Raw genomic sequence first — 57671 nt, forward strand, 5'->3', positions numbered from 1 at the left:
TCCGGTTCAATACCGAACTCATTTTACTCAAGCTGCCTAATGAAATAACCGTGTCTAACTTTTAGGGGTCACTTCAATAATTGTGGAAGGCATTAAAAAGAACTTTTAAATTTAAAATACTTGTTTTATAGCATTATTTAATTAATTTATAAGTTATTACTTAATACGGCACTCTCGATAAAAAGATTTAATAAGATAGCATTTCTTCAATATCTCTGATTAGAAAATTAATATCACTTTCGTAACTACTTAACTCCTTTAACATCATCTCAAATTCAGATTTAGCTTTCTCCTTTAACTCATTGACTTCTAACACGGTTGCTATTCTATTCGACAATTGTTTCACTAATGGATCCAAATCTTTTGAAGCATCGATTAGTGGAAGAATAAAGTTTGATTTCAACTTTATATCATCTTCACTTCATCTTTATATGCTGCGTTTATATTAGAACTTGTAACACCCAATAAAACAATGAAAAGAGGTTTTAAAATGTTAAATCCTAAGACAAAATTATTCACTGTACTTGGAATGTCAACAGCATTATTACTAGGAGCTGGCAGTGCCTATGCTACTCAAAAAAAAGAAATACATGAGTCGATAGAAACTGTAAATTCTATTAAAGCACCAATCCCTGAAGAAATTCAAACAATTAAAGAACCAACCCCTGAAGAAATCCAAAAAGTATTAGAAGGTAAACCTACACCTTCAAATATTAAAGTCGAAGGTTTATTTTCTTTAAACGGTAAACCTGATTATACTGCAGACTTTTATTTGAACGATGAAATTTTATTGTCTTTATTAAAAATAAACGCACAAGAATTAAAACAAGAATTGGCAACAGGAAAATCAGTAGTGGAGATTGCAGCTTCTAAAAACGTTACTAAACAACAAGTAATTAATGTCATTTCAAAAACACAGACTGATGTACAATTTCAGGGTGAAAATGTCGATAGTAAACAATATGAGCAAATGTTAAAAAATATTGAACCAAAAGTGATACATGTCATCGAGCATAAAACTGAAACTCCATGGTAAAAATAAATTAACTAATCAGTAATAAAACGACAAGATAAACATCGATATTAACATAATATCCCAATCTAGCGCGATTACTGAGCAAAAAGTAAAAGGGTGATACATATTATATTTGACTAATATGTATCACCCTTTATATATTATGACTTAATTCAAATCTATTTCCGTAGCTGAACCTGATTCTCCTCGTACACCCGCTATTCCCGCTCAACTTGCCTCTTCTTCTTCTTCTAAAGCTCCTACTAATTTAAGCCCATCCGAAATTCCGAAAGTATTGGTTAAACAGAGGATCCAATTGATAAAATTGATGTAAGTGTAACAGGTGGGGATTTAGGAAAAATGTTGGGGATTGGACTAACTATTGCTAAAATAATGTTATTTCCCGCCCAGTTTTTTCTTGCTGAATCAGCAGCTTTTTGTGATGCATTTTGGATAGCGCATCCTCCCAGCATAAATTTGTAAAACGCTTTTTTTCAATGATTTAAAGAAAATGTAATACCCATCTTTAATGGCACTTTTCAATTCGTGCCAGAAATGAGTTCATGTAACTTTATAAAAAGAACAGATTATACAAAGGGTTAACAAAACCATTTGTATAATCTGTATTCTTACTAATTCTATAATTAATGATATATCACCGGTTTGACATGTTTTTAAAGTGGTAAGAAAATTTATTACCGTTTATTTGTACTCAATTATTTGTTTCGATACATTTAGAATATTTTTCTTTCGTTTCTTTTGTTTCTCCTCCTTTAAACTGCACCTCTTTTTGTGCCTTAGCAATACCCTCAATCACTTCTTGTTTAGATCCATTCTCTAATGCATTCTTAAATAATCAGGACCTATTTTCTTTATTAAATATGAATACAACAGAATTAAAACAAGAATTGGTAACTGGTAAATCGGTTGTAGAAATTGCATCATCTAAAAAAAGTAATCAGGCTGATCATTCGTTGTAAACAAATCCTCATCAGTAAAACTAAATTGAGTTGGTAGCTCTTTACTTTCTTATTTTGTTGTATCATCCGTTTTTGTGTTGACTATTTGTACGGGTTTTACTGACTCTTCTTTCTGAATTTGTTTAGCGTAGGTATACCCACGGCGCCTACTAAAAATGCTGTTGATATACCAAGTGCAATGAATAAATTCTTTTTACTCATCTTAATCCCTCTTTTCATTTATTTGTACAACACAAATAATTATTGCAGAACAATGTACAGATAAAATCAAGATTAGGTGAATTCGGAATGAAATCTCCAACAGAATTTAAAAAGATGAATCCTGTACAATTTCGAATTCACCTAATCGCAACTTAGAATGCGAAGTCGCTTTTATGAATTATCATTAGGTGGTACAATGACACGCCATCATTCTCTAGAAAGTAGATTGACAATTGTACTCGAGTGAAAAAGTGAAACTACCGTTTGTTTAAATTCTTTATTATACTTTTTTGACACACTAGTTAGACACGTCACCTCGTATTCTCAATTTTATTGATTTATATAATACATCCACCTACATTTTTCACAATCGTTTATCGTTGTGGAAATTTAAAGGGAAATGAAGGAAGTCATTATAAACCCCAAACTTATACCCTCTTTCCTTATAAAAAGAAATAATGTTTGGAAGTACTTGAAGTGTTTGACTTACTTCGTGCATGAGTACAACTTCTATATCTCTCGAAGTTCCATTTTTAACGTTTTCTACAATTTGATATGGGTTATTTTTCAATTTCCAGTCTAAAGAATCAATTGTCCAATCCCATACTTTAATATTCGCTTCTACAATTTGATTGCGCAGTTGTTCATTATCTAAGCCTGGAACTGAACCATATGGAGCTCTAACTAATTTAGGGTTTTCACCTGTAAGATCATGAATTATAGCAATTGTTTCATTCATTTCTTGTACAAATTTACCGTCTGTGTACAAACGTTTACTATTATGTGTCATGCTATGTGCTCCTACATAATGCCCTTCAGACGTAGCTCGTCTTACATTGTCTTGTAAATTCGTATTCTGTAAATTAACCCCTTGCATAAAAAAAGTTGCTTTTACATCATGTTCTTTTAATACATCTAAAAATCGTCCCGTCAATTGACTAGGACCATCATCAAATGTTAGATATACAACTTTTCCTACGGGTTTAATCGATAGTTTATTCTCTATTTTAGGCTCCTCTTTTATGACTTCACTTTGTTCCTTTGGTGCTATTTGTTTACTTTGTTCCGTTGCAATTATTTTGACAGATGATGCTTCGGGCTTCTCTCTCATATAGAACATTAGAATAGTAGTTAAAACCATTCCTATTATTATCCAACTTTTCATGATAGTTTTTCGTGATGTTTTTGTTTTCAAATTGTTCAACCTCTCCTCTTCAAAAGTTAGTTTAATTGAACAATATAAAGATAAAATGCAGATTGTGTCGAGTTAAATTAAAGAAGATTACTGACTCTATTTAATTGAATGGTGTATGATAACTTTCCTTTCTCAACGGTTCATCGATTTATCTTTGAACCTAAAGCACAGTCAGGAATTAGTTTTACTTCATATTTATCCTTTCTTCATTTTATCTTTATCTAGGTATCTTACTATTGGTTCACGTTAAGCAGTTGAATTTAATAGTTGGAGTATGAAAAAAATGAAGAAAAATAGTTGGAAGTATCTTTTAGTATCTATTAGTTGTGCTAGTATTGTTTATCTAATGTATGTTACTCAAGGTAATCGTGCTGAGATAATTGAAATTGACAATACTATAGTAGAAAGTAGTACCATTGATTTATTAGAAGGAAAAAACATTGTGATTGATCCTGGCCATGGCGGCGTTGATATTGGCACAACTGGCTTAACCTATGGAACAAGAGAAAAAGAGGTGAATCTTACAGTAGCACTAAATATTAAGCAGGAGCTTGAAAAAAGAACAGCCGCAACAGTCATCCTAACACGTGATAAAGATATAGATTTAGGGCGTAATCAAATAGAAGCTTTACAAAAAAGAATTCAAATTGCCGATGATGCTTCAGCTGATTTGTATATTAGTATTCATCACGACGCTTTTACCGATCCTAGTGTTAACGGAATAACTGTTCATTACAGCTCACATCAAAATAAGGGTGAAAATTTAGCTAAAATCCTGCTAGCATCTATCTTTAGGCAAAATAATGATGCCAAAAATCGTGGTGTAAAAGACAGTGATTTTTATGTTTTAAAGAACAATTCTGCTCCTGCAGTATTACTAGAACTGGGCTTTACGTCAAATAAAGAAGATGAAATCCGAATGGTTTCTAAAGATTTTCAAAACAAAACTGCTATATCTATCGTAGATGGGATAATTGAATTCTTTACAAAATAAAAACAATATGAAATTATGTAGCTCCATAAAAAACAGCCCATACGAATGGTTTATAAAACCGTTTGTATGAGCTGTTTTTCACTCTTTAATTGGTAGATAAAAATAAAACTGTACGCCATTATTTGTATTGCAAACACCGTATTCTACCCCATGTAGCATTAATATATTTTTCGAAATTGCCAGTCCTAAGCCAGTACCACCGTCTGACCTTTTTCTAGAAGCATCAATCCGATAAAAGCGCTCCCAAATTTTCTCTAGATGTTCTTTTGCAATATGAGCACCTCTATTCTCCACACTTATTTTCACCAGTTCTCCTTTCACCTCCAACGCCAAAATTATTCTTTCTTGCGAAGGAGAATATCGGATAGCATTTGTCAAAAAATTCGTAAGAACCTGTTCGATATGGCGTTTGTTGGCTTCTACTTTGATCTGTGATACATGGGTTTCAACTTGCAATTGTTTTTGTTGTATTTCAGGCATTAATTTTTCGCAAATCTCTTCTAATAGTGAATGAATATAAAAAGAATCTATTTTCATTTTATATGTTCCCGATTCATACTTTGCTAATTCAAGCATATCGATAATCAATAAATCCATCTTATCAACTTCTTTTTCCAATGCATCGAAATAATACTCTTTCTTATGTTTTGCAACATTCCCTCTCAATATTGTTATACAGCTTTTCATAATACTTAAAGGTGTTTTTAATTCATGTGATACACCAGAAATAAACTCTTTACGCGTATTTTCTAGCTTTTTTTCCTTTTCAATGTCTTGCTGTAACTGTTCAATATACATACTTAACCCGTTCGAAAGTAAGTTGATATTCCTCGATAAATTTCCAATTTCATCATTTGAATGAACAGCAATTGTCTCAGAAAAATCTAAATTCGCTATTTTCTCCGTTGTATGAGTAATCCTTAATAATGGCTTTGCAATTTTTATTGAATAGTAATAAGATGCCAATAATATTAATAAAGAAACAAAAGCAACAATGTAAATATAATATTCTTCAATCATTTGCACAGCTTCATCAACTGGTTGTAGCGAAGTCATTGAAAATATATATGAATTCGTTTCATCTGATTTTGCAATTAAAATCTTATATTTAATATCATTTTGTTCATAATTAATTAGTTGTGTAGTGGAATTAGGAAAATCAAGTTTATCTAATAATAACTTATTTTGAAAATCTTTAATTTGCTCTAAAAATAATGTATTAGAATAAATGACGTTGGATAAATCATTACTTTCTGGAAGTTGAATATTAATAATTTCCCCTCCTAGATTAACCAAATCAGAATTTTCATTAGATATAAATACTTCTTTTAAATTTTCCCTAGTTCCTCCTATTTTTTCATAGAGCATATTATTTGTGAAAGTAAAAGATTTTGCCAATATATTTTGATTTCTACTATCCGCTTCATTATTAATATTTATTTCGGCTGGTTCAATCATTATTTCGATTGGAATTATTTGCGACTCTTTCAAGAATCCAATTATATATACTTGACTGTTCTTCAATAATGATTCCGACAACTGGACCGAATTATCCTCATCAATCATATATAAAGGAACTTTAGTTGTTTTCATACCAATTAGTTTTTGATAATACTCATTTAACTGTATTTCAATGTAGAAATCATCCTCATGCTTTAAAAGACCATACTGATCCAATATTGTAATCCAAGCATTATTTTTTTCAGCAAAATCTCTTTCAAGCTGCTGAATTTTTGCAATGTCATTACTATTTTTTCGATATTCTTTTTCAAATACAGTTAAATTGGATTCTAAATCTTCTACTTTTTTATTCATATAAAATTGTTTGAAGAATATTGTTTGTCCGACAAAAATGGTAGCCAATATAAGTATACAAAGCATTGTTGTTAATAAAAACAACTTAAATACAATTCCTCTTTTCATCGTATGTCCTCAAATTTATAACCTGTTCGAACAATCGTTTTTATACATGTGGAATGGTCGCCTAATTTGTTTCGCAAGTTTCGCATGTGACTATTAATCGTTCGGTCATCTCCAATATGTTCATAACCCCATACTTTTGTTATAAGCTGCTCTCTAGTTATAACTATCCCTTTATTTCCCATTAAATACAATAGCATTTCATATTCTGTATGCGTTAATGAAATCTCTTCATTATTTACTTGTACTGTCCTAGACGGAATATAAATTTTAATGCCGCCGCTTTCTAGATAATCACCTACTACACCATTTTTCTGTTCCCGTTGATGTAATAACCTTTTGGCACGTGCTAATAAAACTAGTGGATTGTAAGGTTTCGTTACATAATCATCGGCTCCTAATTCAAAACCTAATAATGTATCATCTTCATCTGTACGAGCAGTCAACATAATAATTGGGATATTTGAAGTTTTTCTAATTCGTCGGCAAATAGTCCATCCATCTAATTTAGGTAGCATAATATCTAATATAATTAAACTAAGCTCATTTTCTTGAAATACCTTTAGTGCCTCTTCACCATCTTTAGCTTCTAAAACCGAATAACCTGCATTTAGAAAATAATCTTTAAGAATTTCTCGTAAAATATCCTCATCTTCTATAATTAATATTGGATCAATCATTTTTATCCCCTGCTTAATTATTTAATATTCTAAGTTCATTCTAACCAAGATTAAATGTAAGTAACATTCAATCTATTTATATGAACTTTACATGTCCATATTAAGCGAGTAAGTAAGTTGAATCAACGTCATTGCCATATCTTTATTTAATCTTCATATCAGGTAAAATCTATGCAAATAATTCATTCTTTTCTGGATATCTAATAAAAAGCTGTTGAGAAATAAAATGCACCCTTTGTGAAGAACTTGTAAAATGAAGTTAGGCAACTTGTTGAGGCTCCTGCCTGTACTTTGCTGGCGGCAGCTTTTCCCCTACTGAACAGATGCCCAATTTATTGAAGTTCAGTTCCCTCTGATTCCCCAGTTGAATAAAAAAGGAGCCGTTTAGGCAGCTCAAAGATGTTCAACTAATACGAACATCCCCTTTAGCTGAATAAGAGAAATTTTAAAGTTTCATTTTTAATCCATCGTGCGGTGCTATAATACCTATTCGTTCAGAAACAAGTAAAGCATTGAACCAAGTGACAACCGCATTCTCTTGCACGATGTTGCCCATCGTTTAAGTTCAGTTCCTATCCCTTTCCCACGTCCAGAAGAGGATGTTTACATATGCTTAAAAGTCACCATATATCTTTAAAGTCGTCTTTGGAGTCACTATTCATGTAAAGCACTTTCTTTCTGTTTTCTTACTGTCCGTTCCAAGACAAATTTGTCCAAATTCGGAGTATACTTTCTATTGGTCCTCGTTTAAATTTCTTTAAATATACTATGCTGAAAATACATTGGAAACTGTATAGAACTATGCCGAATAGCATTCCGCTAAAAATGCCTAATTTTCCAGATAACCCTAAACCATATTCATATAATACAGCCGTACAAATAACGGTTTGCATTAGATAATTGGTTAATGATAGTTTACCCACACTCTCAAACACAGGTGCCAGCATTTGTATAGGGCGAGCTTTATTTAACAAAGCAGGTATGATTTTTCCACGCTTGATTCACGTCTCCAACTTTTAGATTCTCTTCTGCTCCTGGGCGACTGTACTCTTCTTCGATGAAACTCTTTATCACCTAGCCTTATATAAGATTCGTGTTACTCGGACTGGTGTTTTGCCTCCAGATTCCGCGTCGCCACGGACACCCTTGCTTTTGGCTAACCTCTACTTCTGTCTTCGTGGTTTGGGACTTGCACCCTATAGTTCATACGCATGCCGGGGCACATTAAAAACCAACCTTATTTATTCTCCCAGATTAAACGGAAAGGAGATCTTGCGGATAGCTTCAATTTTTTAATAAAAAAACAGAAAGTTCTGGCTTACTCCAGAAGCGTATAGGCATTCTTGTTGTACCAATACCTCGATTTACATACAACTGCAATGGTTTCGATTTCCCCTTTAATGAATACATGCCTTCTACATATTGTTTTGCTAATGAAGTAGTGATAATAGGGCCAATGAATGGAAGTTGTACTTGTCCTCCATGACTGTGACCAGATACTTGAAAATCAACTGAATACTTAAGGACTTCATCTACTGCATCGGGTTCATGCACTAACAATATGTTAAAGTCCTTCTCTTGTAAGTGTTGAAGGGTATGCTGCACTTTTGGCTTGCCAAGTAAAAAATCATCAAGACCAGAAATCGTAATATAGTCATCATTGCTTGCCTTAATTTTTATAGTTTCATTAACTAAAACTGTAAAATCCGCTTCCTCCATATACTGTTCGTACAAATACCCTCCGCCGCCTCCACGGTCATGATTACCGAACACTGCATATTTTCCAAGAGGTGCGTGAATTTGGGACAAAATAGTTTGTGAGTATTTTCTTTCGGAAGTATACTCATGAAACTTGTCAATTAAATCACCTGTAAAGACTACAATATCGGGGTTAATTTCATTTATTTGATCGATTAGCATTTTCTGCTGCTTATGAGAAAAATTCGGTCCAAAGTGTGTGTCAGAGAATTGCACAATCTTTACATTTTGAAAACTTTCAGGAATATTAGGATTTTTGATATCAGTCCATGTAATAGACAATGATTTTGTTTCAAAGTGGGACGCGTATAAATAAGTAGCGATTGGAAAAATGAAGATTATAAGGGAAATAACACATTTCCACTTAATTTTCTGTTGAAACATCCTTCTTATTAACGGCTTCAATGGAGTGATTAATTTCACCATTGATACCCTATTTTTTTGTGTGTTTTTCGTATTACCTTTCATATGTCACCTCTATATTTATCATAAAAAACTACAATTTATTTAATGTTGTAGCATCTTATTGTTACAGGAAGTTGTCATTTTGGAGATTTATATAAAAGAGATTCAAAGAATCAATCACGATTAGCAATTTAATAACAAACTAAAATTGCTATCTCTCCCCTATTGAATACCCCTCGTTAAACTCTGCTTATTTGTCACTTTCACGTAACATTGGTTCAGTAGTATATAAAACGAGGTGATAATATGAGAGAAATAAATCAAAGGAAATGGCTGAGAGGAAAATTCAAAATGATAGCCTCCCTTGGTTGTTTTTTAACAGTAGCACTTGCTGCTGGTTGTAGTTCCTTAGTGCAAGAAAAGAAACATGAAATACAGGAAGTAGAGGAAGTAAAGGAGGAAAAGAATGATTTTTGGACTGAACAACGAAAAGGTACAAACTTTATGAATTCTTCTTCTTTACCGAAAAATTATGAAGAAGCGAATGGATTCAATATTGAATTTATCCGTTTAGCACCTGATAAATGGTCAAAAGATAGAGGCTTCTTATTTAATGACGAACCTGACCCTAGTCCTAATAAGGATTTCTTAATCGGTAATGCAGATCAATATGAGGGAATTGTTGAAGAAGATTTTATAAAGTTAAAAGAGGATTTGGATGCAGCATATGCAAGAGGGTCAAAAGTTGTACTGACTGTTCTAAGTCTTCCAGGAAATCGTTGGAGGCAGTTTAATAACTATGAAAATGACGACCGAATTTGGCAAGACTTTAAATATCATGAGCAAATCCCGTTGATGCACGATGAACACGCACAAATGCTTTTTCAGTGTCTCTATCTAGAAGATCTAGTCCTCCTTTCACTAATGCATAATTTTCGACTAAATCATGACCCGAATGATTAAATACTAATTCTCCATTCTGCATAAAGGCTATATAATCTGCAATACGATCTAAATCGGTTGTAATATGTGTAGAGATAAAGATAGTACGACTACCATCAAGCATAAACTCTTGCAATAAATTTAAGAACTCTCGTCTAAAAATAGGGTCTAAACCTGCTGTCGGCTCATCCATAATAATCAGCTCTGCGTGGTGTGACAAGGCTATCGCTAAAGATACCTTCATTTGCATTCCTTTTGAGAAAGTTTTTATAGGTTTATTTAATGGTAAATCGAATTTTTTTACATATTGATAAAACAGTGCATCATCCCAGCTTCTATAGGCTGGACCAACAATTTTCCTTATATCCTTTAAGTTCAACCCTTCAAAAAATACATTTTCATCATATACAAACCCAATACGCTCTTTAATCTCTTTTTCATGTGTTTTGTAGTCCAATCCAAAAAGTTTAACCTCTCCAGTATCTGGCTTCAATAAATTCATTATCATTTTTATTGTTGTCGACTTTCCGGCACCATTTGCCCCGATAAACCCTGTTATGTACCCTTTCTTCACTTGCAAGTCAAGATTATCAATAGAAAAACCTTTGATTTTTTTGCTTACATTACTTATTTCAATGACATTTTCCATTGCTTCACTCCTCATTCAAAATACTCAATAGTTCTTGCAATTCATTAAGTGACATTCCTATTTCTCTGCTATTTTTTATGACTGCACTCAACTGCTCTTCAATGACTTTTAGTTTTTTCTCTTTGATTACCTCTAAATTTTGCTCCGCAATAAAAGAGCCTTTACCTACAATGGAATAAATAAAGCCTGCCTTCTCTAATTCTTCATAAGCACGCTTGGTTGTGATCACACTAATCTGTAGATCCTTTGCTAATTGACGCATAGAGGGTAATGCTGTCCCTTCCAAGAGGTCACCTGTTAAAATCATTGACTTAATTTGATTTGTAATTTGTTCATAGATCGGTTCCTTTGAACTATTTGAAATAATGATTTGCATGCTAATCCCTCTTCTTCATTTGTTGATTGAGAACATACTAGTAAAACACTCAATATAACACAATATATATACACTTTATACACATTTTACACATTGCAATATACATTGCAACTATTTTATTTAATGAGCGGGATTGAGCAACTATTTTTAAGATAATGGAGTAAAGTGGTAGTGTAATTTGTTAATTTTATCAATCGATCAACATGATTATTAAACATGTAAAATCAGCTTGTCGCTCGCTACGTTATATAATTAATACGCTTAATTAATTTGTCTGCACATGGCCTCTAAAATGTTGAATTACCGGATTTTCACGTAAAAAAATACAAGGCACCGAATTACAGAGCCTCGTATTTATAATCGTTTAAATTGGACCCATCACTACCCACTTCAAAAGTATTAATGTTCATCGTTTTGCGTAGCCTTGACTGACGTATCTTGAAACCAGAATTTATATTGATTTAAACCATATGTATAGAACCTAACATTGTATTAAGAGCTACTGCAGATCCAAGCCCAATATGGGTTATAGCATCTTTAGCTTAAGTTTATTTTTTTGAGTTTTTGAATGTAAAGTAGTATCTTGAGATAGTATAAACAATAACTATTTCAATTATTAACCACCACGGAAAACCAAACCCAGTATTTTGCGCATTGAAAACATCAAAAATTCCCCAAATTAATAAAGTTGCGAGTACTAAAGCTAGCGTACATCTTGAAGCTTCTAGAATATAATCATTATTCTCATCTCTTTTATTCATAACTAGCCCCATCGACCATAATTCAAAAATATTTCTATATACCTCGAAGACTTGGAACACTTTATTATTTAAATATTCAGTAAATCACACCCCCCTCTTCTAGTTCATTTGAATATGACCGCTCTATTCGTTATTTCCTAGTATAGATAATAACCAATTACGAAAAAAGCCCTTTTCGTAAAATAAAAATTTGCTATAAATTTTCCTATCAAACGTGTTTTTTGCTATAAAAGTGTGAATAACATGCAAATTTCCACTAAAAATGAACAGTATCTTATGAAAAAGTTAATATTTATGCCTAAAGGAACTGTATCTTTTTAAATAATACAATATAATAGAATTAACATGGTTTTTTTCTAACACTTGGTAAAAGAAATAACATTTAAAAATTACATAGAGGTGAAGTAAATGATCCATCCATTAAAAATTACTAGTACGTTAGCCGATGAAACTAGATACTCTATTTATGAGTATATCCTGCAAGAGAAGAAAACTGTAACGGTCCAAAACATCGCTGATAAATTCGGCATACATCCAAACGTTGCACGTTTACACTTAACAAAGCTATCAGAAATCAACATCATCACAGCGGATTTTGCTAAAACTGGGAAAGGTGGCAGACCTGGTCGTGTTTATAAGGCATCAGATAAAGGTGTATCACTAACGTTCCCAAGACGTGATGAGGAGCGACTATTAAAGTGGACAATCCAATTAATTGAAGAATTCGGACCACCTGCACTAGAAAGATGCCAAGATATAAGCTACCAAGACGGTTATCAGCAAATGAAGAATTATGTAAATGCTGAATTACAATTAAATAATAACCTTTCCTTCGAACAAAAGCTTCAGCTATTAACTGATAATGCAGCATTAATTGGCTATATTCCGCAAGTACAACAAACAGAAAACGGTAAAAAAGTGACGTTCTCCATTTTTAATTGTCCATTCCAAGGGCAACTTACTACTCATTCAGAACTTGTTTGTTCTTTGCATGAATCGTATTTAAAAGGACAGGTTGATGCACTATTTTCGAGCAATGATTTTATACAAATTGATAGCATGGTACATAATTGTGATTTATGTAAATATGAAATAAACGTGACAGAAATGGATAACTAACTTTTAAAATCCAATGGTTTGTCACAAAGAAGAAGAAGTTCCAGTTTACAGATACCTTTCATATCATTTATAATGAGTAAGAGATTATTGTGTCGTGGGCAAAAGGAGGGGAAATCTTCATGGATAATATGTATAAAGTTATGGCATTCTGGACAGGTATTTTTGCAGTCATGTTCTACCTTGGTGGTATGAACGAAGTATCGCTATTATTCGTAGGTAATACAGGTTTATTCTTATTATTAGGCTTCTTGAACCTTTCAGAACGTATGTACATGTACATTTTCGGAGCATATTTAACTGTATTCTTTGCTGGCTTCACGTACTATACAACATTCATTCACGTACCTGGTGGCGGTCATTAATACAAAGAAAAACGCGTGTCTCATCCAATATGAGACATGCTTTTTTTATGTAAATTTATTCATTAGATACAGAAAAAATTCAAAGCATAGTAAAATCCCCCTTTGCATTACGAAAATGCCAGGGGGATTTTTAAAGGATAAATTCTCCAAGTTCATCGCCAATAGTTTTGGGATGTCATTTATTAAAAACCATTCAAGAAAGGATTTGTCTCCATTTCTGCACCGACTGTTGTATAATTACCATGGCCAGGGTAGATAATAGTATCTTCAGGTAATGTCAACAGCTTATCATGAATGGATGCTAGTAATATTTTTGTTGATCCTCCTAGTAAGTCCGTACGACCGACCCCTTGTTCAAAGAGTGTATCTCCAACAATAGCGAAGCCATCATTTTCAAATATATATGAAATACTACCTGGTGAGTGCCCTGGCGTAAAAATAACTTTAAAACCAAAATCGCTTATTTCAAATAGTTGTTCTTTTTTAATTATATTTTCTTCAGCTGGAGCATCGACAATATAATCTGGTAATGCTGCGTATTTACTAGAGCCATTTTTTGTTGGATCTCCTAACCAACTTACTTCTTTTTCATGAATCCATAATGGCACATTAAAAACTTCGCGGACAGCGTTTACGGCACCGATATGATCAAAATGCGCATGTGTTAAAAAAATGGCTAATGGTTTTAGGCCGTTACTACGTATTGCCTTGATAATTCGATCCGCTTCTTCTCCTGGATCAAAAATTATGCATTCTTTATTTTTATTCGATACGATATAACAATTCGTTTGGACAGGTCCAAGTGAATAACTTCGTACGTTCATCATTACTATCACCTCAATATCAATTATACAGCCTTTACCACAATTTGACGATAAATGTTCATAGTTTAAGCTATTTTAGTTCTCGACAAAAACAAGTAGAACGTTTACAATTAAGGAGGAATATTGTTGACGACATTCATTTTCTGATGTCGAAAGGAGTGTCAATTTTTAATGAACTTATTAATGGTTATTTTTGGTCTAGTTTCAATTTTGGCTGTAGTTGGTACATTCCAAGCACTTAAAGAAAAGAACCTATTAAGCGTTGTTTTCAACTTATTAAGTGCAGTAGTATTCGGTTGGTTCGTAATTATGACTGTAATTCACAGCGGATACCCACCAACATTACACTAAAATTCAGACAAAGAAAGAGCGGTCTCCATAACGAGGCTGCTCTTTTTTCTATTTACTTCCTATTTGTGAGCTGCTCTTTTTGACCTTTCGAGCAGTGAGGATTAATTCTTCACCCATTCTAACACGATAATGCCCCCTTTCCTCTAAGCTGCTTACATGGCTTCCAGAACGATTTAAATTTTCAGTTGATAGGAATTACATAAAAACCCTTCCAAACACTCCCATTTAAGTGTTAAATGAAGTTTCCAGACTATATTCGTCACTTCTGTTGAAAACTCGCTAGTAGACACGCTTAAAATAAAACAAAAAAGAGATCTCACTAAACATGAGATCACTTTCTTTGTTTACTTAACTGCTCCTTGCTTCAAATTACCTGTCTTTTGGTCATAGAAGCGGAGTAAATCACCATTAATGATGGCATCAGAATTTTCTAGTTCTTTCGTAGCTCGTTCAGCGTATGGCTCACATGGCTCACCATCAATTTCTTCACCAGTTGCTTTGTCATAGCAAGCTTCACCAACGTATACATATTTATCTGTTACAAAACGACCGTCACGGAAAACAACGAAATCTTCATGCTCTGGTGAGAATAGGTCTGCACCAAGTTGCATATCTTTTGAAGTTTCAATGCCAAGAAGGTGTAAAATTGTTGGACGTAAATCCATTTGTCCTGCAATCTCTGTCATTTCTTTACCATCTCCTGAGTTAGGGATATGGATAAATAATGGTACTTCTTGTAGCATTGCATTATCAAATGATGTAATGCTTTCTTTTCCTAAATATTGAGCCATCGCTTTGTTATGGTTTTCTGAAATACCATAATGGTCACCATACATTACAATAATAGAGTTATCATATACACCTTGATCTTTTAAACTTTGGAAGAAGTCTTTAAGAGCTTCATCCATATAACGAACTGTTTGGAAATAACGATTTAATGTACCTGAGTTTGACGTATATTCAGGAATCATTACATCTTCAGGGTCCAATGTGAATGGATAATGGTTCGTTAAAGTAATTAGTCGCGAATAGAATGGCTGTTGCATATCTTTCATTAAGGCTGCAGATTGCTCTAGGAATGGAACGTCTTTCATACCCCAGTTAACTGCTTCCCCTTCGCCAATCTTATATGAATCTATATCATAGAATTTATTAATGTGTAATGATTGATACATCATGTCACGATTCCAGAATGATTTATTATTCGGGTGCATGACATTTGTAAAGTAGCCATTATCTCCAAGGCGCTCAGCCATTGAGTTATACGTATTTCCACCATGCGTGAAGAATACCGCACCTCGACCTAAGCCGAACAATGAGTTCTCTGTAATAAACTCTGAGTCAGAAGTTTTCCCTAATCCAGTTTGGTGATAGAAGTTACTGAAATAAAACGTATCTTTATCTTTTGTTAAAGAGTTTAAGAATGGTGTAATTTCATGACCATCCATTTGATTATTAATAACAAAGTTTTGTAAAGACTCCATCGAAACAAGGATCAAATTACGCCCCTTGTATTTACCAAACATTTCAGGGTTGATTGCTGCTTGATTAGAACGAATATAGTTGTTCACTTCTACTAATTCACTGCCATCCGCTAACGCACGTTGAGCAGAGGATTTTGATTGAATATAAATATCATACAAATGGTAGTTATACGTACCAATGTTTTTCACAAGTAATTCACGGTCAAAACTACGTGTTAACAATTGTGGACGCTCAGTTTCAGCTAATCCTAAGTTTAAGAATGTCATCGCAATCGCTAATACGAAGTACGCGCGACGGAATTCTACGTTGACTTTTACTGCTTCCTTCATCTTTGGCAAATATTTGTTCGCTAAAATTAAAATCAGCACGTCGATGAAATATAATAAGTCCCAAGGGCTGACAATCGCTGCTACTGAAGTTCCTAGATCGCCAAAGTTACTTGTCTGGAATAATACCGGTAGCGTAATAAAGTCGTTGTAGAAACGATAGAATGCCACATTTCCGTATAAGACAATCGATAAAATAACACTAATCGTAATTATATAGCGACTTTTAACTTTCGGTGATTTAAAGAATAACGAAATACCATAAGCAAATAGCACGAAGCTCAATGGATTAATAAGCAAAATAAATTGTTGCATTGCATTTTCAATTTTCATCTCAAAGCTTGTGTGATAAACAATGACCGTTTTTATCCAAGTTGCTACAATTGCTAGTATCATAAATGAATGTTTAGGCCACTTTATTGATTTCATTCCTAACATCCTCCTTACTTTCTTACAAAAAAATAATAATTTTTTACAATTTGTTACTGAAACAAAATATATCTTAATCCATTTTTTACAGATAATCAATAGATATATTTATGGAAAACTGTTCTCCTTGTTCGCTCTGGACAATAATATATACGTTTTTAATTGTAAAAAGTTTCACAAATCATAAAAACAGTGGAAAGCCACTGTTTTTATGAATATTACATACATGTTACATTATTTTTACAATACCCCAAATGATTTATTTTAAAAACTTACTGGCTATTTTCTTTCATACGAAGTTTTGTTGTTTCTTGTCGAATTAGTAACAATGCCATTTGGTAATCTTTAATATCTAGTACATTCGCTTTATACAACTCGCGAATTTCATCCTCCATTAACATCAAATCACCAATCGGATCACGTGTGTAAATATAAGTGCCATATGTTTTTAGTAATTCATAAATATCTAACATTTTGTCCATTTTAGTTCGCTCCTCGTTGTGTTACACAGTCAAGACGTTTTGTCGGTGTCACAATGATATCTACTGGGCAGTCGTGCGCTTCTCTTGGGAGATGTTCATATAGCTGCTCGTTAAATATGAGAGACATAAGCTTACCCTTTTTATAGTTTAATACATAGCGATCATAATAACCACCGCCGTAGCCTATTCGATAGCCGAACGGATCAAAAACAACTCCTGGAACAAGGATGACATCCATTTCATTTGCGTCAACAAACTCACACTTTTCTGGAATTGGCTCACGCAAATGCATATAAACAGTTTCAAGTTGGTCAAACGAATCAATGGCATAAAATGACATTTCTCTTGTCTTTGGATTACATTTAGGTACTGCCACTTTTTTACCAAGTTGCCACAGTTCTTTTATTAATTGAATTGTGTCGATTTCTGGCTTATTGGAAATGGTAATGCCGATTGTAGTTGCTTCTATTATATATGGTTCCTGTAACACTTTTTTTAATACAGCAAATGATTGATCGCGGTAAGCTACTTCACTCATTTCAGCAAGAGCTTCCTTTACCTCGTTCCGTAAAGTTGTTTTATCCATGTTAAGCTTATCCCCCTCTTAAAAATGTAGAAAGCCAAAACCACGAGTGGTTTTGGCTTAATGAGCGATTACTTAGTTTCACGGTGAAGAGTGTATTTCTTCTCGCGAGAGCAATATTTTTTAAGTTCAAGACGCTCTGGATTGTTACGCTTGTTCTTTTTAGAAATGTAGTTACGTTCGCCGCAATCTGTGCAAGCTAAAGTAATGTTTACGCGCATTATTAACCCTCCCACTCTATATCAAGAATTTAAATTTTGAGCATGATTTATACGACTAACCTATTATAACATAAACTAAAAAAAAATCTACCTTCATTTCATATTAAGTTTGCATATGGTAAAATACCTTATAATTACATACTTAATGAGGTGAAACTAGTGGATTTATCCATCATACTTATGATTGTGGGAATTCTCCTAATTATCGTGTCGTTCTTTTTCAAAAATAACTCAAAAAAAGTCGAACAAGATGTAGAGGAGCTATCCATCTCTATTTTTCAAGAAACAAATAATTTAAAACGTCGTCTGAAAATTGTTGAGGAGGAGCTGTTATTAGAGCCAGAGTTTCAGGTTAAATCATCATCTGCACAAAATAACACGATACCAAATCCGAACATCCAACAGGTCATGCAAACTGTTCAACAGGCTGCTCAGACATCAAAAACAGGTCAAGCTGCTTCAAAAACGAAACCTATCCATCAAATTATTATAAGTCAGGTACTTGAACTTAATAAGCAGGGTCTTTCTGTAGCAGATATAAGTATTCGTTCGAACTTAACTGAAGAGCAAGTCCGCCAAGTAATTGCAAACGGAGGTCGGTAATCTATGAATAATTCCGCTATCCGCGCATTTGGCATTGCACTTTTTCTTGTCGGAGCATTGCTAGCTTTAGCAGTTCGTTTTGATCTCAATATCGGTCTTCCGACGAAAGCTTCCAACAACACAGAAAATGTAGAGGAGCTGCAAAAAAAGCTCGATCAGGCAAATAAAGAAATTGCATTGTTAAAGGAACAAGGTAAACAAGCTCCAAAGGAAAACTCACAGAAAACAGATGCACCTAAAACATCGGCTAAAGATAAACATGAATCGACGTCTCAAGGAAACGTTACCACTATGACACTTCAAATTTATAGCGGTATGGAACCATATACCGTAGCGCAAAAGCTTGAAGATGGTGGCGTCATCGAAAATAGTGTTGAAATGGAACTTTTACTTGCTAATCCTAAATACGCTCGAAGCTTACAAATTGGTGCCTACGATGTCAATTCTTCAATGTCATTAGAGGAAATTGCGAAACTGATTACAGGGAAAAAGCAATAATATTACCATCCTATTTGCAAAAATGGCTGTCACCAAAAATCACAATTACTGATTTTTGATGGCAGCCTATTTTATTTCGTTTATGAAATTTGTTCTAAGAAGGTTTGCATCATTATGCTCCCCTCTTGTGTTCCAATGGATTCTGGATGAAATTGTAGCCCATAAAGTGGGTACTCCTTATGTTGAATCGCCATTATTTCACCATCACCACTGGACTTTGCTAAAATATTAAAATCGTCATGTAACGTACTTGGCTCAATGACGAGTGAATGATAGCGCATTACTTCTATTTTACCGTCTAACTGAGCAAATAAGCCTGTTTTTTCATATTGAATCGTCGATAATTTTCCATGCATTATATGTTTAGCTTGAACGATGCTACTCCCAAAAGCTTGACCTATCGATTGGTGTCCAAGGCAAATGCCTAAAATCGGAAATTTCGTATAAAGCTTTTTGACAACATCTACTGTTATTCCAGCATCTATTGGCGCACCTGGTCCAGGCGATAAAATAATAGCTTCTGGTTGCATTTTCTTAATTTCTTCAATTGTCACTTCATCATTACGTACTACTTTAACATCTTTCCCAAGCATACTTATTTGCTGAAATAAATTATATGTGAATGAATCATAATTATCGATTAGTAAAATCATTGTTTTACCTCCAATAATGCGCGAGCTTTATTTAGTGTTTCCTCGTATTCTGACAAAGGCACTGAATCATACACAATACCGGCCCCTGCCTGAACATGCGCACGATAATCCTTGATGATCATTGTCCGAATAGCTAGAGCTAAATCCATATCACCTGTAGTGGAAATATAACCTACTGCGCCAGCGTAGACACCACGCTTCACAGGCTCTAGCTCATTGATTAGCTGCATAGCGCGAATTTTCGGCGCACCTGATACTGTACCAGCAGGAAGGCAAGTTCTAAGAACATCCAAAACATGTACATCCTCACGTAATTCACCGATAACCTCCGATACAATATGCATTACATGTTTATAACGCTCAATATTCATATATTTTATAAGCTTCACTGAACCGACTTTAGCAATACGCCCAAGATCATTGCGCCCTAAATCTACGAGCATACGATGTTCAGCAATTTCTTTTTCATCATTTAATAACACTTCCGCAATCGCGTTATCCTGCTCCACAGTTTTACCTCTAGGCTTCGTTCCTGCTATTGGATTTGTCGTGACCTTTCGATCCTTCACCTTAACGAGACTTTCAGGAGATGTTCCTAAAATCGTATACGTACCAAAATCCATATAGAACATATATGGTGACGGGTTAGAAGTACGTAACTGACGATATAAAGCAAAAGGATTCCCTTTATATGGTGAAATGAAGCGTTGTGATAAGACTATTTGAAAAATGTCACCCTTACGAATATGCTGCTTAGCGCGATCAACCATTGCAACAAAATTTTCTTTGGCAATCATCGGTCTGAAATTTAGCTCTCCAAACGTCATGGCGTCAAAAGTTGTTCCAGCATGAAGCTGCTTCTGCATTGTAGAAATAGCCAATTCCATCGATTCAAGAGAACGCCCTTCATTAAATAAATCGATTGCTGCTAATGTAACCTCTTGCTTTAAATGATCAAAAACAATAAATGTATCATAGAAAAAGACATGAACATCGGGCATTTCTAGATCATCCTGCAAGTATTCACCTATTTGTTCTGTATAAAATGCTGTTTCGTAACCAAAGAACCCAATAGCTCCTCCAAAAAAGGCGAAAGGGTACTTTGTCTTATGATATGGCATAACTTGCTGTAATTTTAGCAATACATTGTCATTCGATTTTTCTGTTTCTCCTTCTTTTGTATAAGAATAACCATCCCTATCTCCAATTAGTTCTGCAATTGGGTTGACGGCGATAAACGAGTAACGCCCGCTTTCTTCATGCTTGGCAGACGATTCGAAAAGCATTTTATGCTTCCCTTCAAGTGATTGATAAACGGAAATTGGCGTCATCATATCACCCTGTAATGCCTTCATGGCAAACTTTCTAAGCTCAACTGTCATCCTCTTTCTCTCCTTCTCTATGCTCTGCTCTTCTACACCAAAATCTATCAATTATGCACTGGCGTTTTGACACTGGCGTTTCGTTACCATTTCACTTTCTTTTAACTAAACATTGTGTCAGGAACTTGAACTGTATAACACTGTTCAGTTCCACCAAAACATATAAAAAGGCCTTTCCATCACAAAAGGACGGAAAAGCCGTGGTGCCACCTTCATTGGTCTTCATCAATTATGCCCCGGCATAATTACATTCAGCTGATGCTTAGGTAGCCACTGAAAGATTTAAAGACCATCTCTATACCCTATAACGTAGGCAGACGCTAATCCATACTTTATTCAGGATTAGAGCTCCGAAGTCCATTCGCCAAGTTTTTGTACTAGTTCCCACCGACCACTAGCTCTCTAAAACAAAAAATAATGGCTACTACTCTTCATCAAAGCTGATTGCATGTATTCATTGTAAAACAAGAAAACAAACAATTCAAATTATTTTTTAGTACTAATCCATTCATCTTCAGCCGGATTTGCTACTATAATATTTTGTTCTTGAAAGATTTGACGAATAGCAAACAAAATATCCTGTCGCACATTCAGCATTACTGCCGTATCGTTTGTTGCCACAAAGAAACGTACAAGGACTCGATAGGAAGTTGGATAAAACTCATCTATACATACATGAATCATATCTTTTTCTGTTTGAGCATGCAAATAAATTTCCTTTTGAATGGCACTTAAAGCACTGCGTAATGTTTCTTCTTCATTTTCAGCAGCAACAAATAAAAAATGCTCACATTTTCGTTTTTCCCTTTTGGATAAATTATAGATTGGTCGATTTACCAAATAAGAGTTAGGTACATAAACAAGCCCTTTATCACCCGTTTGAATTAATGTACTTCGAAGATTAATATCCTCAATTGTTCCTTCAATTTTTTGGTCCTCTGTTGCTACCCAATCACCAATTTGAAACGGGTTATCTAATGCGACTGACATCCCACCAAAAACATGTGCTAGTGTATCTCGAATACCAAAGGCAATCGCCACACCCGTTAAACCAATCCCCGTTAAAAAACCATTCAAATTAAAATCCCAAAATGAAGCAATCATAAACATTGCCAATATCATGATAAGTACTTTTCCTATACGAAGAAAAAACGGTAACAGGACATTCGGTTCTTCATCATTATTCAATGTTAGTGGCTGCTTTGTATAAAAATGTAATACATCATATACACCTTTAAAGGCAAAAAACACCATAATAGACAACACAAAATTTTTAGTTGCTACATGTGTAAATAAGAATACATCTAATATTAACGACAAGCTAAGTACAATCACCGCAGACATGAATGCATAGCGAATCGATTTATTAAATTGTTCTAGCACCGTTGCTTGAAATTCTCGTTGACGATTTCTCAAAAATACAACTATGCGATTAATAATTTTCTTTATTACAAATTGTTGAAACAGCCAACCAACGACACAAAAAGCGATGGCAACAATAACCTCCGTCCATGTCGGTGCTGTAATCTTAGGTAATAACCACTTCAATGAATCCATATCTTTCTCCTCTAACTACTATGTATATTCAGAACAAATGCGCTTGAGAGCCCGAAGCAAAAGTAAACGCTCCAGCACTTTTAACCGAGGGATTGAAGCGACCTCGAGGATGTAGCACTTTATCCTAGACGCCGACTATGCTTAGGTGAACCACAGGCATCAAAATCTATAGTGTCCTTAACTACAAAAAAGCAGCCAATCAATACGATCAGCTCCTTTTTTATTGAATAGCGTCATCCGCAAAAAAAGCTTTGTTGACGAACCAAAATTGCTGCTCATTAAAATTATGTTCATGCATAGCGATAACCGAAAATTCAGCATGGTACTTACGCTTCATTTCTTCAAGTAAAGCTTTCGCTTGCTTTCCAACGAGATACTGTCCATCGATTGGAGTACCTTCTGTAAAAATGATAATATCCGCTTCTGTACAATGCTGATTTTCTTGAAGCAAGCCTTTTACAAAATGAAGTACTGGCAGAATTGCAGCTTCTCCCTTTGCCTTATATTCAATAAAATCCTTAAAATCTGATAAATTTAAATGACCGTTTTCGAATCGATAATGCACATGAATTTGACAGTCATATGGAACGATATATAAATCGCGACGTTCACGGTGCGCGTTCATAAATAACGGTAAAATTATGCTTTTACAAAGTTCAGAATATGCAGCCATTCCTGTTGTTTGTTCAAGACAGATAATAATTGGACCTGTTTCTTCTTTGTATTCATCAAAAGGAACATATAGGATATTTCCTTTTTTTATTGTTTGACGACTTAGCTTTTGACGCCTAGCTATCTGCCACTTTCGCTCATTATACAAGCGTTGCTCTTTTCCATTGGTCAATCGTTCGGTTTTCTCAATAGCTGGTATAAGTTCGCAAATTTCACGCATGATATCTGCCAATTCAAGTGCAAATGCTGCCATATTTCGTAATGTTTCACTCTTGTAAAAATAGTCAATAAAAAAACTTTGTTCTTTGTCACTTAATTCCTCAAGATGTAAGTTTTCATATAGAAAACATAAAAAGTCTCGTTGTTCTGGTGTGAATTCCAGATCAAATTTCTCTATGAGTAATTCTACAGCATCTTTCACGAAACAGCACCACCTCAGCACATTTTTTCGGATAATGTCTATAGTATAACCAAAATAATTTTTTGACAATACAATAATGCATGCAGTATTTTGACGCTATTTTTAATAAAATGTTGCTATTACTTAGTATTATACGGCTCTTCAGCAAGGCGAGGGGTTGATTTCCGTTCCGACTGAGCGCTTTGTTGCTGACGCTTCGCTTTCGCGCAGAGCAGAACTTCCTGGGGGCGTCCGATGAGCCGCTTGGGGCAACAAATGTTTTCTGTGCGAAAGCGTAGTGCTACCGTAGCGGTAGCGACGGGATGTTGGTCACGAAGGCGTTATCACAGGCCGTGATGCTCTTAGCCTTTGTTCCCCTACTTTCGCGTTCCAGGGTTCGGGCCAATAGATGTTTTTTGCGCGAAAGCGTAGTGCCAATGAAACGGCAGCAGAGGGTTTTGTTTGTGCGAAAATGAAGCATCAAAAGAATTGGGTACAAGTGCAAAAGTGGAGTGTTAACAAAGTGGCTCGACACTGGCTCACAGGAGAATTAGTAGCACGGAATCACCCTACACCATATTTACAAAAATCAAAAATCCCCTTAAGCGTTGTTTTTCAACACTATGAAAAAACGAGCCTATAATTGGCTCTTATCAGACTGCAAAACAAACGTTACTCCTAATGAATAAAGCTTTATGTTTACTCATACTTTCGATAGGAACTGTTGATTTTTCACGGAGAGTGGCGACTCCTGCGGGATGAGCTTGAGCTGAAAGCCCGGCAGGAACGAAGTGACGAGGAGATTGAGCCCAAGCCCGCGCCAACTCGGAGTGTAAATCAACCTTTGATTATTGATACATTTTATTCTTATGTCGACAAACTAAAAAGAGCCTATAATTGGCTCTCCGGTTACTAATTATTTAATTCATAATGTTTACCTTTGACCAAGTAGAATAAATGTTCCGCAATATTTGTTGCATGGTCAGCTGAGCGCTCTAAATATCGGCAAACGAATGTTAGGTGTGTGATTTGAGAAATATGTGCTGGATTTTCAGCTCCGGCACGTAGCAATAGCGTTACTGTCGCTCCATATAAATCATCAACGTAATCATCTAGTTCAGCAATTTCCTTGGCATGAGCAGTATCTTCCTCTGTAAATGCTTTTATAATACTTTCTAGCATTTCTACAGTCTTATTACACATCGTTTGCAAATTTGTTGTAGGAAAGACTAAGGGCTCTTTTCCTATACGAATCGTTTCTTTTGCAATATTAACTGCATAGTCCCCCACTCTTTCCATATCAGATGCCGCTTTTACAAGAACCATGAGACGACGTAAATCAGTAGCTACAGGCTGCTGCTTCGCAATCATTAAAATAACATGATCATTGATTTCTTCTTCAAGACGATTGATGATTAAATCATCCTCAAGAATTTTTAAAGATGCCTCTAAATCCTGATTTAATAATGCTTCAAATGCTAATTTAAGAGCATTGACACTACTATTAGCAATCTCAATAAATTGTTCTTGGACTTCTTTTAATTCCTGTTCAAAACGTTCACGTACTACCATTTACTGCTCCTCCTTAGCCGAATCGACCTGAAATATAATCTTCAGTACGTTGATCTGCTGGTGTTTGGAATATAACGTCTGTTTTATCGTACTCAACAACCTCTCCACTTAAGAAAAATGCTGTACGATCGGAAATACGCGCTGCTTGTTGCATATTATGTGTCACTATAATAATTGAATAATCTTTTTTCAGTTCTTGTACAAGCTCCTCGACTTTTAATGTAGAAATCGGATCAAGTGCGGATGTTGGCTCATCCATTAAAATAACATCTGGTTCAATGGCTAAACAACGCGCAATACAGATTCGTTGTTGCTGACCACCTGATAGGCCATATGCATTTTGGTTTAAGCGATCCTTTACTTCATCCCAAATTGCCGCACCTCGTAAAGACTTTTCAACGATCTCATCAAGAATCTTCTTATTTTTAATACCATGGATACGTGGACCATATGCAATATTATCGTAGATAGACTTTGGGAATGGGTTTGGCTTCTGGAATACCATACCTACTCGGGTACGTAATTCCTCGACCGTATAGTTTTTATCTAAAATATTGCGCTCACGATAGACTATTTCCCCTGATGTTCGAACACTCGGTACAAGCTCTACCATTCTATTTAAAGTTTTTAAATAAGTAGATTTCCCACAGCCAGAAGGTCCAATTATAGCTGTTACTTCATTTTCATAGATGCTTAAGTTGATGTCTTTTAAACCATGATGATCACCATACCACAAATTCAAATTACGTGTATCATATACTATTTTTTTTGCAACATCAGCAGATGGCTTTGTAGCCGTATGAATGGATTTGACAATTGATTTTTCCTCTTTAATACCCAGTACCATAAGGTCACCTCATTAATAACGTTTTTGGAATTTATTTCGAATAAAAATGGCAATAGAGTTCATCAGTAAAAGCACGGTCATAAGTACTAAAATACCGGCTGCCGCTACATATTGAAATGCCTCTTGCGGACGTTTTGCCCAATCGTATATTTGCATTGGCAAAGCTGTGAATTGACTTAACAAGCCGTTAGGTAAAAATTGTAAAATAACTGGAATACCTATAACTACTAGTGGTGCTGTTTCACCAATCGCACGAGACATCGCTAATATACTTCCTGTTAAAATCCCAGGAATGGCTGCTGGTAGCACAACATGCACAATCGTTTGCCATTTTGTCGCACCCATACCATAAGAAGCTTCTCGTTGTTCATTCGGTACTGCACGAATTGCCTCCTGCGCGGCAACAATGATCACTGGCAAAATTAATAAACTCATTGTAAAGCCGGCTGCTAAAACACTTTTTCCAAGTCCCAGCATTCGAACAAAAATTGTTAACCCAAGTAAACCAAAAACAATGGAAGGAACACCCGCTAAGTTCGAGATATTCATACGAATAAAATCATTTAATCGATTTTTCTTTGCATACTCTTCTAAATAAATCGCAGTCCCTACACCTAATATAATCGATACTGGAGCGACGACTGCCATCAGCCAAAGTGAGCCTATTAAAGCTGCCTTAATACCCGCTTTATCTGCAAAACGTGAAGCAAAATTTGTTAAAAAATCGATGGATAAATAATCGACACCTTGCGTTACTATGCGATAAAGCAAAATAACAAGTGTCACTAAAGCAAAGGTTGTTGCTAAGAAGAAAAATGACTTCCAAACTTTATTGAATGTAATACGCTTTGTCATTCGTTTCATGACGGCCGTGTCGTCCATATAGCGCATGCTAGTAAACCTCCCTGAAGCGTTTCGAAATATAGTGGGCTAGTAAATTCATCACTAAAGTAAAGATAAATAATGTGAATCCGACTGAATAAATAGAATAATAAATTGTCGTACCATAACCAGCGTCTCCTGTTGCAACTTGTACAATATACGCAGTCATCGTTTGAATCGAGTCTGTCACATCTAAATCGAATTTAGGCGTAGATCCACCTGCTAGCGATACAATCATAGTTTCTCCAATTGCCCGGGAAATAGCGAGAACAACTGAAGCGACAATACCTGATAAGGCAGCTGGTAATACTACCTTTATAGCTACTTCAAACTTTGTTGCTCCAAGAGCTAAAGCCCCTTCACGCATACTATTTGGGACCGATGACATCGCATCCTCAGAAAGTGACGTAATCATTGGTAAAATCATAATCCCAACAACAATCCCTGGACTAAGTGCATTAAAAAGTTTTAACCCTGGAATAATTTGCTGTAACATTGGCGTTACAAATGTTAATGCAAAGAAGCCATAAACGATTGTTGGTACACCCGCTAACACTTCTAAAATAGGCTTAACTGTACGTCTTATTTTTTCACTTGCATATTCACTTAAATAAATAGCTGAAGCTATGCCAAACGGAACTGCTACGACAACTGCAATAAGCGTAACTTTCAATGTTCCAGCTATTAAAGGTAAAATCCCAAATAACGGTTCCTTTCCTGAAAACGGTAGCCACTGTGTACCAAATAGGAAATCCGTAATCGAAACACGTTTAAAGAATTCAAACGTTTCAAAAATAAGGGTGAAAACTATGCCAAATGTCGTCAATATTGATATAAGAGCTGCAGAAAATAATAGTGCTGGCATTGCTTTTTCCACTATTTTCTTCGTTTTTTGATTGCGCGAATTTGCAATTAATTGCTGCACAGATGATGTCTTGTTTTCTTTTTGAGAAACCATTAGGTGCTCCTTTCAAATAATAGAGGGAAAGAGCATACATCTCTTTCCCTCTATGCATGTCTACTTATTTTAAGCCTTCTAAAGTTTTTAAAGCTTCACTATATTTATCTTCAGGTAGACTGACATAACCTACTGCTTCTGCCATTTCTCCTGCATGCTCAAGTGTAAATTTGATAAAATCATATGCCGCTTCGCTTTCTTTCATAGCACTATTTTTCACATATACAAATAATGGTCGTGAAAGCGGTGCGTATTCACCAGATTCAATTGTTTCATTTGTTGGCTCAACACCATTTACATTCACGATGCCTAATTTATCTTTATTTTCTTGGTAGTATGCGTAGCCGAAGAAGCCGATTGCGTTTTTGTCACCTGCTACACCTTGAACTAGCATATTATCATCCTCTGATAATGTTGCTGAGCTTGCTAGATCAGCACCGTCTAAAATAACTTCATCAAAGTAATCGTACGTCCCTGAGTCAGTACCTGGTGAGTAGTAGACAATTTTTTCGTCCGGCCAAGATGGATCAATATCAGACCATTTTTTAGCTTTACCATCTTCTACCCAAATTTTCTTTAATTGCTCTACTGTTAAATCTTTTGCCCAATCATTCTCAGGATTCACGACAATTGATATGCCGTCATATGCTAATGGTAGCTCTGTAAAAGCAGTTCCCGCCTTCTCTAGTTTTGCTTTCTCTTCATCTTTTATATGACGAGATGCATTTGAAAAGTCTGTCTCACCTGCGATGAATTTTTCAAAACCACCACCAGTACCTGAAACACCTACCGATACTTTGACATTCGGTTGAGCCCCTGCATACTCTTCAACAACTGCTTCAATAATTGGTGCGACTGTTGATGAACCATCTCCAGCTACAGCTCCTTGCAGCTTTTTGTCAGCAGCATCTTGTCCCGTGCTCGCCGGTGCGTTTGTTTCTGCATTGTTACCTTTTTGCGCAGAGTCGCTACCACATGCGCCAAGCATTAATGCTGACCCCATTACCGCTGTCATCGTTAAGTACTTCCACTTTTTCATCTCATTTGCCCCCGTCATAAACATTTTATAGTTATTTGTCTTACAATCTTTACTATAATGACTAATTGTTGAAGTCGTATAAACAGTTCGTAAAAGAGACGTAAAGGAATGTAATGCTTTGTAAACGATTGTAAAGATGGGTTTACAATTGACTTATTTGTTATTGCTGTCGCTTCGCTTTCGCACAGAAAACATGTTGTTGCTGTCGCTATAGATAAATTGCCACGGGATGGGACTTACTTAGACTGATTTCCTCTATTTACTTAGGTGCCTGCCCCCTATGAAAGGGACCATAGCTGCATGGATTTCACTACCTTCAGAGGTAGGAGCATTCTTCAAAGTGAGGATAAACTTGCTTCCTAATGGAAAGATGCTATAATAAGCAATTGTGTCAGGAAATAATCTAAGAGGAGTTTGACTTTGTGATTAAACATGCAAAAGTACAAAATGCCAATTACTTCAAAACATATTTAACACTTATTATGGATCATCGGGAATATACTCTACAGGAAGCCGCTGATTTTATGGTAGAGTCTTATTTTTGTAATAATATAGAGCTTTATGGAATAAAACCGAAACAACAATTTGAAATAGCTATTCAACAATTATCTGTACAATAAGTCTTTTATTGGAGAATAAATAAACCACGGTATGAAAGTTATTATTTTTTCATACCGTGGTTTTTTCGCGGGTAGTCAATAATACTCTGAAACTGTAAAAAAACCGCTAGGCATTGATATGCACTAGCGGTTTTCTCTTATTTTTGCTCATCTTCACCAATTTTGTCTTGTGTAATAGCAGGTAAAATTGGTTGTTTTACATTACTTTCTGTCACTTTTTCAGTGTTATATTTTGCTTTTAACTCAAAATATTTATCTACAGCTCTTCTTGCAATCTCATTATTAGCCGAAAAAGGTTGTCTAGGGTTTGTTGAAGCCCAAGGAATAACTACGGCATAGGCAATTTCAGGATTCTCATAAGGGGCAAAGCCTACATGTGTATAAGTAAGTGAATACTGACCCCTATACTGTCGTAAATCCCCGTAATACATTACTTCAGCTGTTCCTGTTTTTCCTGCGGCTGTATATGGTGCATTTGCAAAATATCTTTTTGCTGTACCATTTGCGCCTGTATAAACACGACGTAACCCTTGTTTTACATAGTTAATTTCATCTGCTGAGTTATCAATCTGATTTAAAATTGTTGGTCCTATTTCTGTTACTAATTGACCTAGCGATTGCCCATCATTTGATGGTTCACGTACCTCCTTCACAACATGTGGCTGAATGCGATAGCCACCATTTGCAATTGTCGAGATATACTGTGCCAATTGTAACGGTGTATACGTATCATACTGTCCAATAGCTAAGTCGAGTGCTTTACCCCCATAGGTTGGACCAGTTAGACCTTGTACCCCACTAACTTCATTTGGTAAATCGATCCCTGTTTTTACACCTAACCCGAATTGTGCATAAGAATTACGCATTTTTGGGAATGTATCGTCTTTTAAACGAAGTGGCATCCCATAGCTATATGGTGTTCCATTAATAAGCAGAGCTGTTTTAAACATATAAACGTTAGAAGATTGCTCCAAGGCTCTTAAACCATCCATTGAAATATAGCCACCAGGGTTAAAAACAGATTTTTTTACTGGTGTATTTAATAATTGGATTGGTTCATCCCCTAATACAGTACTTGGCGTAATGGCTCCCAATTTATACCCAGTTAGCAATGTTGCTGCCTTAACTGCAGAACCTGCCTCATAAGCTGTTGTAAAGGTCCCATACGAATAATCAACGACTTCATTCTTTCCTGTTTCAGGATTTTTTTCAATTTTTTTACCATTCATTGATAAAACATCGCCTGTATTTGGGTCCATCATAACTAAAAAGGCACGATCAAGTAAAGCTGAAGCCCCTTGTGATTTTACTTTAAGCAATTCTTCCTCAACAATTTTGTCAAGTTCAGCGGTTAACTCGCTATCCAGTGTTAAGACTAAATCATTACCAGGTTTACCCTCAAAAGTCGTAACGGTATCGACTACTTGACCTTTTTTATCCGTAATATTTTTAACAACGGATTTTTGTCCTTGCAGTAAATCTTCATATTGCGCTTCAATATAACTTTCACCAACACGGTCATTTCGTGAATAATCTCGAGCTAAATAATAATTCAGCTTTTCTTTCGGAATCCCTTTTGCTGGTACGGTTGTGCGTCCTAAAATAGCGAGTGATGATAATTTCAAACGCTTCCAGTCCGTTGTTGTGTTAACGCCTGGTAGTTCAGTTAAACGCTCAGAGACAAGTGCAAATTCACTATCTGATACATTTTCACTCTTAATAATTTGCGGTGATAAATTGTAGCCTGATGCCATCTCTCGGAAAATTGCTAATACTTCCATATCCTTGTCTGTCAGTTGTAATAATTCTTCGTTTGTAATTCGTTCACGAACAAGTTTATCTATCTCTCCATTGATTTGACTTGTCGTCTTATTTTCTTGGTTTCCAATTTTCTTTTTTTCTGCCTCGGTTACTTTTTCAGAGGCAGCGTCACGATTTTTATTAATCCAAAAATCCTGCTTATCACGTAAAGTGACACGGTTTATAGGCTGCTCAATCAATTGTGCCAGCTTTTCCGCTATTTCCAGCATTTCATCAGTTGTTGTCCTCGGCATTTTCGTATACGTAATAGCATTTTCTGGTTGGTTATCCACTAAAATACGTCCGTATCGATCATACATACGTCCCCTTGGCACACTTGTATTAACAGGTACCTCTTCTTTACGCTCTAATTCGCGTACATAATCTTCCCCTTTTACAATCTGCATATAGCCAAGCCTAAAAATCAGCAACGAAAATACCATAAATATAGCAAAGAAAAGGACATTCATACGAAATGTTAAATTAGAGTGATGTTTTGCTTTAACATTCGTCGCGCGGTTTTTTCCCGGTGCTTTGCGCATATGTATTCCCCTCCTCATCTAATTACAATTTAAATACACGATATCTAGTATACCATTCGAAGATACGTCAGGAAAGCATGTACTTGTGAATTTATGTTTGAAAACATCATTCTATTTGACGGCATTTTAAAATGAAAAGTTTCTTTTTTTTATTGATTACTTGAAAAATGTTTTGACATAAATTATTGGAAGAGGGAGGCACAATATAAAACTTCTTCAAACAGCAAGGCGAACTCCTCCTTCAATTTAACCGACTGACTTCTAATTTTTTAGCAGGCGTATCGGAACATCCCCAACCATTTATAGGATACCTAGAAGCATTTAGAACCTAAAAAGACAGCAAAAAAGGCTATGTCTCGGTGATACATCACCGGGGCATAGCCTTCTATCTAAATAGAGATTATTTTGCAGCTTGGAATTTAGCTTCTACTACATCCCAGTTTACTACGTTCCAGAATGCGCCGATGTAATCTGGACGACGGTTTTGGTAGTTTAAGTAGTAAGCATGCTCCCAAACGTCTAAACCTAGGACTGGTTTTTTACCTTCCATAACTGGAGAGTCTTGGTTTGGAGTAGATGTAACAGCAACTGAGTCACCATCAACGATTAACCAAGCCCACCCTGAACCGAAGCGAGTTGTAGCAGCTTTTGCAAACTCTTCTTTGAATGCATCGAAAGAACCGAATTTAGCATCGATTGCTTTTGCTACTTCGCCAACTGGAGTGTTTGATCCGCCTGGAGCGATTACTTCCCAGAATAATGTATGGTTAGCATGTCCGCCACCATTGTTACGAACAGCAGTTTGTTTGTCAGCTGGAAGAGCATCCATGTTTGCGATAAGTTCGTTAATGCCTTTTTCAGCAAATTCAGTGCCTTCTACTGCTGCGTTTAAGTTTGTTACATAAGTATTGTGGTGTTTTGAATGGTGAATTTCCATTGTTTTTGCATCGATATGTGGTTCTAATGCGTCATAAGCGTAAGTTAATTGTGGTAATACATAAGCCATTGTTAAGTTCCTCCTAAAGTAAAGAAATAATTAATACATTATTAGATTATCAAAATTGGTCAAACCATTCAACGAAAAATACTTCAAATTAAAGATTTCAGCCTTTTGACTGAAAAGCCAATACGATTACTATCCTAACCTGTTTCTTTAATTGTTAAACGTCTTAGGGAAGAAAATCATATCGCTATAAAGAACACAACAATCATGACGATTTGAATCACAGCTTTTGCAAGTGTCGATGTTAAGAAGCCCACGAGAGAGCCAACACCGCTTTTTACAGCCTCTCCAAATGTACGACGCTCTACCATTAACTCTGCAATTACCGCTCCTAAAAATGGACCTACTATTATTCCTAGAACAGGAATGATGAACGGGCCAATTAATAAACCAATAGTACTGCCCCACATACCTGCATTGGAGCCACCGAATTTCTTAATACCAAAGGCATTTGCTACAGAATCAGCAACAAATAATATGACAACAAATATAATTTCACTCGTCCAGAACAACCAGCTTAACTCTGCAAATGAAAAAAACAATCCATATACTAAAAAACCACCAAGTAAAAAAATCACACCTGGAATGATCGGGTACACCAATCCAACAAATGAAATGATAAAGCAGGCAATCACTAATACCCAGCCTACAACTTCCATAAAAAACCTCCCCTTTTGTCGTGCATCAAGTTAGATAATTAGAAGTCCTGATTTCCTCTATATTCGAGAGTAGAGCTGTTTCCTCGTAACTAATAAAGGGCATAAGCTCATTCTCAACAAAGAAATCCTCAATATTTCTATTTAACCCGCCTGATCGCGCAGTTCCTTTCATACGGATTTACAAAGCTGAAGGTTTCATTTCCTTAATTTCTAATTCCTAAAATAGAGTCAGCTATATTTACTGCATGATCTCCTATACGCTCTAAATTGCTAACGATATCTGTATAGACGATTCCCGCAGCTCCATTACATTCATTTGTATTTAAGCGTGCAATATGCTTTTGTCTAAGCTTATCTTCCATATCATCTATCAAACTTTCGAGCTCAGTTACTTCCTGCGCCAAGCTCAAACTAGCTGTATCCAGTGCCGCAATACTCTTTCGTACAGCTTCAATCGCTAAGCTAAACATCCCTATTAAATCTTGTCGTGCTGACTTACTTAAAGTTACCTCATGATGATCTTTATATTGTAAAAGCTCTAAAATATTTTCAAAATGATCACCAATACGCTCAATGTCCCGTACATTTGTTAAAAGTGTATGGTGTCTTACTGAGTCTGCGCGAGAAAGTGGCTGCTTAGACACCATTACTAAATAATTCGTAATTTCCTTGTCTAAATGATTGAGCGCTACTTCTAGTTGTAAAACTGTAGGAATGTGAGTAGCCTCACCTGTTTTCATATATAAAAATGTTTCTTCTAAACCACGAAGCGCGTGCTCCCCCATACGTAGTACTTCCTCCTTTGCTTGCCCGAGTGCAATCGCTGGAGAGGAATCGATGAATGACGGATCTAAATGTTTCGTTGTCACATCAATATTGCCATCACGCCCAGGCACTAGCTTCGTGACAAGTACAGTCAATCCTCCGATAAATGGCAGCTGGATCATCATATTAATGATGTTGAATGAGCCATGTGCTATCGCTATTTGCATTTTCGGCTCTAAGTGGAATAGTCCGCTAATCCATAAAACGTACTGCATAAAGGGTGTAAAGAACACCATGAAAATGATTGTACCTATAATATTAAATAACACATGTGCCGCTGCCGCACGTTTAGCATATATAGAAGCACCTAGTGATGCTAATACTGCTGTAACGGTCGTGCCTATATTTTCACCAAATAAAATAGGTAGAGCACTCTCTAAACCAATTAAATGCTCAGCGTATAAGCCCTGTAGCACACCGACAGTCGCTGTTGAACTTTGAACAAGCAATGTAAAAATTGCCCCTAGAAAAATTCCTACAACGGGCAGATTGCTTAGCTGAAGCGTTAATGATTCAAAATCAGCTAATTGATGAAGTGACTGCATGCTTGCACTCATTAACTCTAATCCTAAAAATAATCCCCCGAAGCCAAATAATATTTGTCCGATATACTGATAGGTAGATTTCTTAAAGAAAAATAACAACCCTGCACCAATCGCTAATAACGGATAAAAATAAATGCCGATATTTATACCAATAATAAAAGCGGTAATTGTCGTGCCAATATTGGCTCCCATAATGACACCGATTGCTTGTCGTAATGTTAAAAACCCTGCACTCACTAGCCCAACCGTAATTACCGTCGTTGCAGAGCTCGACTGGATACAAATCGTTACAACTATACCCACTAACACGCCCATTAGAGGATTTGTTGTAAATCGATTCAACCATTCACGCAGTCGATCATCTGCCGATTTTTGGAGCCCATCCCCCATAAATTTAATGGAAAATAAAAAGACTCCTAAACCGCCTAAAAATTGAAATAGTATACTTTGCCAATCTATTGTCAATTGTATTCGCTCCAATTCCTACGTCTCTACTACTCTATTCCTAATCTTTAAATGATAATAAAGAAAAAGTAAAGATAACCTTTAACTTCTTTACACAATATTAACATTTCAATAAATCATCACCAAAACGTATGGTTGATTTCCGTTCCGACTGGGCGCTTTGTTGTTGCTGTCGCTACGCTTTCGCACAGATAAAACATTTGCTGCCGCTTTGCTTTCGCTACAGTAAACATTTGTTGTTGCTGGCGCACAGAGCAAAGCTTCCTGGAGTCGCCCAGTCGAAACGAAGATCAACCTATTTACATAGTATATGTTTTAACAAAAGTCATCCACAACTTTTGGTGATGACCCATTTCAATATCGTACTCTCAGTTATTATTTCTATTTTCATATCTTGTCAAAGTTGAACATGGTAAAATAACGATTGGAGGAGATATGTTTATGAAACACTCACAACTATTTATCGATAGCTTAATTCATCCAAAAAAACTTGCTGCCTATCGTTTATTACCTATCGGGAAAGTTATTCAATATACCTTTCTGCTAATTACTGTTGTTACAGTTTTCTCTTTTGGTCGTTTTACAGCTGGGATGTCTGTTGATACATTTGATATGAATAGTTTAAATGGAATAACCGAATACATAGAAGGCGTTAAATGGCTTTTGTATCCCGTGACAATTATCATGCTTTTTGTTTTTACAACGATGCTTATTTTTGCACAAATTTCTCTCTACGCCTTGGCTGGTCTGCTGATTTTGAACGTCATGAAGCGTCGCGGAGAATACCGTCACATTTGGCGTACGACAACATTTGCCATGACTTGGGCAACTCTACTAAGTATGCTATCAGATTATCTACCGATTAACAGTACGATTATCTCTGCTTTTTCTGTACTTTTAACAGTAACTCTACTTATTGTAGCCATCACAAATTATCCAAAACAACCAATTACAAAATAATGTGCATGATTCCCCTCTCTTCTAAATATAGTGTAGAAAAGGAGGGGATTTTTTGCGTGCTTTAGTGTTAACCGCTATCATTATTATTTTTGCTTTTGTTATAAAGGTAGATTTAACAGAAGGATCATTACAACTTGCTGCCTTTTCTCAGAAAAAAACAGAAAACGCCCTGTGTGAGAAGGAGCGAGAGCCAAATTATATCACTGTACAGACTATTCAAGGCGATACTATCCACAGTTTATTTGCACTTCATCCTGCAAAAGTACCCATGACCTTTCCTGAACGTTTACAGATTTTTTATGAATTGAATCCACACTTACAATTACAGGCTCCTGTTCCTGGTGAAAAAATTAAGCTTCCGCTATCATTTGAATTTGAAAATAAATGCGGAAAATGAAAAAGTAGCGTTTCTTCCTTGTCCTTATTTTCTTACACTGCTAAAATAAATGTCAGTGACGGTCGAAAGTATGGCCCGAAAAGGAGAGAAAGTTAATGAGTGAAATTTGTCACCGTACAAATACACGTCCCGTGCGTGTCGGTAACTTAACAATAGGTGGTAGTAATGAATTATTCATTCAAAGTATGTGTACAACAAAAACACATGATGTCGAAGCAACAGTAGCTGAAATTCTTCGTCTTGAGGAAGCAGGCTGTCAAATTGTTCGTGTCGCAGTACCAGATGAGCGTGCAGCTGATGCGATTGCAGATATTAAAAAACGTATCAATATTCCATTAGTAGCTGATATTCACTTTGACTATAAATTAGCATTAAAAGCAATTGAAAATGGTATCGATAAAGTTCGTATTAACCCAGGTAATATCGGGCGTAAGGAAAAAGTAGAGGCTGTTGTTAATGCAGCAAAGGCAAAAGGTATTCCTATCCGTATTGGGGTAAACGCTGGTTCATTAGAGCGTCATATTTTAGAAAAATACGGTTACCCTACTGCAGACGGTATGGTAGAATCTGCACTTCACCATATTAAAATTTTGGAAGACTTGGACTTCCACGACATTATCGTATCTATGAAGGCATCAGATGTAAATCTAGCGATTGAAGCCTATGAAAAAGCGGCTAAAGCCTTTAATTACCCTCTACACTTAGGTATTACTGAATCAGGTACATTATTTGCTGGTACAGTAAAATCAGCAGCTGGACTTGGTGCAATTTTATCAAAAGGTATTGGTAATACATTACGTATTTCACTATCTGCAGACCCTGTTGAAGAAATAAAAGTAGCACGTGAGCTATTAAAATCATTTGGTCTTGCTTCTAATATGGCAACCCTCATTTCTTGCCCAACATGTGGTCGTATCGAAATTGATTTAATTTCAATTGCCAATGAAGTAGAAGAATATATTTCTAAACTTAATGTACCGTTAAAAGTAGCTGTGCTTGGTTGTGCGGTAAACGGTCCTGGTGAAGCACGTGAAGCCGACATCGGTATTGCTGGTGCTCGCGGTGAAGGTTTACTATTTATGAAGGGTAAAACAGTTCGTAAAGTGCCTGAAGAAACAATGGTAGAAGAGTTGAAAAAAGAAATCGATAAATTAGCTGCTGAAATGGCAGAAAAACGCGCAGCTGAAGAAGCAGAAAAAGCGAACGCCTAAGGAGGTGCTAGCATGAAAAAGCCCCGCTTTGGGATTGATATCGATGGAACAGTAACATGTCCTAGTACACTCATCCCACATATCAATAAACAATATAATGTAAATATTACGCTTGACGATGTGTGCGAATATGATTTTTTATCAGCATTTCCACATCCCATTGATCGTGTAGCATTTAATACATGGTTTAAAGAAAATGAGCCGTATATGTACGAAGTATCAGAAGCAGCTAAAGATGCAAAAGATATTTTAAACACATGGAGAGAAAACTACGAACTTTATTACATTTCTGCTCGTGGTGAGAATGTATCAGATGTTACGGTAAATTGGTTTAAATCACAGTCTATTCCATACGACCATATCGAGCTGATTGGCAGTCACGATAAGATTTCCGTAGCGAAAAAGCATGGAGTTGAGGCATTTTTTGAGGATAAGCATGATAATGCGGTTATGCTTGCGGAGGAATTAAAAATACCTGTCGTATTATTTGACACTCCATATAACCGTCTTGCTGTTCCGGACAATGTCGTACGAGTTTATAACTGGCAAGAAGCCAACCAATTTATTACTAACTACTTCAAATAAACAAAAGGGTCGTGTTCTTGCATTGAACACGACTCTTCTTCTTTTATATCACAAGTATCCCCCGTAACCAACGCTCTACAAAATTTTCAAAGGTAATGCCGTAATTTTCATAAACAGCATGGTACACGAAATAAGTTCCTAATCTCTCAAGTAATTCATCATTAATCTTCATCACAAACCGCTCCCTTTCGTTGATTTATTCACCAAATTTTCAGATATATAAACTTCCAATTTCTCGCACATTCTAGTGGAGGTTGCATCGTTGCAAAACCGTCACAATCTCCAGCATTCATGCTCTTTTTTCATAGTTTTCTTTTCGTTACTATAGTAGTATCAACTTGCAATACTGGAGGGACTACATGTGAAATGGATGATAAAGGTAACTTGTATAACATGTCTTTGCGCGCTGCTAGTTGGCTGTAGTGATCGATTATCTGATATTAGAGAAGCGGTTTCAGGCATCAATTCAGCAGCCGAAACTGCAGCCAGTGCAGTTGGTCGTGATGTACATGAAATACGAGCAATTGCCATTGAATATAAAGATACATCCTTTACAGTTAATGACCTATTTAAAACTATTTTACGTGACGTGCGCTGGGATTATGACGCTGAAAAAAGTGAGCTTCATGTGAGAGGCACATGGTTAGCACCACTATTTTCTGAGCAACCATGGGATGATGCAATGAAAAAACAGCTAGCAGAAACAGGTGTAGTAAAGGTTACGTGCACTATTAAGAACGATAAAATTGATAGCGCTCGCACAAATGTAACACTTATATTCAATGACAAAAAAATTGTAGAAATGGCAGGTGAAGATGCACTTCAACACCTATATGATACATATTTACAAAAATAAACCACGTAACTTTTCTATTATAAAAATTTATATATAGAATGGCTCTTCGGCAAAACGAGGGGGTGATTTCCGTTCCGGATAGGCGCTTTGTTGCTGTCGTACAGTTAAAACATTTGCTGCTGTCGCTACGCTTTCGCACAGTTAAAACATTTGCTGCTGCCGCTTTGCTTTCGCTACAGAAAACACATATTACTTTTCTAACATTTAGTCGTTAGAAAAGTTTTTTTATGTTCATTATATTAATAATCCTCCTTACAAGAAATCTTACAATTTAGAAATATTAGGCTCTTCTATTTGAAAATGACAAAACGAGCAAGGTATAATAAAGTATCACGTGATGGTTTGGAGGTGTTTATATTGGGACAGAGAAATTAAAAATTGGCGAGCTTGCAGAAAAGACTGGCATTACAAAAAGAACAATCGATTATTATACAAACATCGGCTTATTAAAGGCTGAACGTTCTGCGTCCAATTATCGCTACTATGCCCCTACAATGATTGAACGACTTCACTATATTGAACAACGCAAACAGCAAGGTCTTTCACTCATAGAAATACAACATGAACTTAACATCACTCCGCACGAAGAAATCGATGTACAGATGCTACGTGTAAAAATGCAGGACTTAGAGCAGGATGTAACTACTCTACTTGAACAAATAAACAAACAAAACAATAAAGATATTGAAAAGATTAAAAAAAATGTTTCCCCCGAAAGTATTGCACTCATGCAATCTTTACTTTTACTTATTCATAATTAGGAGGTGACGTTCTGTTCATACAGAACGACTATTTGGAGACCATACTCAACTTATCGATTTTTACCATTTTATTAGCTTTAACTGGGTTTTTCGTGGCAACAGAGTTTGCCATTGTAAAAGTACGTGCCTCAAGGCTTGATCAATTGATTGCAGAGGGCAATACAAAAGCCATTTCTGCAAAGTATGTTGTCAATCATTTAGACGAATACTTATCTGCCTGTCAGCTTGGTATTACTGTAACAGCGCTTGGTATCGGGATGGTCGGTGAAAAAACCTTTGAATTTATGCTACACCCTCTTTTTAACTTGATTGGCATTCCAGATAACTATATGACGGTCTTTACAATTGGTAGTGCTTTTGCCATTGCAACATTTTTACATGTCGTTGTCGGGGAATTGGCACCAAAAACTGCTGCGATTCAAAAAGCTGAAACGATTACACTTCATTTTGCCAAGCCTATTATGTTGTTCTATAAAGTGATGTATCCATTTATCTGGTTCTTAAATGGCTCAGCTCGAGTCTTAGTTGGCATATTTGGTATGAAGCCTGCTTCTGAGCATGAGTTATCACATACAGAGGAAGAAATACGATTACTACTATCTGAAAGCTTTAAAAATGGTGAAATCAATAAAACAGAACTAAAATTTGTGAATAATGTCTTTGAATTTGATGAACGTATTGCTCGTGAAATTATGGTTCCTCGAACAGAAATTGCTGGAATTGAAAAAAATGAATCTTTTACAAATATGATTCATTTCATCGCAGCTGAAAAATATACTCGTTATCCTATTTATGATGGTGATCGTGATAATATTTTAGGATTCATCAATGCCAAAGAATTGTTTACACACGGTTTGCTGGAGCAACTTACAGACGATTCATTAATCCTTGAAGATTTCATTAATCCTGTTATACGAGTAATTGAAACAATCCCTATTCAGGAGTTACTTGTGCGTATGCAAAAAGATCGCATTCATATGGCCATTTTAATGGATGAATATGGTGGGACATCTGGGCTTGTAACAGTCGAGGATATTTTAGAAGAAATTGTAGGTGAGATTCGTGATGAATTCGACGATGATGAAATTGCAGAAATTCGAAAAGTAAATGACAATCACTATATATTAAATGCAAAAATGCTTATTGAAGATGTTGAAAAACTATTAAAAGTAACGCTTGAAGCAGAAGAAGTCGAAACATTGGGCGGTTGGTTTTTAACAGTGAACAATGGCATTAAAGCAACTAAAAACATTGAGCTAACCCCATATATATTTAGCATATATGAGCAGCAAGGTCATCGTATTCATTACATCGAGGTTCGTCCCCTTCGCAATATTTTACCTACCGTATTAGAGGCGTAATACGGATAATACGATTTTATTGATAGTTTATAACAAATTTAGCTTTAGAAATAACATTCAACAGGGCTATTCTAGTTTTTCCAAATACTTTTGTCTCATACCATTATTAGGCATATCCATATATAATAAATATATGGATATGATTCTATTTTCAGGGGGCATTACATATGAAATTGTTTAAACTATATCATTCGGACGGTATTCATATTATTACCGACGTCAAAAAACACAAAACGAATATTGAATTAAAAACAATTACAGGTGAAGTATTATATATTATCGTAGTAACGGATGAAAACTACACAGTGTACGATGATCGTTTTGCTGGTGCTTCAAAGCAATTAAATTCTGTGGAGGCATTTGATATTGACGGAAGCTTCCGTAGCCTAGATTTTGATAATATGCGTACACTCTTCAAAGAGGCATTTACGAAGCTATTACAAGAGATTACAGAATGTGTCAATGATAATGATGAGTTAGTAGATATTGATACCCTACGTCATAAAGTAAGTGCTCAAATTAAAGGTATCCATTTCCGTGTTATTTCTGACACGAAAAAATACGAGATTTAAACACCTAACAGGCTGTCCAAGGAATCGATGATGGGACAGTCTGTTTTTTTATGTTTCAATTGTTAATTAGGTAACGCTAATTTTAATCACAGTCACTAGCGAAACAAAACATCTCCTACTACTTTCATGTATAATAGTATTAACTATCTGAAAGGAAGGGTGTTTTGGATTTGAATCGTGAACAATTAATCACACTTATTTCAGAAAAACTGAAATTAATCCGGACCGAAAAAGATTTAACACAAGATCAGATGAGCGATTTACTAGGACTTTCTAAAAAAACACTTGTTCAAATTGAAAAAGGCCGTATTCAAACTGGCTGGACTACAACGATTGCGGTTTGTGCATTATGCCGAGATAGCACGATTTTACAGCATGAGCTTGGCGGAGATCCACTTGAAGTTGTCGATTTAATCGCTAATAACGGAACCTTACAACCTAAGGAAAAAACAATGGGAGGATACATATGGTGGAAAAATCTTAGCGAGTATAATGGCTATTGCCTACAACAAAATGTCATTAGTCAGCATTTTCGAATTTTAAATACAGACAACTATCGACTACTATCAACATTCGACGAGTCAATAGCTAAGCAAGCATGGGAAAATCTTCAAGAATAATTAAATACTGTACTCGCGCATTCGTACCAAATACTCCTACGTTATGCGCGAGGAATGTAAAAAGTTTGCAAGAATAAGTGTAGTTGCTGCTATTCTTGCGCTACTAGCCTTCTCCATTCGCTCATTTTCATCATTTGTATGTTCCTTTTGCATTTGTTGGATTACTTTCTTTACTAGCTTTCCCCTCACCTCTTACGCTTTTTTTCAAAAAAAAGTTAAACCGTCTATAGCCAATACTCTCCTCTCGCTATTTTTCAACAAGATAGACAAATGAATAAGATAATGAATTCACTTCGTCATATGATAAAAGGTAACTAGAAAACAATCGTTTACAGTGATATCTTTACAATCAATCTTTCGGTTAAAAGTGACATTAGTAGAATTTTACAACACCACTCTCTATACTTAATAGTAGCTTCTCTAATACTGGAAAGGATGCTTTTTTATGGATAGAATACTAGCAATTAGTGATATACATGGGGAATTAGAACTTTTTGAAGAATTATTATTGAAAGCTGATTATGATACTATGCAAGATCGGTTATTTTTACTTGGCGACTATATTGACCGAGGACCAGCATCTTGTGGCGTTTTAAACTTAGTGGCGGAATTACAGACAAAAGGTGCACGTGTTCTATTAGGAAATCATGAAGCCATCATGCTCAAAGCTTGTCGCTCTGGTCACCCTAAACCGTGGAATCATTGGGTTGGACTTTGCGGTGGCGATGCAACACTTGCAAGCTATGGCTATCAAATAGACGATTTTAAGGAAGCCATTGAAAACGATACATTACCTAGCTTTATTCAAACCTTACCAAAGCTCGAAGAACACTTAAAACTTATCGAAACCTTTGATATTTACATCGAATTAGAGGATGCCATTTTTGTACATGGCGGTGTTGTACCTGGAGTAGCTATGGCAGAGACTGAACCTATGGAGTTTTTATGGATACGTGAAGAATTTCATGCAGGTTATCAAGGGGGGAAAACTGTAATTTTTGGCCATACACCTACTTATAAACTTCACCAAAATCCAACAGATTACAATGTCTACTTTGGAGAAAATAATATAATTGGCATTGATGGTGGAGCTGTTTTTGGAGGGCAGTTACATGCATTAGAATGGCCAAGTCGTCAAATAATCTCGGTGGAAAAGGAAAAGCCAACAAGTTAGAGTAACCTGTAGGCTTTTCCTGCTAAATGAAAGCTTTAATATAATTTAAAAATAACACCTACTAAAGAGTAGACAATAACTGTTGTAAATAAAATTGTCATATGAATAAGTGAGAAAACAAACATTTTTGTTGCCCACTTTGTTTGATCTTTATTACTGTGATAACCGTAAATACTCATAACAAGCCATGCAATGCTTAACAATAGTGCAACAAGCATAATGCCAACACTTAAAGTGCCAAATAAGAAGCTTGATAAAATCAATAAAATTAAATAAAAGTTCGTTTGATAATAAGTACGGCGCATCCCTTTTGCAACTGGAAGCATTGGAACGTTGGCTGCTTCGTAATCAGCGTGCTTACGAATAGCAATGGCATAGAAGTGTGGCATCTGCCAAATGACCATAACTAAAAATAGGCCAAGTATCGCAGGATGTGTAATATCAGTAGAAACAGCCGCCCAGCCAATGTACGCTGGAATCGCCCCTCCTATACTCCCAACTTCCGTGTTATAAATCGTATGTCGTTTTGTCCACATTGTATAAGGTACTACATATAAAAACACCCCTAAGAGACCAAATGCTGCAGCTAGTGGTGAAGCAAGTGCCAACACAGATGCCCCGATAATGAGCATGGCAAAAGCTAAAATTAACGCTGATTTAGCTGACATTTCACCTGTTACAGTTGGTCGACTTTGCGTACGAGGCATTACAGCATCGATGTCGCGATCATACACATTATTAAAAGCTCCAGCGGCACCAATAACAAGTGCAGAGCCAATTGTCGCGAAAATAATTTCAGGTATATTTTCTACAAAAGTCATTTTATTTTTGTACATACCTAGCGTTAATCCAGCCCACATAGGAATTAAATTAGATTTAATGATTCCCGTTTTCACTGTCTGCGCTAAAATAGTAGAGCGTGTGGACTTCTCCACTGACTTCTTGGAAGACTGTAGTTTAGGCTCCGTTTTTAGATTTTGTTCCATTCATCTTAATTCCTTTTCTCTCTTAATTTCTCACGCTTTACCATTAAAAAGCGACAAATTATTAAAACAATTATACCTCGGCCTAATTGATCCAGAGGCTTTAAGCCAATTGATGTTAGGTCACTTAGGTGTTTTCAAAGGTTCTGAAATTCTTAGCCTAAGTTCCTCTATTCCAGCGGATGCCTAGACACCCTGCGCAAAGTAACTTAAAACCACATTCAACTCACAACCTAAGTGGTAGTAAATTTTCAGCAGGTGCTTTGCTTATGTTACCCAAAACATTTGTAACTGCCGTTTCACTTTCGTTACCTAAAACATTTGTAACTGTCGTTTCACTTTTGTTACCTAAAACATTTGTAACTGTCGTTTCACTTTCGTTACCTAAAACACTTGTAACTGTCGTTTCACTTTCGTTACCTAAAACACTTGTAACTGCCGTTTCACTTTCGTTGCCTAAAACATTTGTAACTGTCGTTTCACTTTCGTTACCTAAAACATTTTGTAACTGCCGTTTCACTTTCGTTACCTAAAACACTTGTAACTTTCGTTACGAAAAATATGTGCTGAAAAAAGTAAACATATCAAAATATTATTCTACATCTTTTAGATAAAGTCTGTCTCAATGTTCACATAAAGTACACGATTTTCTTTACTCTTTATATTCTCACATAGAGATATACGTTCATTCACAGCATCTTCTATGATACCACCGACTGACATGAATTTGAACCTAATCGACTTGATTCTTAGCATATTACTATTCAAGTAAAACAATCTACTCTATACTAAGGTGTATGTTTTAACTATATGAAGGAGTGTCTGACACGTGAAATACGGATTTATCGGCCTTGGAAATATGACTACAGCTATTATTAAAGGTATGTGTAAAAGCGGTGATTTTGATCCTACTTTTATTTATGGCTATAATCGTACCAAAGCAAAAACAACAAAATTAACAACCTCTTACGGGATTCAAGCCGCAAGCTCTATTGAAGATATTATGTCAAAATGTGACGTTATTATCCTCGGTGTAAAACCCCAAATGTTACCAGATGTTTTACCAGAGGTGAAAAAGCATTTACAAGATAACCATGTAATTGTTTCCATCGCCGCTGGTAAAAATATAACATATTTACAAGATTACCTATCTGAAGTTACTCCTATTGTTCGTGTAATGCCAAATATTAATGCGATTATTGGTGCATCTACAAGCTGCTTTACAGCGAGTGAACAAGTATCAGATGTGCAGCTTCAGCTTGTCAATTCCCTTTTTGAAACAGTAGGTACAATTATTGAGGTGCCTGAAAACTTATTTTCTATATTTACAACGATTGGTGGTGCTTCACCAGCATTCACCTATATGTATATTGACGCTTTAGCACGTGCTGCTGTACGTGAAGGGATGCCAAAAGACATGGCGCTTGATATTGCGGCAAATGCAGTACTCGGCAGTGCAAAAATGATTTTACAATCACAAGAACATCCTTGGGCACTTGTAGATCAAGTATGCTCTCCAGGTGGGACAACTATTCAAGGTGTATCTTCATTACAAAGCAATCATTTTGAAACAACGATTCACGATGCAGTAACGGCCGTGACTGACAAAGATCGAAGCTTATCAAAATAACTATTGAATGATACACTAAAAAATAAAACGAAACCGAGACATCCTTAAATGTCTCGGTTTTCATTTTGTTGAAAAACTAATTATATCAATGGAATTAAGGGTAATTTTAAATAAAGTATTGCTATTCGGCAAAGCGAAGCGTCAGCAACCACAACATAAACGTAGGAACGCTCAACATAACCCAATAGGAAAATAGCCTTATCCGGAAATCAAATTCATTTTAAGGATTTCCTTGAATATTTTTTTCATTGAATATTATCTTGTAATTCCTGTGCTAAAAATGCAGTTAGATCACGTAAGTTTTCTGGTGTAACACCGTGACCATCTGGATATTGTTTAAATGTCACAGCAGCACCAAATTGCTCAAACTTTTCTTTACTTTCTACGCCCCATTGTGACGGGATGACATAATCATAATCACCGTGAGAAATAAATGCATGTAAATGATTGACTGGGCGAATTGCATATTCCTCTGTAACGAATTTTGGTGTGTAGCCACTTAATGCTACTATTCCTGTAATTAAATTCCCCATAGCAAAAGCAAGTGACTGTGCTAAAACTGCCCCTTGACTGAATCCAAATACATACACTTTATGTGGATCAATTTGATATTCTGCAATAGCCTCTAGAACAAATTGTTGTAGAGCCACTAATACTTTATCGAAAACTTCGCGGTCTGGTTTACCGACCTCCTGGATTGTGAAAAAAGCATAGCCAGGCTTTTGCGTAATAGGTCCACGTAAGCTAAATACATGGCATTGCTCTTTAAAGTCCTGTACTAATTGTGGTAAATCCTCTTCATTACTACCCATTCCATGTAATAAAAAAATCGCTGGATATTTTTTATTTGGGTCCATATTTGTTGGTTGTGTATGTTTAAATGTAAACGGTGTATTCATATTAAAATTCCTTTCAGGTGGACTTAATGTCACCTTATTATACTGCATAATATATCTAGACAAAAACAGGATTGCTCCGTTATCATAAATAGCTTTTTCTATAGATTTATCATCATAGCGATAAAATGATGTCTGTCCGATCAGGCGCTTTCCTAAGCAGCTTGAGATACGATGCTTTTATGTACAAAACTCAACAAAAGCACATGAAGGTCACGAATGCGTTTTAAAGTTTTACTTTATTAATAATCCCATCAGTGTGATAAGCAATATAGCCGTTAATTATGCGAATCGTTTCTTGTGGATCTGCGTTAAATAGCACTTTTGATTGCTCTGGTGTTGAGACAAGTACTGTTAGTAAATCTACACGCATGGAATGTCCTGCAGAGCTATACGCATAATCGTAAACAATATCTTCCTCTGTCATATTTTCTGTCACATACTGCTTATGAAACAATTCCTTTGCGGCATCCATTTGTTCCGCGACCTGCTGACGAATACGCATTTGATGCATCAATAGCTCTTCCTCAAGTACCGTGGTCTTTAACCACTCTTTCTTTTCGAGCATCTTCAAAAATTCTTTTTCCAAAACTTGCTCATTTTCTGTAAAATACAGCATATTCATCATTAACATATCCCAAAAATCAACTTGAGATTGTGCTGATTTACGCTGAATCTCTATTGCCGCTTTAAAGTGCTCTTCAACCTTCGTAATATTCATGTTGCGCACTAAATGATTACATACATTTTCAATAAATTTATTTGCTGTTTCTTGTGCCATCAAAAAACCCGTCCTTTATATCTACAAATCATTTCCTTCCTATCATACCATGATTGTAGAATATAAAGAAACGGTTAACGTTTAGGTCTGCTATGTATGCTCACCTTGTACTTTAGACGCAGAAATTGAATCTAAAATATACTTTGCATCATTGTGAAGCTTTTCATAGTTCTCCTGTAATGTTCTTGGAGATATAGGTTTACTAAATAAGAAGCCCTGTATAGTATCACACTGGCTTGCTACTAGATATGATAGCTGTTCTATCTCTTCTATTCCTTCTGCGACTACCTTCAACTGTAGATGCTTGGCCATAGAGAGAATCATGTCAACTAATGCTTTATCTGTAGAGTTCGATTGTATTTTCTGAACGAAAGACCTGTCAATTTTTAAGCAATCTATAGGGAAATCCTTTAAATAAGATAATGATGAATAGCCTGTCCCAAAATCATCTACCGCGATCGTAACCCCAAGTGCCTTCAATTTGTGTAAGATCGTCGTCATATGATCGATATTGATCGTCATACTTTCTGTTATTTCGAGTTGCAAATATTTGGGCTCTAATTGTGTTTTCTCAAGAACATTATGAATTATTTCAACTAAATTTTGCTGAAAAAGTTGACCTAACGACAGATTGACCGCTACTTTAATCGGTGGCAATCCAGCTGCTTCCCACCTCTTTACTTGTTGACAGGCTGTTTCTAGTACCCATTGTCCAATAGGAATAATTAATCCCGATTCCTCTGCAATTGGAATAAAGACACCCGGCGAAATCCACCCCTTCTTTGGATGCTGCCATCTAACTAAAGCCTCTACCGACTTAATTTGACCCGTACGTAAATCAAGTTGCGGTTGATATTCTAAAAAAAGCTCTTGATTTGCTAAAGCATCATGTAAATCATTCTCTAATATAAGACGTTCAGTCGTTTCTTTAGAGATCGAAGACTCATAAAATCGTATACGAGTTGGCGTTTTCTGCGCTTCATGCATAGCATAAAGAGCAAATCTAACAAGCTCCTCCTCCTTATAAGAATCTGTTGGAAATAAAGCGATACCAATATTTAATTGACTATTTAAAGAAAAATGTTGAATTTGGAATGATTCTTCCATAACAACTTGAAGTTGTTGACTAAGCTGCGTCAATTGATGGGTATTGCTCACCTCATCAATATACACGACGAAATAGTCTTCTCTCAGCATGCATAGTAAATGCTTCTCCGGTAAAACATTTTTCAATCTTCCCGCGATTAAGCCTATCATTTGGTCTGCATATGTACTGCCTAAAGACGCTTTAATCGCAGTTATTCTTTCTATACCGATTGCAAGTATTGCCTTTTGTGATTTAGATATGTATAAATCTTTATTTAAAGTTTCCAGTAAAAAACGTTCATTTGGCAAATTTGTAACCTCATTATGATAAGCCATGAAATGCATTTTTTCACGAGATTTTTCTAAATGCTCTTGTGTATCAACTAACTGCTGAAAAGGTTTTTCAACAGAAGAAAAATAAATTGCTCTGAGTAAAAGATAAAATGCACCTAACTGAAAAATATGTCCAATAAAATTTTTAATATCATAGACATCTCGATAAATTGTAAAAAGATAATCGCTAATAATTAAATAAATCGCACTGCCAAACAATAAAAATATAATTTTGGGTGCTTTTTCAAAATTTTTAAGCAATAGAACCATAATCACCAAATGTATCGCTACAGCTAAATATTGAAAAGTATTTTTTAAAACAGTAGGACCTTCACCTTCTATCATAAGAGGTGGCAATAGAGACGTTGGGGCATAGATGACGACAAAACAACCAATAACTATTACAAACGGCAAGCTATAAATAAACCAACGATAAAATGATTTGATTTCTTTCTCCTTTATAAAAAAAATGAAGAGAAAACCAATCGATAATAGTAATCGACTAAACATGTAAAACCATGTTGATGCATATGGCGTACTCACAGTAATGAAAAATGGCATTCCTTTATAAGAGAGTGCATGAGCCATTTCTAATAAGCTAATGGCTAAAAACAAAGCCCCTGCATATAGAACTTTATTAGATAAAATATAAGGCGTAATTAACCACGCCTGAAATGAAATAGACATTGTCACTACAATAATAAGCATTTCCATCATTAAATGAATCGTTACATAGTTGTTCTCTCCAAATATCCCATAAAATTTATCACTACCGCAACCAATTACGATTAACAAAATCATCGATAATAGGATGAATTGAATGCCCTGCTTCATAAAAGAAAAATCCTCATTAAATTTCCACATAATAACTCCCCTCGTTAATCACTAAATAATTTCCCTCTATCTAATGCTCTATTCATAATTAGGCTAATTATACTACAAGATTACAACAGAGTATCGACTTTTCAACCAAAACAAAAGTGAAATTTAGGACTTAATGATATAATAATGTGAAACTAAATGGGGATCTTCTTCACACCCACTGATTTTTAGCCTTTTGACTTTTACTGGCAGTTCATCTCACACCTACTTTCTTTGCTTTCGCTGAATGGTAAGTACCTGACACTTCGCTTTCAGTACAGATGAATTACCGCTCGGAAATAAACATTTGCAAGATAAAAAAGATGTCTCAGCTTTTGAGACATCTTCTATCTATTATGAAAATACATAACTATCCATATTATCTATTGTATTTTGGATAGCATCTTTCAAAGACCGCTGATGCTCGGCACAAGCCGTTAGTGACTCCTCCAATGTAATCGCAGCATTTGCCATAAACGGTGCCATCTGCAAATCCTTCGCTAATTGAATAAGAACAAGTGCTTTATTCCATTTCCAACGCGCATTTTGTGGATCTAAGTTAATAGCTTGCTCTAAGTAGCCAAGTGCATCGAATGGCATCCATCCAAAGCGGTGCATCGTTTGACCTGTGATCCCCCAATATACCGCCTTGTTAGGGTTTTCTTTTACTGCTTGTTTAAAACAATGAACACTCTCGTTGTAATGATGTGCAAACAAAAACAGTTCACCCTGCGTAAAAAATGAATTGGCTCTTTCATTCGGAGTGCCTGTTGTCACTATAGCCTCTAGTTCTTTAATACGATTTGTAAACTCTCCTTCATCTTCTATCGCACGAATTTCGACGACGGTATCCGATTCAGGATAGCTTTCATCTGCTCGTTCTGCATGTTGGGTTTCCACAGACAGCGTAGGTTTTGGATAGTTCGCAAAATCATACTCTTCTAACAATTCAATATATTTATTAGCCAACTTTTTCTCATTTTCATTAGTAACTTGCTTAGCAACCTCATAGCACTTCATTAGCTCACCATTATAAAAATAATCATCCATTGTCATTCATTATTCCTCCAATGTACAACTCTTCAGTATATTTAGTATACACTACAAAATCAATTATGCCTCGACATAATTGCTTCCATAATCGGTTGGAGGCTTTAACTTCTTTCAACAATAGAGGTAGAAAGCTTCAGTAACAGCCGCTTCACTTTCGCTACAAAAAACACTTCCTCTAAAGAAGTTTAAAAAGACTGCTCAAAAATAACTTTTGATACAGTCTCAGCTTTGCTTATTTTTTTAATACTTCTTTATTTAGAAATGTACGTAAATCTTCTTCCGGTAATGCACCTACAAAACGTTTAACCTCTTTACCACCTTCAAAGCGAATGAACGTTGGAGTGTATTCAATGTTATATTTATTCCATAAATCTTCGTATTCCCAAACATTTAATTGAGCAATATCAACACCAAGCTCTTTAGCAATAGGCATTAGCACTGGTGTAAAAGCTTTACAGTGCACACATGTCGGACTGAAGAAATAAGCATTTACATCTTCACCAGCTTTTAATTTTTTTTCAAGTTCTTCTGGTAACATAATATTTTGGTAATTTTTATCATCCAATTGATCAATTGTTTCTTGTTTTAGATCTTTGTCGCCATAAAGTTTCTCTGCGCCTTCTAATTTGCTATTGTTTGAGACTTTAGTTAGCACAATAATTGCTGCAAATAACAAAACAATTACCGAGCCAATAATTAGTAGTTTTTTCACGAGAATGTATTCCTCCCTTTCCACACTAAAAAACCCTATTTTTAGTGTATTCGCGATTGATTATAAATGGTTTTTAAATCCTAGTAAACTAATTAGTCTTTCAAAATGAGTTTTTTCATAATTCAAACATAATTCGCTCCAAATTTGGAAACATACATATAACATCTATTATGCTCAATACGAATGTGGAGTGGATAAATAAAATGAAACACACTATCCGAAATGTTTTTCAAATTTATAAAGGTGATATCCATAATATATTAACAAACTGGGTAGTTGCTGTCATTATTGGTGGGCTCATTTTTTTACCTTCTCTTTATGCGTGGCTTAATATCTACGCCTCTATGGATCCCTATGCCCATACTGCCAACATGAAAATTGCTGTTGTCAACGAAGACACAGGCGCGAATGTTAGAGGTGAAGATATTAATGTTGGTAACGAGGTAGTAGACAATTTAAGTACTAATCAAAACTTTACTTGGGAGTTTACTTCTCATGAGCAAGCTATAAATAACTTAAAAAATGGGGACTATTTTGCGGTTATAGTTGTCCCTAATGATTTTTCACAAAAGCTGACCTCCATACTGTCAAATGTGCCTACAAAAGCGCATATCGATTATTATGTAAATGAAAAAATCAATCCAATCGCTCCTAAAATCACAAGTAAAGGCGCGAGTGGCTTAACGCAACAAGTATCTAATGAGTTTATTTCAACTGTCAGCGGAACACTTTTCTCTATTTTTAATACGGTCGGTGTTGAGATGGAGCGGGAAATTCCCGACTTTAGAAAATTTGAAAATTATATTTTTACAATCGAACATCATCTCCCAGATATCGAAACATATTTAGCGCAAGCTGCTAAAGGTGGTAAAGAAGCTGAGACATTACTAAACCACACAATTACCCAAGTTCCCGAAGTTGAGAAATTAATGAATGATGGTCTAACAACGATCCATCGAGGCTTAAATTTGATCAATGAAGCTGATACAGTGTTCAACGAGCTATCCCCTATCATCAAAAAAGATTTAGAAGCAGTACAAAATATTGCTCAACGATTTACAGATATAATAGGGAAGCTTCAAAATGCGAATGTAGATTCAGCTACTATTGCGCAAATAAAAGATACAATTAAAAACCAGCTAGATGCATCACGTGAGAAAGTAACTACTAGCATCCAAACCATTGAAGCGCTTCAAAAATTAACACAAGCTGATGCGTCGACTCGTAAACAGCTTGAAAACAAGGTGCTAAACATCCAGACGGCACTACAGCAAAGTAATTCTGAAGATGTGAAGACTTTACTAACTAACAATAAAATAATTGAACAACTTGAAACTATACGTGGAGATTTGCAGGCGAATCCTAGTTTTACTGATTATTCTTTTAGCTCTCTAACCGCTTTAAATCAGCTGAATACATTACTAACCGACATCTCAAGTAAAGTACAGCAGTTAAATACGATAGATATCGAAACGATAAAAGAAGACCTTGCTGATGTGCAAAGCGTTGCACAAAATGTTTCTAATAATCTTCAGCAATTCCTTACTCATTATAATGATCAGTTAGAGCCACAAATTCATACGACGTTAGCTTCTGCCAAAAATACATTAACAAATGCATCAACAATGCTTACGAATGTAAAAAGTTTTCTGCCTCAAGCAACAGATCGTTTAACAAATGCTAAAAATATGTTAGCAACGGCTAATAAGACACTCGGTACAGTACAAACAAATTTCCCTGCTTTAAGTACAAAAATTAAGGATCTTGCAGACAAGCTGAGAACATTAGAAAGTGAAGCTGATATTTCAGAAATCGTTCAATTATTGAAAAACGACGTTAATGCAGAACGAGATTTCTTTGAGGAGCCTATTAAGCTTCAGGAACATAGAATGTTTCCAATTGCTAATTATGGAACAGCTATGACACCGTTTTACACTGTACTTTCCATCTGGGTTGGTTGTTTATTATTAATTTCTCTTCTATCTGTAAATATTCACAATAATGATCAATACAGTATTCGCCAAGTATACTTTGGACGTTTATTAACATTTGCAACTTTTTCATTTATTCAAACGCTCATTATTACAATTGGAGATATTGTTATTTTAGACGGGTCCATTAGTGCCCCTTACTTCTTTATTCCATTTGGGCTATTTATTAGCTTAGTGTTCGTTACAATTGTCTATACACTAGTATCCGTATTCGGAAATGTCGGAAAGGCTTTAGCCATTGTCATGTTAGTACTGCAAATTGCAGGTTCTGGTGGCACATATCCAGTAGAATTACTACCTAGATTTTTCCAAATCATGAATCCATTTCTTCCTTTCACTTATGCAATTGAAATGATGCGCGAGGCAGTTGGTGGTATTATTTGGTCAAAGGTATGGGTTGATCTAGCCTTTTTATCTTTCTTCTGGCTCATTTTCATTCTATTTGGTTTCTTCTTGAAAAAATTACTGAGTGAGAAAATGGAACATTTCATGAACAAAACACGCGGGTCAGATATATTTCATTGATTTTCATTTGCCTCCTTGTAAATATTTCAACGAACAATGTTATAATAGGCATATTGTAAACATATAGGGGGCGCTTTTGTTGAAAAAACTTCTTTCTATTTTTGCTTTGTCGTTATTAGTGTTAAGTGCTTGTGGTGAAGATAAACAAGCTGTTGAAAAAAATCAGAATGAAGCACAAAAAGAAGCTTCACACAAAGAACATGCACATGCTTCTGGAGATATTCAGGAGGAAACTGCATCAGCAGATGTTTTACCATCATTTTTAAACAATAAATCAGAAGATATTCGCTTAGTGTATCAAATCGCTGGACAATCTACAGAAATTTTAGAGTGGATGCCCTGCTATTGTGGCTGTGGCGAATCAGCTGGACATAAAAGCAATTTAAACTGCTTTATTGAAGAAAAACGAGAGGATGGAACAATTGTCTGGGATGATCACGGTACCCGTTGTCTCGTTTGCCTAGAAATTGCTGTACAGTCTGCAAAGATGCATAAAGATGGTATGGACATCAAAGAAATTCGTCAAACAATTGATAATAACTATAAAGAAGGCTACGCAAAACCAACACCGACTGACATGCCTGCTTAATAACAAAAAACTCATCGTTATGATGAGTTTTTTTGTTATTTAACGAGTTGTAACACTGTTTTAAAATGTGGATGATCTGCACGCTGTAATAACTCGTATAAAATCATTTCCACGCTTGTTGGTAAAATTCCAAGAGCCTTCATCTTCTCAAGTCCTACCTCTTTATTGCCCTTTGTACGAGACGACACTGCATCTGCAACCACTTCAACCTCAAACCCTTGCTCTTTTAGCTGTCGAGCTGTTTGGTAGACGCAAATATGTGTTTCGATACCTGTCACGATAAATTGAGAACGACCACTTGCCTTCAATGCATCTACAAACTCTTGTTCCTGGCACGCACTAAAAGCCAATTTAGCGATAGGTTGTTGCCCTTTAATATGCTGAGTAATCTCTAACGCTGTCCCACCTAAACGACTAGGATTTTGTTCAAGCCATAAAATCGGTATCTCCAATGCTTCCATAGCTTGTACCAGCTTGGCCACATTTTCAATCACCGATTCGCTTTCATCAACAATTGTCGCTAACTTCCCTTGTACATCAACGACAACTAAACATGCCTCATCTATTGTATACATTAAAACACCCCTTAAATCCGTATTCACAGTTCATTATACCGAAAATTACTGGTTTTTGTGAGAGGTTAGAAAAATATCGTCCTTTCAGCATGCTCCCCCTCACGATGTTTCATCTACACCCTCTCTGGGCTCAGACCTCACCCACGAAATGTGTCCTTCCGAGGAGGAATATGCAAGTGAGTACATATTTGGGGAGGATTTATTCCACACATAAACAAACACGAACATTTTGTAATTCCACCGATTAACCAATATATTAAATCACGAAGTATTAACTCTTATTAACATATCTAAATGTCTATTTGTTCGTGTTTAATCTTCAATATCTATTATAAATTTAACTCAATTTTGTACATTTTGTTGCGAGCCTGTCATTATTCTGCTCGAATAGTGAGAATTTTATTTTTTCTCTTGAAAATTGAGTTATAATCCAGTAAAGTGCTTTTATCCGCTTTAATAGTCAGTATCTATTTCTAAGTTCTTACATGAAAAATTTTGCTAGATGATATTAAACTGACTGTAAAAGCATGATAGATTCAACAATCAATTAGTAGGAACTAAATAACCTATGAATAAGGTTTAGCCTTATAAAACAAAACAAGGAGTGTACCACTTTGACACAACGTGCATACAATTTTAACGCAGGACCATCTGCCCTACCACTAGAAGTATTAGAAAAAGCCCAACAACAATTAGTAAACTTCCGTAACTCAGGCATGTCTATTATGGAAATGAGCCACCGTAGTGCCATTTTCGATGAAGTACATAATGAAGCAATTGCTTTATTGAAAAAGCTTTATGCTATCCCAGAAAACTATGAAGTCCTTTTCCTACAAGGTGGAGCTAGTCTTCAATTTACGATGATTCCAATGAACTTCCTTCAAGCAGATCAAAAAGCAAGCTACGTATTATCAGGCTCATGGTCTGAAAAAGCAATCAAAGAGGCTAAATTATTTGGTACGCCTGTAGAAGCTGCGAGTACAAAAGAAAATAAATACCGTAATATCCCAGCTTTAGCGGATATTCAATTCAATGAAGAGGATGCATATTTGCATATTACTTCAAACAATACGATTTACGGTACACAATGGAAGGAATTCCCTGAAACAGGCAATGTACCGTTAATCGCGGATATGTCTAGTGATATTCTTTCTAAACCAGTTGATATAAGTAAATTTGGTCTTATTTATGCAGGAGCTCAAAAAAATCTTGGTCCATCTGGGGTAACAGTAGTTATTATTCGCAAAGATTTATTAGAGAATGCGAATAATAACATTCCTACAATGTTAAAATATTCAACGCATGCTGATAGCAACTCTTTATACAATACGCCACCAACTTTCGGTATCTATATGCTAGGTGAAGTATTAAAATGGGTAGAATCAAAAGGCGGCGTTGCAGAAATTGAGAAGCACAATGAGTTAAAGGCAAAAGTCATTTATGATGCCATTGACAATAGCAACGGATTTTATAAAGGCCATGCAACACCAGAAAGCCGTTCTTTAATGAACATCACTTTCCGTGTTACTGATGAGGAACTTGAAAAACAATTCCTTGCTGAAGCAAAAGCAGCAGGCTT

Annotated in this window: 57 protein-coding genes, 3 pseudogenes and 1 other annotated feature (1 of these 61 running past the window's edge); of the genes and pseudogenes, 23 read left to right on the plus strand and 37 right to left on the minus strand. The window is 35.6% G+C overall.

What is annotated here, in order from left to right:
* Positions 1–187: 187 nt before the first annotated feature.
* Entirely contained in the window at positions 188–403 is a 216-nt protein-coding gene (locus tag AC3WSK_RS12385; RefSeq protein WP_427484755.1) for a hypothetical protein, read from the minus strand.
* 294 nt (positions 404–697) lie between these two features.
* Between AC3WSK_RS12385 and AC3WSK_RS12390 the strand changes: the two are divergent.
* Positions 698–1036: pseudogene (locus tag AC3WSK_RS12390) on the plus strand (hypothetical protein); the annotation flags it as partial.
* A 1524-nt stretch (positions 1037–2560) separates the two neighbouring features.
* Here the strand turns inward: AC3WSK_RS12390 and AC3WSK_RS12395 are convergent.
* Positions 2561–3361, minus strand: coding sequence for a polysaccharide deacetylase family protein (locus AC3WSK_RS12395; RefSeq protein ID WP_427484778.1), 801 nt, complete (start codon positions 3359–3361; stop codon positions 2561–2563).
* A 313-nt stretch (positions 3362–3674) separates the two neighbouring features.
* Between AC3WSK_RS12395 and AC3WSK_RS12400 the strand changes: the two genes are divergently transcribed.
* Positions 3675–4385: an N-acetylmuramoyl-L-alanine amidase family protein gene (locus AC3WSK_RS12400; protein WP_427484756.1), complete on the plus strand. Its 711-nt coding sequence runs from the start codon at positions 3675–3677 to the stop codon at positions 4383–4385.
* 78 nt (positions 4386–4463) lie between these two features.
* Here AC3WSK_RS12400 and AC3WSK_RS12405 read toward each other — a convergent pair whose 3' ends face one another.
* The 4 genes from AC3WSK_RS12405 to AC3WSK_RS12420 all read right to left on the minus strand — a co-directional run bounded on the left by AC3WSK_RS12405 (position 4464) and on the right by AC3WSK_RS12420 (position 9127).
* Positions 4464–6308: a sensor histidine kinase gene (locus AC3WSK_RS12405; protein WP_427484757.1), complete on the minus strand. Its 1845-nt coding sequence runs from the start codon at positions 6306–6308 to the stop codon at positions 4464–4466.
* Positions 6305–6985 (minus strand): response regulator transcription factor, encoded by a 681-nt coding sequence (locus tag AC3WSK_RS12410; RefSeq protein ID WP_492413383.1) that lies wholly within the window; start codon positions 6983–6985, stop codon positions 6305–6307. The genes AC3WSK_RS12405 and AC3WSK_RS12410 overlap by 4 nt, the downstream gene beginning before the upstream one ends.
* Before the next feature lie 686 nt (positions 6986–7671).
* Entirely contained in the window at positions 7672–7959 is a 288-nt protein-coding gene (locus tag AC3WSK_RS12415) for a DUF418 domain-containing protein (RefSeq protein ID WP_427484759.1), read from the minus strand.
* A 310-nt stretch (positions 7960–8269) separates the two neighbouring features.
* Positions 8270–9127 (minus strand): metallophosphoesterase, encoded by an 858-nt coding sequence (locus AC3WSK_RS12420; RefSeq protein ID WP_427484779.1) that lies wholly within the window; start codon positions 9125–9127, stop codon positions 8270–8272.
* A gap of 372 nt (positions 9128–9499) precedes the next feature.
* Between AC3WSK_RS12420 and AC3WSK_RS12425 the strand changes: the two are divergent.
* Positions 9500–9994 (plus strand): annotated as a pseudogene (locus AC3WSK_RS12425) (glycoside hydrolase family 5 protein); the annotation flags it as partial.
* On the opposite strand, the pseudogene AC3WSK_RS12430 reads toward AC3WSK_RS12425, so the two are convergent.
* The 3 genes and pseudogenes from AC3WSK_RS12430 to AC3WSK_RS12440 all read right to left on the minus strand — a co-directional run.
* A pseudogene (locus AC3WSK_RS12430) lies at positions 9993–10739 on the minus strand (ABC transporter ATP-binding protein); the annotation flags it as partial. The pseudogenes AC3WSK_RS12425 and AC3WSK_RS12430 overlap by 2 nt on opposite strands.
* A gap of 4 nt (positions 10740–10743) precedes the next feature.
* Positions 10744–11115: a GntR family transcriptional regulator gene (locus AC3WSK_RS12435; RefSeq protein WP_079563416.1), complete on the minus strand. Its 372-nt coding sequence runs from the start codon at positions 11113–11115 to the stop codon at positions 10744–10746.
* A 548-nt stretch (positions 11116–11663) separates the two neighbouring features.
* Complete coding sequence (locus AC3WSK_RS12440) at positions 11664–11876, minus strand: hypothetical protein (RefSeq protein ID WP_079563417.1); 213 nt, start codon at positions 11874–11876, stop codon at positions 11664–11666.
* Positions 11877–12284: 408 nt separating this feature from the next.
* Here AC3WSK_RS12440 and AC3WSK_RS12445 point away from each other — a divergent pair, with 408 nt between their 5' ends.
* Positions 12285–12995 carry a helix-turn-helix transcriptional regulator gene (locus tag AC3WSK_RS12445; protein WP_079563418.1) on the plus strand — a complete coding sequence of 237 codons (711 nt, stop codon included), beginning with the start codon at positions 12285–12287 and terminating at the stop codon, positions 12993–12995.
* A gap of 119 nt (positions 12996–13114) precedes the next feature.
* Positions 13115–13357: a DUF2626 family protein gene (locus AC3WSK_RS12450; RefSeq protein ID WP_024361272.1), complete on the plus strand. Its 243-nt coding sequence runs from the start codon at positions 13115–13117 to the stop codon at positions 13355–13357.
* Positions 13358–13539: 182 nt separating this feature from the next.
* Here the strand turns inward: AC3WSK_RS12450 and AC3WSK_RS12455 are convergent, their stop codons facing one another.
* Positions 13540–14184 (minus strand): MBL fold metallo-hydrolase, encoded by a 645-nt coding sequence (locus AC3WSK_RS12455; RefSeq protein ID WP_492413387.1) that lies wholly within the window; start codon positions 14182–14184, stop codon positions 13540–13542.
* Between the two features lie 168 nt (positions 14185–14352).
* Here AC3WSK_RS12455 and AC3WSK_RS12460 point away from each other — a divergent pair, with 168 nt between their 5' ends.
* Positions 14353–14532: a DUF2759 domain-containing protein gene (locus AC3WSK_RS12460; RefSeq protein WP_079563420.1), complete on the plus strand. Its 180-nt coding sequence runs from the start codon at positions 14353–14355 to the stop codon at positions 14530–14532.
* A gap of 344 nt (positions 14533–14876) precedes the next feature.
* On the opposite strand, the gene AC3WSK_RS12465 is transcribed toward AC3WSK_RS12460, so the two are convergent.
* The 4 genes from AC3WSK_RS12465 to rpmG form a co-directional block, all read right to left on the minus strand.
* The gene (locus AC3WSK_RS12465; protein WP_079563421.1) at positions 14877–16772 is read right to left on the minus strand and encodes an LTA synthase family protein; all 1896 of its coding nucleotides are present in this window, start codon (positions 16770–16772) and stop codon (positions 14877–14879) included.
* A gap of 272 nt (positions 16773–17044) precedes the next feature.
* The gene (locus AC3WSK_RS12470; RefSeq protein WP_079563422.1) at positions 17045–17254 is read right to left on the minus strand and encodes a YqgQ family protein; all 210 of its coding nucleotides are present in this window, start codon (positions 17252–17254) and stop codon (positions 17045–17047) included.
* A 1-nt stretch (position 17255) separates the two neighbouring features.
* On the minus strand, positions 17256–17840 hold the full coding sequence (locus AC3WSK_RS12475; protein ID WP_492413390.1) for a 5-formyltetrahydrofolate cyclo-ligase: 585 nt from the start codon (positions 17838–17840) through the stop codon (positions 17256–17258).
* A gap of 68 nt (positions 17841–17908) precedes the next feature.
* Entirely contained in the window at positions 17909–18058 is a 150-nt protein-coding gene (rpmG, locus tag AC3WSK_RS12480; protein WP_008408521.1) for a 50S ribosomal protein L33, read from the minus strand.
* A gap of 159 nt (positions 18059–18217) precedes the next feature.
* On the opposite strand from rpmG, the gene AC3WSK_RS12485 reads away from it, so the two are divergent.
* A complete protein-coding gene (locus AC3WSK_RS12485; protein WP_079563424.1) occupies positions 18218–18661 on the plus strand; it encodes a hypothetical protein in 444 nt (147 codons plus the stop codon).
* Positions 18662–18664: 3 nt separating this feature from the next.
* A complete protein-coding gene (locus AC3WSK_RS12490; RefSeq protein WP_492413392.1) occupies positions 18665–19159 on the plus strand; it encodes a hypothetical protein in 495 nt (164 codons plus the stop codon).
* 80 nt (positions 19160–19239) lie between these two features.
* Here AC3WSK_RS12490 and AC3WSK_RS12495 read toward each other — a convergent pair whose 3' ends face one another.
* The 9 genes from AC3WSK_RS12495 to AC3WSK_RS12535 all read right to left on the minus strand — a co-directional run bounded on the left by AC3WSK_RS12495 (position 19240) and on the right by AC3WSK_RS12535 (position 29121).
* On the minus strand, positions 19240–19812 hold the full coding sequence (locus AC3WSK_RS12495) for an anthranilate synthase component II (RefSeq protein WP_079563426.1): 573 nt from the start codon (positions 19810–19812) through the stop codon (positions 19240–19242).
* Positions 19809–21194: an anthranilate synthase component I gene (trpE, locus tag AC3WSK_RS12500; RefSeq protein WP_492413394.1), complete on the minus strand. Its 1386-nt coding sequence runs from the start codon at positions 21192–21194 to the stop codon at positions 19809–19811. Before trpE ends, AC3WSK_RS12495 begins: the two co-directional genes overlap by 4 nt.
* 182 nt (positions 21195–21376) lie before the next feature.
* Positions 21377–21641 (minus strand) — a binding site (T-box leader).
* A 39-nt stretch (positions 21642–21680) separates the two neighbouring features.
* Entirely contained in the window at positions 21681–22751 is a 1071-nt protein-coding gene (locus AC3WSK_RS12505; RefSeq protein WP_492413396.1) for a mechanosensitive ion channel family protein, read from the minus strand.
* A gap of 220 nt (positions 22752–22971) precedes the next feature.
* Entirely contained in the window at positions 22972–23844 is an 873-nt protein-coding gene (locus AC3WSK_RS12510; RefSeq protein WP_079563429.1) for a vWA domain-containing protein, read from the minus strand.
* 891 nt (positions 23845–24735) lie between these two features.
* Positions 24736–25395 (minus strand): phosphate signaling complex protein PhoU, encoded by a 660-nt coding sequence (gene phoU, locus AC3WSK_RS12515; protein WP_079563431.1) that lies wholly within the window; start codon positions 25393–25395, stop codon positions 24736–24738.
* Positions 25396–25408: 13 nt separating this feature from the next.
* Positions 25409–26242, minus strand: a complete 834-nt coding sequence (pstB, locus tag AC3WSK_RS12520) for a phosphate ABC transporter ATP-binding protein PstB (protein WP_079563432.1) — start codon at positions 26240–26242, stop codon at positions 25409–25411.
* A gap of 12 nt (positions 26243–26254) precedes the next feature.
* A complete protein-coding gene (gene pstA / locus AC3WSK_RS12525) occupies positions 26255–27133 on the minus strand; it encodes a phosphate ABC transporter permease PstA (protein ID WP_079563433.1) in 879 nt (292 codons plus the stop codon).
* A gap of 1 nt (position 27134) precedes the next feature.
* Complete coding sequence (pstC, locus tag AC3WSK_RS12530) at positions 27135–28082, minus strand: phosphate ABC transporter permease subunit PstC (RefSeq protein WP_427484772.1); 948 nt, start codon at positions 28080–28082, stop codon at positions 27135–27137.
* 64 nt (positions 28083–28146) lie between these two features.
* Complete coding sequence (locus tag AC3WSK_RS12535) at positions 28147–29121, minus strand: PstS family phosphate ABC transporter substrate-binding protein (protein WP_427484773.1); 975 nt, start codon at positions 29119–29121, stop codon at positions 28147–28149.
* A 422-nt stretch (positions 29122–29543) separates the two neighbouring features.
* On the opposite strand from AC3WSK_RS12535, the gene AC3WSK_RS12540 reads away from it, so the two are divergent.
* Complete coding sequence (locus tag AC3WSK_RS12540) at positions 29544–29741, plus strand: hypothetical protein (protein ID WP_240518366.1); 198 nt, start codon at positions 29544–29546, stop codon at positions 29739–29741.
* A 137-nt stretch (positions 29742–29878) separates the two neighbouring features.
* Here AC3WSK_RS12540 and AC3WSK_RS12545 read toward each other — a convergent pair whose 3' ends face one another.
* The 5 genes from AC3WSK_RS12545 to AC3WSK_RS12565 all read right to left on the minus strand — a co-directional run bounded on the left by AC3WSK_RS12545 (position 29879) and on the right by AC3WSK_RS12565 (position 35831).
* Entirely contained in the window at positions 29879–32083 is a 2205-nt protein-coding gene (locus AC3WSK_RS12545) for a peptidoglycan D,D-transpeptidase FtsI family protein (protein WP_079563436.1), read from the minus strand.
* A gap of 400 nt (positions 32084–32483) precedes the next feature.
* A complete protein-coding gene (locus AC3WSK_RS12550) occupies positions 32484–33089 on the minus strand; it encodes a superoxide dismutase (protein WP_079563437.1) in 606 nt (201 codons plus the stop codon).
* 176 nt (positions 33090–33265) lie between these two features.
* Positions 33266–33745 carry a DUF456 domain-containing protein gene (locus AC3WSK_RS12555; RefSeq protein ID WP_079563438.1) on the minus strand — a complete coding sequence of 160 codons (480 nt, stop codon included), beginning with the start codon at positions 33743–33745 and terminating at the stop codon, positions 33266–33268.
* A gap of 203 nt (positions 33746–33948) precedes the next feature.
* Positions 33949–35580, minus strand: a complete 1632-nt coding sequence (locus tag AC3WSK_RS12560; protein WP_079563439.1) for a Na/Pi cotransporter family protein — start codon at positions 35578–35580, stop codon at positions 33949–33951.
* Between the two features lie 119 nt (positions 35581–35699).
* Complete coding sequence (locus AC3WSK_RS12565) at positions 35700–35831, minus strand: hypothetical protein (RefSeq protein WP_492413403.1); 132 nt, start codon at positions 35829–35831, stop codon at positions 35700–35702.
* 190 nt (positions 35832–36021) lie between these two features.
* On the opposite strand from AC3WSK_RS12565, the gene AC3WSK_RS12570 reads away from it, so the two are divergent.
* The 4 genes from AC3WSK_RS12570 (at position 36022) to AC3WSK_RS12585 (ending at position 38733) form a co-directional block, all read left to right on the plus strand.
* A complete protein-coding gene (locus AC3WSK_RS12570; protein ID WP_079563440.1) occupies positions 36022–36540 on the plus strand; it encodes a DUF1189 family protein in 519 nt (172 codons plus the stop codon).
* Between the two features lie 52 nt (positions 36541–36592).
* Positions 36593–36937, plus strand: coding sequence for a hypothetical protein (locus AC3WSK_RS12575; protein ID WP_079563441.1), 345 nt, complete (start codon positions 36593–36595; stop codon positions 36935–36937).
* Between the two features lie 95 nt (positions 36938–37032).
* The gene (gene ispG, locus AC3WSK_RS12580) at positions 37033–38148 is read left to right on the plus strand and encodes a flavodoxin-dependent (E)-4-hydroxy-3-methylbut-2-enyl-diphosphate synthase (RefSeq protein WP_079563442.1); all 1116 of its coding nucleotides are present in this window, start codon (positions 37033–37035) and stop codon (positions 38146–38148) included.
* 12 nt (positions 38149–38160) lie between these two features.
* On the plus strand, positions 38161–38733 hold the full coding sequence (locus AC3WSK_RS12585; protein WP_079563443.1) for a 5' nucleotidase, NT5C type: 573 nt from the start codon (positions 38161–38163) through the stop codon (positions 38731–38733).
* Positions 38734–38776: 43 nt separating this feature from the next.
* Here AC3WSK_RS12585 and AC3WSK_RS12590 read toward each other — a convergent pair whose 3' ends face one another.
* Positions 38777–38905, minus strand: coding sequence for a hypothetical protein (locus tag AC3WSK_RS12590; protein WP_276207774.1), 129 nt, complete (start codon positions 38903–38905; stop codon positions 38777–38779).
* A gap of 198 nt (positions 38906–39103) precedes the next feature.
* On the opposite strand from AC3WSK_RS12590, the gene AC3WSK_RS12595 reads away from it, so the two are divergent.
* The 6 genes from AC3WSK_RS12595 to AC3WSK_RS12620 all read left to right on the plus strand — a co-directional run bounded on the left by AC3WSK_RS12595 (position 39104) and on the right by AC3WSK_RS12620 (position 44077).
* Positions 39104–39589, plus strand: coding sequence for a hypothetical protein (locus tag AC3WSK_RS12595; RefSeq protein ID WP_240518369.1), 486 nt, complete (start codon positions 39104–39106; stop codon positions 39587–39589).
* Between the two features lie 419 nt (positions 39590–40008).
* On the plus strand, positions 40009–40350 hold the full coding sequence (locus AC3WSK_RS12600) for a MerR family transcriptional regulator (RefSeq protein WP_240518370.1): 342 nt from the start codon (positions 40009–40011) through the stop codon (positions 40348–40350).
* Positions 40351–40382: 32 nt separating this feature from the next.
* Positions 40383–41711 (plus strand): hemolysin family protein, encoded by a 1329-nt coding sequence (locus AC3WSK_RS12605; protein WP_079563446.1) that lies wholly within the window; start codon positions 40383–40385, stop codon positions 41709–41711.
* A 167-nt stretch (positions 41712–41878) separates the two neighbouring features.
* Positions 41879–42283: a hypothetical protein gene (locus AC3WSK_RS12610; RefSeq protein WP_079563447.1), complete on the plus strand. Its 405-nt coding sequence runs from the start codon at positions 41879–41881 to the stop codon at positions 42281–42283.
* Between the two features lie 170 nt (positions 42284–42453).
* A complete protein-coding gene (locus AC3WSK_RS12615; protein WP_079563468.1) occupies positions 42454–42903 on the plus strand; it encodes a helix-turn-helix transcriptional regulator in 450 nt (149 codons plus the stop codon).
* A 445-nt stretch (positions 42904–43348) separates the two neighbouring features.
* Positions 43349–44077, plus strand: a complete 729-nt coding sequence (locus AC3WSK_RS12620; protein ID WP_079563448.1) for a metallophosphoesterase — start codon at positions 43349–43351, stop codon at positions 44075–44077.
* A 35-nt stretch (positions 44078–44112) separates the two neighbouring features.
* Here the strand turns inward: AC3WSK_RS12620 and cyoE are convergent, their stop codons facing one another.
* Positions 44113–45063: a heme o synthase gene (gene cyoE / locus AC3WSK_RS12625; protein WP_079563449.1), complete on the minus strand. Its 951-nt coding sequence runs from the start codon at positions 45061–45063 to the stop codon at positions 44113–44115.
* A gap of 223 nt (positions 45064–45286) precedes the next feature.
* Positions 45287–45580, minus strand: coding sequence for a hypothetical protein (locus AC3WSK_RS12630; protein WP_492413408.1), 294 nt, complete (start codon positions 45578–45580; stop codon positions 45287–45289).
* Between the two features lie 309 nt (positions 45581–45889).
* On the opposite strand from AC3WSK_RS12630, the gene proC reads away from it, so the two are divergent.
* Positions 45890–46690, plus strand: coding sequence for a pyrroline-5-carboxylate reductase (gene proC, locus AC3WSK_RS12635; RefSeq protein ID WP_079563451.1), 801 nt, complete (start codon positions 45890–45892; stop codon positions 46688–46690).
* A 245-nt stretch (positions 46691–46935) separates the two neighbouring features.
* Here proC and AC3WSK_RS12640 read toward each other — a convergent pair whose 3' ends face one another.
* The 5 genes from AC3WSK_RS12640 to AC3WSK_RS12660 form a co-directional block, all read right to left on the minus strand.
* Entirely contained in the window at positions 46936–47589 is a 654-nt protein-coding gene (locus tag AC3WSK_RS12640; protein ID WP_079563452.1) for an alpha/beta hydrolase, read from the minus strand.
* A 223-nt stretch (positions 47590–47812) separates the two neighbouring features.
* Positions 47813–48367: a hypothetical protein gene (locus tag AC3WSK_RS12645; protein ID WP_492413410.1), complete on the minus strand. Its 555-nt coding sequence runs from the start codon at positions 48365–48367 to the stop codon at positions 47813–47815.
* Between the two features lie 90 nt (positions 48368–48457).
* A complete protein-coding gene (locus tag AC3WSK_RS12650) occupies positions 48458–50650 on the minus strand; it encodes a bifunctional diguanylate cyclase/phosphodiesterase (RefSeq protein ID WP_094075120.1) in 2193 nt (730 codons plus the stop codon).
* 351 nt (positions 50651–51001) lie between these two features.
* Complete coding sequence (locus tag AC3WSK_RS12655; RefSeq protein ID WP_492413411.1) at positions 51002–51703, minus strand: O-linked GlcNAc transferase; 702 nt, start codon at positions 51701–51703, stop codon at positions 51002–51004.
* Between the two features lie 229 nt (positions 51704–51932).
* The gene (locus AC3WSK_RS12660) at positions 51933–52412 is read right to left on the minus strand and encodes a thioredoxin family protein (protein ID WP_079563455.1); all 480 of its coding nucleotides are present in this window, start codon (positions 52410–52412) and stop codon (positions 51933–51935) included.
* Between the two features lie 203 nt (positions 52413–52615).
* Between AC3WSK_RS12660 and AC3WSK_RS12665 the strand changes: the two genes are divergently transcribed.
* Complete coding sequence (locus tag AC3WSK_RS12665) at positions 52616–54928, plus strand: YhgE/Pip family protein (protein WP_492413413.1); 2313 nt, start codon at positions 52616–52618, stop codon at positions 54926–54928.
* Positions 54929–55007: 79 nt separating this feature from the next.
* Positions 55008–55517, plus strand: coding sequence for a PCYCGC motif-containing (lipo)protein (locus AC3WSK_RS12670; RefSeq protein ID WP_079563457.1), 510 nt, complete (start codon positions 55008–55010; stop codon positions 55515–55517).
* Positions 55518–55552: 35 nt separating this feature from the next.
* Here AC3WSK_RS12670 and AC3WSK_RS12675 read toward each other — a convergent pair whose 3' ends face one another.
* Positions 55553–56092 (minus strand): hydrolase, encoded by a 540-nt coding sequence (locus AC3WSK_RS12675; RefSeq protein ID WP_079563458.1) that lies wholly within the window; start codon positions 56090–56092, stop codon positions 55553–55555.
* Positions 56093–56706: 614 nt separating this feature from the next.
* Between AC3WSK_RS12675 and serC the strand changes: the two genes are divergently transcribed.
* Positions 56707–57671: the 5' portion of a 3-phosphoserine/phosphohydroxythreonine transaminase gene (gene serC, locus AC3WSK_RS12680; RefSeq protein ID WP_079563459.1), read on the plus strand. Its footprint extends 124 nt past the window's final position; only the first 965 of its 1089 coding nucleotides appear in the window; it begins with the start codon at positions 56707–56709; the stop codon falls past the right edge of the window.

This window comes from Lysinibacillus sp. EB271-A1-10B (assembly GCF_058791335.1).

What these genes read in the sequence shown, in the direction of transcription:
- AC3WSK_RS12445 (WP_079563418.1), top strand. Translation starts at nt 12,285, where the DNA reads ATGATCCATCCATTAAAAATTACTAGTACGTTAGCCGATGAAACTAGA.
- pstB (WP_079563432.1), bottom strand. Translation starts at nt 26,242, where the DNA reads ATGGTACTGGGTATTAAAGAGGAAAAATCAATTGTCAAATCCATTCAT.
- AC3WSK_RS12555 (WP_079563438.1), bottom strand. Translation starts at nt 33,745, where the DNA reads ATGGAAGTTGTAGGCTGGGTATTAGTGATTGCCTGCTTTATCATTTCA.
- AC3WSK_RS12665 (WP_492413413.1), top strand. Translation starts at nt 52,616, where the DNA reads ATGAAACACACTATCCGAAATGTTTTTCAAATTTATAAAGGTGATATC.
- AC3WSK_RS12455 (WP_492413387.1), bottom strand. Translation starts at nt 14,184, where the DNA reads ATGATGAACGTACGAAGTTATTCACTTGGACCTGTCCAAACGAATTGT.
- AC3WSK_RS12610 (WP_079563447.1), top strand. Translation starts at nt 41,879, where the DNA reads ATGAAATTGTTTAAACTATATCATTCGGACGGTATTCATATTATTACC.
- AC3WSK_RS12590 (WP_276207774.1), bottom strand. Translation starts at nt 38,905, where the DNA reads ATGAAGATTAATGATGAATTACTTGAGAGATTAGGAACTTATTTCGTG.
- AC3WSK_RS12640 (WP_079563452.1), bottom strand. Translation starts at nt 47,589, where the DNA reads ATGAATACACCGTTTACATTTAAACATACACAACCAACAAATATGGAC.
- AC3WSK_RS12420 (WP_427484779.1), bottom strand. Translation starts at nt 9,127, where the DNA reads ATGTTTCAACAGAAAATTAAGTGGAAATGTGTTATTTCCCTTATAATC.
- AC3WSK_RS12585 (WP_079563443.1), top strand. Translation starts at nt 38,161, where the DNA reads ATGAAAAAGCCCCGCTTTGGGATTGATATCGATGGAACAGTAACATGT.
- AC3WSK_RS12550 (WP_079563437.1), bottom strand. Translation starts at nt 33,089, where the DNA reads ATGGCTTATGTATTACCACAATTAACTTACGCTTATGACGCATTAGAA.
- AC3WSK_RS12545 (WP_079563436.1), bottom strand. Translation starts at nt 32,083, where the DNA reads ATGCGCAAAGCACCGGGAAAAAACCGCGCGACGAATGTTAAAGCAAAA.
- trpE (WP_492413394.1), bottom strand. Translation starts at nt 21,194, where the DNA reads ATGACAGTTGAGCTTAGAAAGTTTGCCATGAAGGCATTACAGGGTGAT.
- AC3WSK_RS12655 (WP_492413411.1), bottom strand. Translation starts at nt 51,703, where the DNA reads ATGACAATGGATGATTATTTTTATAATGGTGAGCTAATGAAGTGCTAT.
- AC3WSK_RS12595 (WP_240518369.1), top strand. Translation starts at nt 39,104, where the DNA reads ATGATAAAGGTAACTTGTATAACATGTCTTTGCGCGCTGCTAGTTGGC.
- AC3WSK_RS12405 (WP_427484757.1), bottom strand. Translation starts at nt 6,308, where the DNA reads ATGAAAAGAGGAATTGTATTTAAGTTGTTTTTATTAACAACAATGCTT.
- AC3WSK_RS12490 (WP_492413392.1), top strand. Translation starts at nt 18,665, where the DNA reads ATGAATAATTCCGCTATCCGCGCATTTGGCATTGCACTTTTTCTTGTC.
- AC3WSK_RS12495 (WP_079563426.1), bottom strand. Translation starts at nt 19,812, where the DNA reads ATGATTTTACTAATCGATAATTATGATTCATTCACATATAATTTATTT.
- pstC (WP_427484772.1), bottom strand. Translation starts at nt 28,082, where the DNA reads ATGGTTTCTCAAAAAGAAAACAAGACATCATCTGTGCAGCAATTAATT.
- phoU (WP_079563431.1), bottom strand. Translation starts at nt 25,395, where the DNA reads ATGGTAGTACGTGAACGTTTTGAACAGGAATTAAAAGAAGTCCAAGAA.
- AC3WSK_RS12675 (WP_079563458.1), bottom strand. Translation starts at nt 56,092, where the DNA reads ATGTATACAATAGATGAGGCATGTTTAGTTGTCGTTGATGTACAAGGG.
- AC3WSK_RS12570 (WP_079563440.1), top strand. Translation starts at nt 36,022, where the DNA reads ATGAAACACTCACAACTATTTATCGATAGCTTAATTCATCCAAAAAAA.
- AC3WSK_RS12440 (WP_079563417.1), bottom strand. Translation starts at nt 11,876, where the DNA reads ATGAATAAAAGAGATGAGAATAATGATTATATTCTAGAAGCTTCAAGA.
- AC3WSK_RS12475 (WP_492413390.1), bottom strand. Translation starts at nt 17,840, where the DNA reads ATGGATAAAACAACTTTACGGAACGAGGTAAAGGAAGCTCTTGCTGAA.
- AC3WSK_RS12620 (WP_079563448.1), top strand. Translation starts at nt 43,349, where the DNA reads ATGGATAGAATACTAGCAATTAGTGATATACATGGGGAATTAGAACTT.
- AC3WSK_RS12435 (WP_079563416.1), bottom strand. Translation starts at nt 11,115, where the DNA reads ATGCAAATCATTATTTCAAATAGTTCAAAGGAACCGATCTATGAACAA.
- AC3WSK_RS12395 (WP_427484778.1), bottom strand. Translation starts at nt 3,361, where the DNA reads ATGAAAAGTTGGATAATAATAGGAATGGTTTTAACTACTATTCTAATG.
- AC3WSK_RS12465 (WP_079563421.1), bottom strand. Translation starts at nt 16,772, where the DNA reads ATGAAATCAATAAAGTGGCCTAAACATTCATTTATGATACTAGCAATT.
- cyoE (WP_079563449.1), bottom strand. Translation starts at nt 45,063, where the DNA reads ATGGAACAAAATCTAAAAACGGAGCCTAAACTACAGTCTTCCAAGAAG.
- AC3WSK_RS12450 (WP_024361272.1), top strand. Translation starts at nt 13,115, where the DNA reads ATGGATAATATGTATAAAGTTATGGCATTCTGGACAGGTATTTTTGCA.
- AC3WSK_RS12470 (WP_079563422.1), bottom strand. Translation starts at nt 17,254, where the DNA reads ATGGACAAAATGTTAGATATTTATGAATTACTAAAAACATATGGCACT.
- rpmG (WP_008408521.1), bottom strand. Translation starts at nt 18,058, where the DNA reads ATGCGCGTAAACATTACTTTAGCTTGCACAGATTGCGGCGAACGTAAC.
- pstA (WP_079563433.1), bottom strand. Translation starts at nt 27,133, where the DNA reads ATGCGCTATATGGACGACACGGCCGTCATGAAACGAATGACAAAGCGT.
- AC3WSK_RS12460 (WP_079563420.1), top strand. Translation starts at nt 14,353, where the DNA reads ATGAACTTATTAATGGTTATTTTTGGTCTAGTTTCAATTTTGGCTGTA.
- ispG (WP_079563442.1), top strand. Translation starts at nt 37,033, where the DNA reads ATGAGTGAAATTTGTCACCGTACAAATACACGTCCCGTGCGTGTCGGT.
- AC3WSK_RS12645 (WP_492413410.1), bottom strand. Translation starts at nt 48,367, where the DNA reads ATGGCACAAGAAACAGCAAATAAATTTATTGAAAATGTATGTAATCAT.
- AC3WSK_RS12400 (WP_427484756.1), top strand. Translation starts at nt 3,675, where the DNA reads ATGAAGAAAAATAGTTGGAAGTATCTTTTAGTATCTATTAGTTGTGCT.
- AC3WSK_RS12535 (WP_427484773.1), bottom strand. Translation starts at nt 29,121, where the DNA reads ATGAAAAAGTGGAAGTACTTAACGATGACAGCGGTAATGGGGTCAGCA.
- AC3WSK_RS12410 (WP_492413383.1), bottom strand. Translation starts at nt 6,985, where the DNA reads ATGATTGATCCAATATTAATTATAGAAGATGAGGATATTTTACGAGAA.
- AC3WSK_RS12650 (WP_094075120.1), bottom strand. Translation starts at nt 50,650, where the DNA reads ATGTGGAAATTTAATGAGGATTTTTCTTTTATGAAGCAGGGCATTCAA.
- AC3WSK_RS12505 (WP_492413396.1), bottom strand. Translation starts at nt 22,751, where the DNA reads ATGGATTCATTGAAGTGGTTATTACCTAAGATTACAGCACCGACATGG.